The 46,810-nt window shown below is 32.6% G+C and carries 41 protein-coding genes and 3 pseudogenes; 14 read left to right on the forward strand and 30 right to left on the reverse strand.

All coding sequences use genetic code 11. From position 1 onward, the window contains the following. Positions 1 to 284: 284 nt before the first annotated feature. On the forward strand, positions 285 to 776 hold the full coding sequence (pssA, locus tag ABH960_RS19950) for a CDP-diacylglycerol--serine O-phosphatidyltransferase (protein ID WP_002085344.1): 492 nt from the start codon (positions 285 to 287) through the stop codon (positions 774 to 776). 32 nt (positions 777 to 808) lie between these two features. Then, on the forward strand, positions 809 to 931 hold the full coding sequence (locus ABH960_RS19955) for a hypothetical protein (RefSeq protein ID WP_002032342.1): 123 nt from the start codon (positions 809 to 811) through the stop codon (positions 929 to 931). A 301-nt stretch (positions 932 to 1,232) separates the two neighbouring features. Here the strand turns inward: ABH960_RS19955 and ABH960_RS19960 are convergent, their stop codons facing one another. Together ABH960_RS19960 and ABH960_RS19965 are read right to left on the reverse strand one after the other, a co-directional pair. Beyond that, positions 1,233 to 2,348 (reverse strand): NAD(P)/FAD-dependent oxidoreductase, encoded by a 1,116-nt coding sequence (locus ABH960_RS19960; protein ID WP_078181462.1) that lies wholly within the window; start codon positions 2,346 to 2,348, stop codon positions 1,233 to 1,235. A 126-nt stretch (positions 2,349 to 2,474) separates the two neighbouring features. After that, positions 2,475 to 3,128 carry a YdeI/OmpD-associated family protein gene (locus tag ABH960_RS19965; RefSeq protein WP_016104957.1) on the reverse strand — a complete coding sequence of 218 codons (654 nt, stop codon included), beginning with the start codon at positions 3,126 to 3,128 and terminating at the stop codon, positions 2,475 to 2,477. Between the two features lie 142 nt (positions 3,129 to 3,270). On the opposite strand from ABH960_RS19965, the gene ABH960_RS19970 reads away from it, so the two are divergent. Continuing rightward, positions 3,271 to 3,453: a hypothetical protein gene (locus ABH960_RS19970; protein WP_002032339.1), complete on the forward strand. Its 183-nt coding sequence runs from the start codon at positions 3,271 to 3,273 to the stop codon at positions 3,451 to 3,453. Positions 3,454 to 3,472: 19 nt separating this feature from the next. Here ABH960_RS19970 and ABH960_RS19975 read toward each other — a convergent pair whose 3' ends face one another. The 3 genes from ABH960_RS19975 to ABH960_RS19985 form a co-directional block, all read right to left on the reverse strand. After that, the gene (locus ABH960_RS19975; RefSeq protein WP_404447798.1) at positions 3,473 to 4,240 is read right to left on the reverse strand and encodes an arylamine N-acetyltransferase family protein; all 768 of its coding nucleotides are present in this window, start codon (positions 4,238 to 4,240) and stop codon (positions 3,473 to 3,475) included. Positions 4,241 to 4,430: 190 nt separating this feature from the next. Further along, positions 4,431 to 4,799, reverse strand: a complete 369-nt coding sequence (locus ABH960_RS19980) for a DUF4180 domain-containing protein (RefSeq protein ID WP_404447801.1) — start codon at positions 4,797 to 4,799, stop codon at positions 4,431 to 4,433. A 162-nt stretch (positions 4,800 to 4,961) separates the two neighbouring features. Continuing rightward, a complete protein-coding gene (locus ABH960_RS19985; protein ID WP_404447867.1) occupies positions 4,962 to 5,639 on the reverse strand; it encodes an HAD family hydrolase in 678 nt (225 codons plus the stop codon). 418 nt (positions 5,640 to 6,057) lie between these two features. On the opposite strand from ABH960_RS19985, the gene ABH960_RS19990 reads away from it, so the two are divergent. Both ABH960_RS19990 and ABH960_RS19995 read left to right on the forward strand, forming a co-directional pair. Next, positions 6,058 to 6,723 carry a response regulator transcription factor gene (locus ABH960_RS19990; protein ID WP_404447870.1) on the forward strand — a complete coding sequence of 222 codons (666 nt, stop codon included), beginning with the start codon at positions 6,058 to 6,060 and terminating at the stop codon, positions 6,721 to 6,723. Beyond that, entirely contained in the window at positions 6,716 to 8,188 is a 1,473-nt protein-coding gene (locus ABH960_RS19995) for a sensor histidine kinase (protein WP_002189716.1), read from the forward strand. The genes ABH960_RS19990 and ABH960_RS19995 overlap by 8 nt, the downstream gene beginning before the upstream one ends. 57 nt (positions 8,189 to 8,245) lie before the next feature. Here ABH960_RS19995 and ABH960_RS20000 read toward each other — a convergent pair whose 3' ends face one another. Beyond that, on the reverse strand, positions 8,246 to 9,538 hold the full coding sequence (locus ABH960_RS20000; protein WP_404447873.1) for a hypothetical protein: 1,293 nt from the start codon (positions 9,536 to 9,538) through the stop codon (positions 8,246 to 8,248). Between the two features lie 469 nt (positions 9,539 to 10,007). On the opposite strand from ABH960_RS20000, the gene bla reads away from it, so the two are divergent. Beyond that, positions 10,008 to 10,943 carry a class A beta-lactamase gene (gene bla, locus ABH960_RS20005; RefSeq protein ID WP_404447804.1) on the forward strand — a complete coding sequence of 312 codons (936 nt, stop codon included), beginning with the start codon at positions 10,008 to 10,010 and terminating at the stop codon, positions 10,941 to 10,943. Positions 10,944 to 11,172: 229 nt separating this feature from the next. Here the strand turns inward: bla and gerXC are convergent, their stop codons facing one another. From gerXC to ABH960_RS20030, 5 genes are all read right to left on the reverse strand, one after another. Next, the gene (gene gerXC, locus ABH960_RS20010; RefSeq protein WP_000739710.1) at positions 11,173 to 12,333 is read right to left on the reverse strand and encodes a spore germination protein GerXC; all 1,161 of its coding nucleotides are present in this window, start codon (positions 12,331 to 12,333) and stop codon (positions 11,173 to 11,175) included. Continuing rightward, positions 12,320 to 13,798, reverse strand: coding sequence for a spore germination protein GerXA (gene gerXA, locus ABH960_RS20015; RefSeq protein ID WP_404447808.1), 1,479 nt, complete (start codon positions 13,796 to 13,798; stop codon positions 12,320 to 12,322). Before gerXA ends, gerXC begins: the two co-directional genes overlap by 14 nt. Positions 13,799 to 13,854: 56 nt before the next feature. Next, positions 13,855 to 14,934 carry a spore germination protein GerXB gene (gene gerXB / locus ABH960_RS20020; RefSeq protein ID WP_404447811.1) on the reverse strand — a complete coding sequence of 360 codons (1,080 nt, stop codon included), beginning with the start codon at positions 14,932 to 14,934 and terminating at the stop codon, positions 13,855 to 13,857. Between the two features lie 438 nt (positions 14,935 to 15,372). Then, positions 15,373 to 16,050: an ABC transporter ATP-binding protein gene (locus ABH960_RS20025; protein WP_404447814.1), complete on the reverse strand. Its 678-nt coding sequence runs from the start codon at positions 16,048 to 16,050 to the stop codon at positions 15,373 to 15,375. Positions 16,051 to 16,061: 11 nt separating this feature from the next. After that, entirely contained in the window at positions 16,062 to 17,492 is a 1,431-nt protein-coding gene (locus tag ABH960_RS20030; RefSeq protein WP_002085363.1) for an ABC transporter permease, read from the reverse strand. A gap of 519 nt (positions 17,493 to 18,011) precedes the next feature. Between ABH960_RS20030 and ABH960_RS20035 the strand changes: the two genes are divergently transcribed. Then, entirely contained in the window at positions 18,012 to 18,473 is a 462-nt protein-coding gene (locus tag ABH960_RS20035) for a GNAT family N-acetyltransferase (RefSeq protein ID WP_404447817.1), read from the forward strand. 397 nt (positions 18,474 to 18,870) lie between these two features. Continuing rightward, positions 18,871 to 19,872: an alpha/beta hydrolase gene (locus tag ABH960_RS20040; protein WP_404447820.1), complete on the forward strand. Its 1,002-nt coding sequence runs from the start codon at positions 18,871 to 18,873 to the stop codon at positions 19,870 to 19,872. 208 nt (positions 19,873 to 20,080) lie between these two features. On the opposite strand, the pseudogene ABH960_RS20045 reads toward ABH960_RS20040, so the two are convergent. The 8 genes and pseudogenes from ABH960_RS20045 to ABH960_RS20080 all read right to left on the reverse strand — a co-directional run. After that, a pseudogene (locus ABH960_RS20045) lies at positions 20,081 to 20,614 on the reverse strand (MBL fold metallo-hydrolase); the annotation flags it as partial. After that, positions 20,572 to 21,171, reverse strand: coding sequence for an undecaprenyl-diphosphatase (locus ABH960_RS20050; protein ID WP_016104947.1), 600 nt, complete (start codon positions 21,169 to 21,171; stop codon positions 20,572 to 20,574). The gene ABH960_RS20050 and the pseudogene ABH960_RS20045, both read right to left, overlap by 43 nt. A gap of 207 nt (positions 21,172 to 21,378) precedes the next feature. Continuing rightward, entirely contained in the window at positions 21,379 to 21,546 is a 168-nt protein-coding gene (locus ABH960_RS20055; RefSeq protein ID WP_404447824.1) for a type 2 periplasmic-binding domain-containing protein, read from the reverse strand. Between the two features lie 218 nt (positions 21,547 to 21,764). After that, entirely contained in the window at positions 21,765 to 24,335 is a 2,571-nt protein-coding gene (pulA, locus tag ABH960_RS20060; RefSeq protein WP_404447827.1) for a type I pullulanase, read from the reverse strand. Between the two features lie 483 nt (positions 24,336 to 24,818). Next, positions 24,819 to 26,522, reverse strand: a complete 1,704-nt coding sequence (locus ABH960_RS20065; protein WP_404447830.1) for a M4 family metallopeptidase — start codon at positions 26,520 to 26,522, stop codon at positions 24,819 to 24,821. 686 nt (positions 26,523 to 27,208) lie between these two features. Next, the gene (locus ABH960_RS20070) at positions 27,209 to 29,155 is read right to left on the reverse strand and encodes a bifunctional metallophosphatase/5'-nucleotidase (protein WP_016127038.1); all 1,947 of its coding nucleotides are present in this window, start codon (positions 29,153 to 29,155) and stop codon (positions 27,209 to 27,211) included. A 556-nt stretch (positions 29,156 to 29,711) separates the two neighbouring features. Beyond that, the gene (locus tag ABH960_RS20075) at positions 29,712 to 30,227 is read right to left on the reverse strand and encodes a DinB family protein (protein ID WP_003189443.1); all 516 of its coding nucleotides are present in this window, start codon (positions 30,225 to 30,227) and stop codon (positions 29,712 to 29,714) included. An 84-nt stretch (positions 30,228 to 30,311) separates the two neighbouring features. Beyond that, positions 30,312 to 30,464 carry a hypothetical protein gene (locus ABH960_RS20080; protein ID WP_181777901.1) on the reverse strand — a complete coding sequence of 51 codons (153 nt, stop codon included), beginning with the start codon at positions 30,462 to 30,464 and terminating at the stop codon, positions 30,312 to 30,314. A 299-nt stretch (positions 30,465 to 30,763) separates the two neighbouring features. Between ABH960_RS20080 and secY the strand changes: the two genes are divergently transcribed. Beyond that, a complete protein-coding gene (secY, locus tag ABH960_RS20085) occupies positions 30,764 to 32,068 on the forward strand; it encodes a preprotein translocase subunit SecY (protein ID WP_002069884.1) in 1,305 nt (434 codons plus the stop codon). Positions 32,069 to 32,165: 97 nt separating this feature from the next. Here the strand turns inward: secY and ABH960_RS20090 are convergent, their stop codons facing one another. The 4 genes from ABH960_RS20090 to ABH960_RS20105 all read right to left on the reverse strand — a co-directional run bounded on the left by ABH960_RS20090 (position 32,166) and on the right by ABH960_RS20105 (position 35,547). Then, positions 32,166 to 32,396, reverse strand: a complete 231-nt coding sequence (locus tag ABH960_RS20090; protein ID WP_016101932.1) for a hypothetical protein — start codon at positions 32,394 to 32,396, stop codon at positions 32,166 to 32,168. 162 nt (positions 32,397 to 32,558) lie between these two features. Then, positions 32,559 to 33,224, reverse strand: coding sequence for a TetR/AcrR family transcriptional regulator (locus ABH960_RS20095; RefSeq protein ID WP_003189440.1), 666 nt, complete (start codon positions 33,222 to 33,224; stop codon positions 32,559 to 32,561). Positions 33,225 to 33,248: 24 nt separating this feature from the next. Next, on the reverse strand, positions 33,249 to 34,412 hold the full coding sequence (locus ABH960_RS20100) for an FAD-dependent oxidoreductase (protein ID WP_404447835.1): 1,164 nt from the start codon (positions 34,410 to 34,412) through the stop codon (positions 33,249 to 33,251). Positions 34,413 to 34,629: 217 nt separating this feature from the next. Continuing rightward, positions 34,630 to 35,547 (reverse strand): DMT family transporter, encoded by a 918-nt coding sequence (locus ABH960_RS20105; protein WP_404447838.1) that lies wholly within the window; start codon positions 35,545 to 35,547, stop codon positions 34,630 to 34,632. A 148-nt stretch (positions 35,548 to 35,695) separates the two neighbouring features. Between ABH960_RS20105 and pdxR the strand changes: the two genes are divergently transcribed. Then, positions 35,696 to 37,135, forward strand: coding sequence for a MocR-like pyridoxine biosynthesis transcription factor PdxR (gene pdxR, locus ABH960_RS20110; RefSeq protein WP_404447841.1), 1,440 nt, complete (start codon positions 35,696 to 35,698; stop codon positions 37,133 to 37,135). A 340-nt stretch (positions 37,136 to 37,475) separates the two neighbouring features. Here pdxR and ABH960_RS20115 read toward each other — a convergent pair whose 3' ends face one another. The 4 genes and pseudogenes from ABH960_RS20115 to ABH960_RS20130 all read right to left on the reverse strand — a co-directional run bounded on the left by ABH960_RS20115 (position 37,476) and on the right by ABH960_RS20130 (position 39,586). Continuing rightward, complete coding sequence (locus ABH960_RS20115; RefSeq protein ID WP_002085376.1) at positions 37,476 to 37,898, reverse strand: DUF3995 domain-containing protein; 423 nt, start codon at positions 37,896 to 37,898, stop codon at positions 37,476 to 37,478. 158 nt (positions 37,899 to 38,056) lie between these two features. After that, on the reverse strand, positions 38,057 to 38,590 hold the full coding sequence (locus tag ABH960_RS20120; protein ID WP_404447844.1) for a TetR/AcrR family transcriptional regulator: 534 nt from the start codon (positions 38,588 to 38,590) through the stop codon (positions 38,057 to 38,059). Between the two features lie 242 nt (positions 38,591 to 38,832). Then, positions 38,833 to 39,330, reverse strand: coding sequence for a DUF421 domain-containing protein (locus ABH960_RS20125; protein ID WP_002189697.1), 498 nt, complete (start codon positions 39,328 to 39,330; stop codon positions 38,833 to 38,835). Beyond that, positions 39,314 to 39,586 (reverse strand): annotated as a pseudogene (locus ABH960_RS20130) (hypothetical protein). The gene ABH960_RS20125 and the pseudogene ABH960_RS20130 overlap by 17 nt, the downstream one beginning before the upstream one ends. A gap of 127 nt (positions 39,587 to 39,713) precedes the next feature. Here ABH960_RS20130 and ABH960_RS20135 point away from each other — a divergent pair. After that, positions 39,714 to 39,955, forward strand: a pseudogene (locus ABH960_RS20135) (hypothetical protein). A 35-nt stretch (positions 39,956 to 39,990) separates the two neighbouring features. Here the strand turns inward: ABH960_RS20135 and ABH960_RS20140 are convergent. Beyond that, positions 39,991 to 40,194, reverse strand: a complete 204-nt coding sequence (locus ABH960_RS20140; protein WP_000290880.1) for a hypothetical protein — start codon at positions 40,192 to 40,194, stop codon at positions 39,991 to 39,993. Between the two features lie 398 nt (positions 40,195 to 40,592). On the opposite strand from ABH960_RS20140, the gene ABH960_RS20145 reads away from it, so the two are divergent. Further along, the gene (locus ABH960_RS20145) at positions 40,593 to 41,246 is read left to right on the forward strand and encodes a CPBP family intramembrane glutamic endopeptidase (protein ID WP_404447848.1); all 654 of its coding nucleotides are present in this window, start codon (positions 40,593 to 40,595) and stop codon (positions 41,244 to 41,246) included. 82 nt (positions 41,247 to 41,328) lie between these two features. Here the strand turns inward: ABH960_RS20145 and ABH960_RS20150 are convergent, their stop codons facing one another. Together ABH960_RS20150 and ABH960_RS20155 are read right to left on the reverse strand one after the other, a co-directional pair. After that, on the reverse strand, positions 41,329 to 42,207 hold the full coding sequence (locus ABH960_RS20150) for an SDR family oxidoreductase (protein WP_404447851.1): 879 nt from the start codon (positions 42,205 to 42,207) through the stop codon (positions 41,329 to 41,331). 345 nt (positions 42,208 to 42,552) lie between these two features. Continuing rightward, a complete protein-coding gene (locus ABH960_RS20155) occupies positions 42,553 to 43,923 on the reverse strand; it encodes an aminotransferase-like domain-containing protein (protein WP_159146702.1) in 1,371 nt (456 codons plus the stop codon). Between the two features lie 124 nt (positions 43,924 to 44,047). Between ABH960_RS20155 and ABH960_RS20160 the strand changes: the two genes are divergently transcribed. Next, positions 44,048 to 44,986 carry a DMT family transporter gene (locus tag ABH960_RS20160; RefSeq protein ID WP_404447855.1) on the forward strand — a complete coding sequence of 313 codons (939 nt, stop codon included), beginning with the start codon at positions 44,048 to 44,050 and terminating at the stop codon, positions 44,984 to 44,986. Positions 44,987 to 45,003: 17 nt separating this feature from the next. Continuing rightward, on the forward strand, positions 45,004 to 46,695 hold the full coding sequence (locus ABH960_RS20165; protein WP_404447858.1) for a M3 family oligoendopeptidase: 1,692 nt from the start codon (positions 45,004 to 45,006) through the stop codon (positions 46,693 to 46,695). The last annotated feature ends 115 nt before the right edge of the window (positions 46,696 to 46,810 follow it).

Here is a 46,810-nt window from a genome sequence, read left to right on the forward strand (position 1 = left end):
TCCTTTATTCTTCGTATTCTCAGTAATTCATTCTAGCAGCTCTTTACGCATTTTCGACCACAGATTAATTTTATGACTATATGAAGATATAATGCAACTTTTAGAGAGAATAGACTTACCTTTGATCAAACATGTTTATAAAACAACATAACGTACAGGAAATCGGCTTTTCTCTTGTCGAAATTTACTTAGCATACAGTGGTCATATATTTTCAAGAATAACGGAAGAATATATAGAAAATGCTACATAAATGTGAAGTTTGATCAACTTAGGGGGGACAACCTTGTTCAATCAGATAGTAAAAGCTGTACCCAATTTATTTACGATTGGAAATTTATTGTGCGGTGTTTTTTCAATTACCATGAATATGAGTGACTATTTGGAAGTAGCCTCCATTTTTATTTTCTTTTCAGCTGTTTTAGATCTCCTTGATGGAAGAATTGCGAGAAAATTAAAAGTGAACAGTGAGTTTGGTGTACAATTGGATTCCTTAGCTGATATTGTTAGTTTCGGAGTTGCGCCTGCACTTCTATTTCATTCGATAGCAACACCATCTATTTTAACTTCTTTGGCATTTATCCTTTTCCCAACGATGGGTGCTTTAAGATTAGCTAAATTTAGTGTAAAACCAACCATTGGATATTTTAAGGGATTACCTATTCCAGCTGCTGGATTACCATTGGCCGGTATGGGATTGTTTTCATATAGCAATGCATGGATTACATTAATCCTCGCTCTCTTAATGGTAAGTCCAATTAGGTTTAAAAAACTTTAATTGGGATCCCGTCTATCGCTTTAATTTCATTTGTGGAACGGTTCGCTAACATCCATCAAGTTGAGGGTTTTGATGTTATTCATCATTTTACGAATGCAGCGATGGGACAGACTTTAAAGAGCTTACCTATTGTAATTGCTCATAATAGATTGTGAAATTGAATAGCCTCCAGTTTTTGAGGCTATTGTTAATATTTCTGATATGTATAAAAAGAAATGATATTCTCCTCTATATTGAACGAATCAACCTTTTTTCTCTAATACCTCAAACGATAAAAATGCACTTCGTTGCTATAAAAGGCAAAAATTTTTCGTTTTGTGGGTTATCTATTTTCTTAGCTTGATAGCGATGTGGTGGTACCTGTTTAAAAGAACTCCTACCTCCCCAAATACTTAGTTACTCCCAAATAACATGACAAAAAGATTAGGAAATCACTCCTAATCTTTTTGTTTATTACTATTCCATTGCCCCAGCAACATCATAATCATTTAAATCTAATTCAATCGGTTGCCCTAACGCAAGTTTAGCAAGTTCTGATCCTAAGTATGGACCTGCTGTTAATCCTGAAGCACCTAATCCGTTCGCAATGAGTATGCCTTCAAAATTAGGTAGTGGTCCAATAACAGGTAAGAACCCTGGTGTAAACGGTCTAAAGCCAACTCTTGTTTCAACCATTGTACCATCTTCTAAACCAGGCGCTACTGTTAACGCTTTATGGAATACTTCATGTAAACCACCAGCTGTTACACGGTGATCGAAACCAGTATCATTCTCATGCGTTGCACCAATTACGACATGGCCATTGTCAAATGTTAAAATATATTGATCGTTCGGCGGCATAACAACTGGCATATTTTCTGTTGCTGTATTTTCCATTTGTAAATGAACAATTTGTCCTTTTTGGAACGTAACTAAGAAATTAATTCCTAATGGGTTCAAGATTTCGTTCGCCCATGCGCCTGCAGTTACCATTACCTTTTCCGCTACAATTGTTTCGTCGTTTACTTTAACTCCCGTAATATGATTCCCTTCACGGACTAATACTGCATCACCTTTTATGAAAGTTGCACCATGTTTTTTCGCAGCGCTTATTAATGCGTTGCGTAATAATCTTCCATTTACTCGTGCAGCGCCACTAATATGAACAGAACTATATTCTTCCGATAATGCTGGGAATAATTTTTTCGTTTCTTCAGCTGATAAGCGAGTGATTTCACCAATCTCCGGTGCATCTTCACGGCGTTTATACGCTCTCTCTTCCATTTGATCTAGTTTTTTCTCATCAGTATGTAAACTAATTGCACCTACACGGTTGTAACCTGTATCCGTTTCACCGTCTTCTTCTAATTGCTGAATTAACGAAGAATAGTAACGTGCACCGCCTTTAACGATTTTATACCATGCTTTATTACGACGTTGCGACAGCCAAGGACAGACAATACCTGCTGCTGCGTCAGTTGCTTGACCTAACTCTTGACGATCTACAATAGTAACCTTCGCACCAGCCTTAGCAAGATGATAAGCAGTAGATGCTCCTAAAATTCCAGCTCCAACTACAATATACGATTTCATTTCAAACACCTTTTCTCTTTTGCTAATTATTTAAATATAAGAACATACTTTAGTATACTGAAAGGAATCCTTTTTTCAATGTGTTCAACGTAATTAATTGTTGCATCATTGTGACGTTCCTAATCGTTATTTTTTCTTCTTACGGAATAATTCAATTGTTTTATAGCCTTGTGAAAGGATTTCAATCATTTTCTCAAGACGTTTTTCACGTGTTTTTTCTTGTTTTACAGAAAATAAATTACGTGCCCAATCTTTTTGATATCCAGGAGTTAAACTTTGATAAAATTTAAGTTCAGTGGGATGATTAGCCAATAATGCTTCCACATCTTGAATTCGATCAGCATAATCAGCAACACATTGACTTGCAGCAGGCGTTTTCTTTGCTTTTTTCTTTTCACGTTTTAAACCAACAACAGTGAAAACGTCATCCATACTTACCATTCGCGCAAATTTAATATCACTATTTCCTACATATCCATCTTCTCCAACATTTAACGCTGGAAACATTTCATCACGATGAATAAAAGTACTGTAACGAGCATTACCTTTTTTCGGATAAGCAAAAAAGACATAACCTTTCTCAAGTAACAACTCTTCATTTTTAATAATGAAATTTGTATGCTCTACCATCTCATCAAGCGTTTCTACAAAAATAAAAACAGCATCATGCTCTTTAGAAAATGTAGTTGGTTTATCTCCAAACACTTCATAATCGTTCGGTTCGTTAATAACCACCATATTCGTATACTTATTAAGTTTCAATTTATCGATAACTGACATAATAATCTTCCTCTACATTCAATATTCATTTTATATATTTTTTATACTGTTCTAGTGTATTATATCTATTAAGAAAATCAAACTTTAAATCGTATCATTCTGTTTCAAAAGAACACAATATTCTACTTAAAGGAATGATTTTATGCCGTATGTAATCCGAGATGAAGGACTAGTTTTGCAAGGAGACAATGGAAAAGAACCCGTTTTTCATACGTATGAAGAGGCTGCAGAAACGTTAAAAACATTAACTATACCGCAGTTTCCAAAACATATTAGAAGAAAACCTTTTAAACCAAAAATCATAAAAATAGCCGATTCTGAATAAGAACCGGCTATTTGTTTAGTCATAACTTAATAGCAAATAAAGTATATAAAAGCGCTTTATATTGATTTTCTGTAATTTCACGCTTAGTTTTTTCTCCATAAATGATTTCAGTTAAACTAGTATCCGTTAAAGAGACATGACCAGAGTTCGTCAACTTTACTGCAATGGGTCCTTTATTGAAAATAGATTTCTCATCTTCTATTACTCTTTTTTGAACATCATTTACTACTGCCTCATCAATCATACGATTATAAAAAGCATGACAAACTTTCCATTCTCCATCAACATCTATTCTTTCTAGAACATAGTTTCCTTTACTCGTATCTTTTTGTCTTACTCGATACGAACCGTTTTTAGAAGAAACAAGTTCGCCAGTAAACGATACTGGCACAAGAGGTACTAATGAAGCAATACCTACATCAATTAAGTACCTTACGTTTTCATAATTTAAAATAATTGTTATATGCCCCTCTTCAAGTGCCCAAGCGTTTATATCATTTTTATATACGGTACCTAGTGCGAGTTGTACATCATAACCACTATCTTTTAAAAAATAGTAAAAAAGAGTATTTAATTCATAACAAAGTCCGCCGCGGGATCTAGTTAAAATTTTTTCTTGTAAGTTTTTCATAGAAATTGTATTCGCATTACTTGCTATTACATCTAAATTCTCAAACGGGATTGTGTGGGCAAATGCAAAGAGTATTGTACTTAATTCTTCAAATTTTATTTCAGTACGTTTTTCAAGGTTTAATCTTGTGAAAAGTTGATCTTGTAACTTTGTCATATTCAGCACCCCTTAATAAGTTATAAATTAAAATAATATATGCTGATTGTAAATTTGAAGGGATATAGTAACAATCTACATTTGCAGTTACTGTACCGGTACAAAATTTAAATTTGAAAAACATATTTATATAAAAATACAAATAAGAGGCACCTTCATGGATGCCTCTTTCGAAATACATTTTATATCTTTATTTCAATGAGCTTAACTTTTCAATTGCTTGTTGCTCAGTTGCTAAGAAAAAAATATCCTTACCTTTGTTACATTCATAAATGAAATCTTTTAAGCTTTTACTAGCGTACATAGAAAAATCCCCGACGATAGCAATTTTCACGCTGTAATTAATAAACTTTTGAAGAATATCACCCGCAAGACGTGTTTTTAAGTCAAAGAAACTTTCACTTATTAATGATTTATTGATAACAATCCACTTCGAATCCGCTTCATATTGAACTGTTGCCATGAAATCTAATGCAGATTGAACGTCCGATATTAATACTGTATCGTTTCTGACGACCGCAATATTTATTCCGTCAATTACTACTTTCTTTATTTCCATAGTCTCACTCCTCTATAATTTATAAAGTATATATTAAACATGCTGTGTAGATCTTCATTAACACACATAAATGATTTGCCCCTGGCTCAATATCATCGTAAATAATTATTGTTTTAAAACTTCTCATACGGTCAATGAAATTAAGGGTAATCTATCTTTTTACTATTTTTGAAAATTCATCTCTCCACAATAACTTAATAAATTATCAAAAGAAGTAATCTCGGCATATGGTTTTGTGTCGGTATTATTCTTAATCATATTAGGATTGAACCATATGCCCTTTATATTTGCATTTTGACAACCAGCAATATCCTTTTCTAAGTCATCTCCAACAAATAATACATCTTCTGATTGTACATTTAGCTTATTTAATGCTAATTCAAATATGCGTTTGTCAGGTTTACTAAATCCCGCTTCTTCAGAAATAATGATTGTATCAAAATAACGATTCAAATTCGTGTTAATTATTTTTGCTTTTTGCCTCTGAGTTGAGCCATTTGTTATAATTCCAACTTTAATATGTGACTTTATAGTATTTATGATATTAATAGTTTTTTGGTTTATAGAAAAACATTTTGGGAAATTATTATTCCAAAAGTCTTGAATGTAATTGCGTGGTAATCTATATTTCGGTGGGAATTCATCAAATAATGATTCCAAAACCTTTACTTTATTGCTGTGGCCATAGCTTTTTTTATCATATCCCTTGAATTTTTGTAACATTTCGTTTTTTACCGAATGTTGTTCAACATCCCCATAAAACTCCTCTAAAATAATGGAAAACAGTTTATCTACTGCCTTATCCCTATCAAGTAACGTATCATCTAAATCAAATAGTATTGCTTTATAACCCCTCAAATAATTTCACAACCTTTCTCGCATTATATAAATAATCCCTAGTTCATACCTTTAAACTTTTGGTTTCCCCAGAGAATTGTTATTTAGGCGATTAACGATTAAACAGAGCACTCGATAAAAAACTCCAAAATTTGTGGCACGTGCTCTAGTATTTCGGTAGCTTCTTTTATATTGAAATTCATTTCCTTTTCCCCTTCTGGTAAAGAAGCAAAAGTATATTTTCATACAGTTTTAAAAAATCACATGCAGTTTACATTATTATACATTAGTTTTACTTAAATATTAATCGTTCATTTTATTGAACGTGGAGCTAACACAATAATCGTCTTGTGAAATCTCCTAATTTATCTCCACATAAACTCCAGATAGTAAGGCTATAATGACTACCAGAGGTGATATTATGAAAAACTATCATATTCTCGTGGTAGAAGACGATCAAGAAATTCAGGAATTAATTAAACAATTTTTAATGACACAACAGTATACAGTGGTAGTCGCATCAGATGGATTAGAGGGTATGACACAAATTAATAAGCAATCCTTTGATTTAATTCTTCTAGATGTAATGATGCCCAATCTTAATGGATTTGAAGTATCCAAGATGATTCGAAGTCAGTCAAACGTACCAATTATTATGCTAACTGCATTGGAAGAAGAGGAAGATCAAATGAAAGGGTTCGATCTTGGAATCGATGATTATATAACAAAACCCTTTTCGTTTCATGTTTTGATTAGACGAGTCGAAGCTGTACTTAGAAGAAGTTATGATAAAAATGTAAATAATCATTTGGTATTTAAAGAAGTACGTATCGATGTTGATGCATATAGAGTATATGTAAATGACGTTGAAATTTTATTAACGACAAAAGAGTTTGAAATTCTACAACTACTATTTCAAAATGAGAGAAAAGTACTCACAAGAGAAAATATCGTAGAAAAAGTTTGGGGGTACGATTATTTTGGAGAAACACGAATAATTGATACACATATTAAAAACCTACGTAAAAAGTTAGCTATCCCTTATATTAAAACAATAAAGGGTATTGGTTATAAAATTGATGAATAGTATTGTGAAAATCATGAAGATGAAGCAAATTACTTATAAACTCTTTATGACTACCTCTCTCATTTTGTTATCCTTTGCAGTATTGATTTATTTAACTTTATACTTCTTTCTCCCTACGTTTTATGAGCAATACAAAACAGATCAACTTCAAACAGGGATAAAAGAAATCATTGATAAATCTAAAGATCTTACGTTTCAAGATGCGATACCACTTTTTGATGAATATGCCAAAAAAAATAATGCGATGCTTTATCTTCAAAATAATGAGGGAATAATTAAATACTCTCCTTCATTTTCTTTTACTCAAAATGGTTCGCAAACAACAGTAGTTACTAGAGCCACACGGTTCGAGAATGCAGGTACCCTTAGCAATTCATATAACGTTACGAAACCAATTCAATTCCAAGATGGTAGTTTAACGCTTATAGTCTTTGCTACATTTCAACCAATTGATGAAGCTTCACAGGTTTTAGTACGCTTTCTCCCCTATATTAGTATCATTGTACTCATAATTGGTGTAGGGAGTGCTTATTTCTATTCCAGGTTTATTACAAAACCACTTATTTATATTAATGAGGGTGCACAAAAGATGGCAAATTTAGATTTCTCCGAAAAAATTGAGGTTCGCTCTACAGATGAGTTAGGAGAATTATCTAATAGTTTGAATGACATGTCTATTAACTTACAACAAGCTATGTTTGATTTAAAAAAAGCAAATCAACAATTAAAAAATGATATTGAAAAAGAACGAGAAATAGAAACAAAACGCAGAGAGTTTTTTGCGATTGTAGCACATGAATTAAAGACCCCTCTAACTGTAATGAAAGGATACTTAGAAGGGATGATATACAATATTGGCCCTTATCAAAATCGTGATCAATATTTAAAGAAAAATCATCAAATTATTGAAAGTATGGAACAATTAGTCCGTGAAATTTTAAGCATGTCGAAATTAGAACAACACACCTTTAAACTAAAAGTAGAAGAAGTTAATCTTTCGAAGTTAATAGATACAATCACAAAAGACCTCGAATTTTTTGCTTCTCAAAAAAGCATCCAAATAATAAAAGAAATTGATTCTGATCTTTCTGTTTATACAGATCGTGTTCTTTTTGAAAAAGCATGTAAAAATATTATCCATAATGCGGTTATGTATTCACCACATAATGAAAAAGTCTATATAAAGTTAAGTGAGGATTCTAAACAAGGTCAAATCAAAATGCAAATTATGAATACAGGTGTCAATATTAAAGAAGAGGATATACAACAAATTTTCAAACCATTTTATCGAATTGAAAAATCAAGGAATCGAAATACTGGAGGAAGTGGTTTGGGGCTATATATTGTTAAACAAATTCTTGAAACGCTAGATATAAAATATTCTATAAAAAATATGGAACATAGTGTACAATTTTGCATGAACATTCCATTATCTAAACAAAAAACAAACAAACTCCCCTCTTAGTAGGACGAGTTTGTTTGTTTTTTGTAGTTTTAGTATTGATATTTTTCGAGTTACTTTTTAAGCAATATTGGGATTAGCTTTTTTACCAATCCACATACCTAAGCCCACCATGCCAAGCCAACAGCAAATTGCTAACATAAACATCAATCGTTGTACGGATAACCCTTCAATCTGCATTTGAACCTTCCCAACAATTGTTTGGAAAAGTTGCGACCATTCGACATCGTAAAACACCCCTACTCCCACAATCACAATCAATATAAAAAATTGTAAAAATATATTCCCCATATTTCTCCATGTTGTGTAAATGAGTAAAGAAAGCTCTCTATGTGTAGCATTCACCATATATACTTTCATATTATTTTGAGAAGAAATACTATTAATGGCATAGCTTCCAAATGTAACGCTAAGGACTATAAATATTGGAGAATAAAACCCGAATATCATGATTAAAGTACTTACTAAAAACAAATGGATTGGATTAACTTTCTTAGCAGCTTTGATATCTAAAAATATGGACATCAAAATCCCTAATAGGTATGGCCCAACTACAATGAAAATACAGGTTAACATGTTATAGAAAGTAAAACTATAAAAAATACCCATCAAAAATAAATATCCATTTCCTAATCCAAGTAAAAATGATTCTGCCTTTAAGCGGATTGGTAAAGAAGATGAAAGTTTATGAAAGAACTTTCCTTTCAACAAACTCAAAAACATGAAACAAATAAGCGCTATAGAAAGTAGAAAAAAATAAAAAATATATTGTTCATTATTTATGTTACGACTTGTTCGAATCAAAAGAATAAGCATTGAGACAAAAAGAAACTTTCCTACAACCGATACGATGGAGATAGGTAAAAGCCCTTTGGCTAACTCTGTTCTCGGCATTTTTTTTATAGCAAAAAGGATACTGATTAAACAAATCCCATATATGCATGTTATCAGCGGCGGCGATAAAAAACTAATCGCTAACAAAACGATTATTAGTAAAAGAAAAACGATACCAATAATAATCGCTTGTTGATTTTTATTATAAACCTTTCCCCCGCCTTCCACATGTAGAAACAATAAAGTACTCGTCATGGTAGAAATTGTACTAACTGCAAAACCAGAAACTAACGCACTTATTTCTAGCCATCTTGAACTCCATCCAAAGAAAGTAACACTAAGTAATGATACTATCAGAATAGAAACAGTCCAATATAAGGAGCGGTGAATCCCAGCCTTATTCACAATAGGTATCCAGATAAACACACCCGTCATATAAGTTGTATAAAACAGGATTGATGGCCAGTATCCCTCAAAGCCTTTCGAAATCTGTAATCCATAAACAATGTAAATAAGCATGGGTGTAAAGATAGTCGTTATTAGTAGACTAAATGTAGTTATACTTTGCACCACAAGTCTTTTTTGCTTTGTCGTATGTATCGTATAACACCTCACTTAAAATGAAATCAGTAGTTGTTATTACTTATTCTGTCCGGAACGAGGTTGTTATATATGCGCAATCCAATTGAAATTCCCATTACGAGGTAAACTCAATCTAAATCCACATTAAATTAAGTGGCGTGCAAAAAAGATGGATTTTGTGATTCTTATAAATAAAATTAATGGATATATTCAAAACCTTAATCATAAATGGAACAAATGTGTTACTTAGATTGTCTATTACGTATAAAAAAGGTGCTTTTGGTAGTTCTCTCATTTTGTAATGCAAGAAACACAAGATGAGTGCTATCCTGTGCATTTGTTAATTGTATAGGTATGTAAAATACCTATACAAAATCCATATATTCTTGAAAGAGGTTGAAAATGTATGATAGTTTCAAAGAAGTTTTTTCACATTTCGCATTATAAAAAGATGTTACCTGTAGTATTACTTTCATGTGTAACGCTTATAGGCTGTTCCAATAGTAATATTCAATCCGCACCACCGAAACAAACCAAACAAGAAAATACAAGTAATCATTCTTTTGTAAAGCTGGAAAAAGAATATGATGCTAAACTTGGTATTTATGCATTAGACACAGGTACGAATCAAACCGTTACTTATCGTTCAGATGAACGGTTTGCATACGCATCTACCCACAAAGCCCTTGCTGTTGGAGCACTGTTACAAAAGAAATCAATAGAAAATTTAGATCAAAGAATTAAGTATACTAGCAAAGATCTTGTGAATTACAATCCAATTACTGAAAAATATGTAGATACAGGTATGACTCTGAAAGAGCTTGCGGATGCTTCCCTTCGATATAGCGATAATACTGCACAAAATCTTATTCTTAAGCAATTAGGTGGGCCAAGTGAATTCAAAAAATCACTGAGAGAAATAGGAGATACTGTCACAAATCCTGAACGTTTTGAACCAGAATTAAACGAAGTGCAGCCAGGAGACACTCGTGATACTAGTACCCCAAAGGCATTAGCTACTAGTCTTCAAGCATACGCGCTAGGCGATATACTTTCAGTTGAGAAACGGAACTTTTTAATAGATTTGATGAAAAGAAATACTACGGGGGACAACTTAATTCGTGCTGGAGTTCCAGGAGAATGGGAAGTAGCCGATAAGACCGGCTCTGGGTCTTATGGAACAAGGAATGATATTGCAATCATTTGGCCACCAAATAAAAAGCCAATTATTCTTGCGATACTTTCTAATCATGCGAAAGAAGATGCGAAATACGATGATAAACTTATTGCAAATGCAACTAAAATAGTGTTAGACGCTTTAAAAGTAACAAATAAATCATAGTAATGAATTTAAGCTGCTCCTACTTTACGGCACATTTAGTTTTAAAGACTAGTACTTATCTAAACGCTAAGAAGTGTAAGCGTATTTTCAGACAACGAAGGAGGTAAAAGCCTCCTTCTGCTCCTAATCGAACTCTCATCCCATTCCGCCACCACATCGTAGTGGTCTTTCGCGTTCGAATCTCCTATTTAGAGTTAATATTTTACGTTTCCTTTCATCTTCAACCATTCTAATGCTCAATCATATTACGCATATTTTTAGATTTTCCATTTGTAGCTATATTAATCGAGACATTTAAATCTAATTCTTTATTTTGAAGGGGTATCCCCCCCTCTTTTTTATATTGTTTCCACAATTTAGAATTCTGCCGATATAAGGAATGTGATAACTGATACGTGTCAATCCCTCTTTCGATTCCTTTTCGGTACGTTTTTTTAATTTCTTTTTCAACTTGGTCCTCTGCAATTTTTTTAATATCATTTACAGGCATAGAATTTATTAATTGAAAAATATCAGCATCGAAATGGATGTTCATAAGCATACGTAACTTTCCATTTTTAATAAAATGCTTTGTATCTATCTTTGGATTTTTTAATACTATATGTCCAATGATTTTCTTGTTAAATTTTAATAGTAATGGAGCTCGTTTGGTATTTTCATCCGTCCATCGAACCCCAGCAATATCATGGCTGTTTAAATGATTTATATAGGATTTATCGTTTATAAAACCATAACCACTAAATTTTAACATTGGAAATGATGTATGTCCTTTTTTCCAATATGTTTTAGTCGTAGCTAAGAATGGAATGCGAGTTGTCATCCCAGGTTCATAATAATTTCTTTGGAATTTATATAAAGGTAAAGGATCTATTATTGTATATTGCTTGGTTATCTCTTTTGGTAAATTAATGATTGTATATAATTGAGAAATATTTAATATATTATTGTTCGCTAATATATTTTCTAAAGGCTCCTTAGTTCCAAATATCCACATAGTATCTCGAAATTGAAAAAACCGAGAAAAAAAATCATTAAATTGATTTAAGTCACCATGTTTTAGAAATCTCTCTGTTACAACAATTGTTTTGAGATGCTCCCATGAGATTTCTTGTTGAGCACCCTTATAAAAATCAAATGCTGCCTCATCTAAAATGGGGCCTTTTCCCTTTCCGATATAGGCCTGGCTGTAATTACGGGTAGTGCTCCCTTCTTGTTTAGCTATGTTAGAAAAATTAATAAATTGCGGACGGATGATATAGTTATTATCTTTAAAATCGATACCTAGACTATTTATATACAAAACGTGATGCAACTCTCTTTGATCCCAACACCCTGTTAGAAACGTACACATCATAAAAAGAAATATAACTATTCTTTTATTTTTCTTCATCGGTACTCTCTCTTTTCCTTGTATTATCTTGCGTATGCAATTCTTTAGGTCTTTTTTTCATATACGTGAAAGGAAGTCTAAATGTGGCTGCTAGCATACTTTTAAACACAGGGGGTGAATATGGTGTAAAGAATGGAACTCCAAAAGAGCGTAAATTTACTACATGTATCACCATCACAAGGACACAAAAGATAAATCCTACTATGCCTAATAAAGAAGATACTAAGAATACTACATACCGCAATATACTTATTATTCCTGTTACTGACTGATTAGTTAAAGCAAATGTCGAAACAACCGAGATTGCTATTATAATGACCATAGATGCTGAAACAATTCCTGCACTAATAGCAGCTTGTCCAATAATTAATCCCCCTACAACAGATAATGTTTGACCGAATACGGCAGGAACACGCAATCCTGCTTGTCTCAAAATTTCAAATAAGGTCATCATAATTATCCCCTCTAAAGGAGCTGGAAAAGGAATCCCTTCTCTTGATAAGCTTAATGTAGCTAGCAACGTATAGGGAATCTGATCTGGATGATATGTAATTAGTGCTATCCAAATTCCTGGAAGAAATATAGAAATTGCTATCCCCAAAAGACTTACAAGTCGTACAAAGCTACCGAATATGTAGAAAAGATCTTGATCTTCAGATGTATTAACAAAAAAAGGAAATGTAACTGGTGCAATTGTCGCTGTTGGTGACCCTTCAACCAGTAAAATAAAACGCCCATATAGCAAACAATTCACAGTATAATCAGGGCGCCCTGTATATTCGACTAAAGGAAATACACTAAATTGATTGTTTGTGATTAACTCTTCAATTTGTGCACTTGAAACAACCCCGTCTATTTTAATTTGTCTTAATTTTAATCGAACTTGATTAATGATATCTTGGGATGCGACATCTTTTAAATACAGGAGTGCTATTTTAGTTTGTGTTCTTTCTCCAATAATAAATTCTTCATAACTAAGAGAACTCGTTTTTAGTCTTTTTCTAATTAATCCTATATTTGTGTTTAACTCTTCAACAAATCCATCACGTCCACCACGAATGGTCATCTCTGTATTTGTTTGTTCAACCGATCTGGTAGGTATTTGGGCAATATCAACTATATATCCATGTTTAGATTCTTCAAAAATAATAAGGAGGTTACCTTCAAATATAATCTGAGAGATAGTTTCATTCGAATTTACCATATCTAATTTCTTTACTGATAACTGGGGAATTAATGTTGAGAGGTTAAACTCTTCTATTGAATTACTTGAAAGCTCTTTGCAAACATGGGATGATGTGGCTTGTTTTAATTTTGTATTGTCAATTAAGTTTTGACAATACATAAACAATACTGAATTCCTTTTTTCTTTCTCATCCAATTCACGCTTTATTACTTTTACATCGTTGCATCCTTCAAACCACTCTAGTATTATCTTCTCATTTATTTCTACTTGTTTGTTCATCTACGTTGTCTCCTTCAAACTCAGCAACCTTATATAAAATACATCCCCATACTCTTTTAAGAGCTTTTCTTAAATTTAGCAACCCATACAAACACTATTAGTAAGATAGAAAACAAAAATAGCCCTAAAGCTGAAACTGGTAAAATAATTTGAGATACAAACCAATAGAAACTAGAGTCACTGATGGGTAGTATACTTATTAATAAAATACATGAAAGTATTGCAAACATAATCCCATTTCTCGTTTTTCGATTTGTAATTGATAACAAATCTGGTATAAGAAAAACAACAAGTGATAGACGAATAAAGATCCCTACAAGCCACTGATACACGGAGAGAAAGTCTAAATTTTCAATGTACCTTCCTATTGACACAAGTCTCCATTCTTCAAATGCTGGATATCGTTGGTTTGCTGCTACGAAAGGTCCAAATTCTATAATAGCTGCCATAACTGGGCCTATTGTGATACCGATAATAACCATTCCCAAAGCGATCAGTTGATATAATTTGACTTTTGAACAAATGTGATGCTGTAAGAAAAGAATAAAAATCAACTCTAAAAATCCTGCTGCAGGATAAACCATTCCCTTAAATACTGGCTTCATTCCATTTTCTATCATTGGCTGAAGTAAAGAATAATCTTTATGCGGAACATTTGCAAACATTACAAAAAAACCAAGTAGGAATACAATAGGTAACAAAACACCTGTTGTAAGTGCAATAGATTGAATTCCTCTTGTAGCATTATAGAGACAAATCATTGAAAAAAGTATTCCTAATACAAAGTGAGGTGTTTCTGGTAAATAAAAGGAGAAAAAGGTTAATGTTTCTTTTAGTGCAACGACACCAATTGTTATTAAATAAATCACAACTATGAATATGATTGGATATACACTGAGTTTCCCAAAATTATTTTTTAACCACGAAAACAAGTGTTCATTTTTTATGTTTCTATATATGATGAATATTAATGAAATCCAAATCAAGTATATAATGCTTACTAATATGATAGAGATCCACGAATCTCTACCTGAGGTATCTAATAACATAGGAATCATAATGACATGATTAATTATCCCAATACTACCAATGAGTATCATAGAAACTTGAAATAAAGTAATTGTTTGCTTAGTCATACATACCACCATATTTTGTAATGAATAAATATTACATAGTATAACTGATACATTGCATCTTTATTCCAAATGGTTAGTGCTTAGAGCCATGGACAATTAAACGCTCTTATTTATAAAATCTATCACATGAGATGTAAGCTAGTTCATTTTTTCAAATAAATAATTAAACGGGACAGTATTTAGATCATACACCTAAATACTGTCCCATTTTTTATATGCAATTCTTCAATGATATAGTAAACCGATCATAACAAAAAGAACCTGTAGAATATACTACAAGTTCTTTTCTAAAAATTGTTAAAAAGGGAATAACAAACTATCTTAACATTCAATACAGGGAGACCATTTTAATTATGGCTTGGTTATATTGTATATCAAATATAAATATTTGAAGAAACTGATTTCGAAAATTATGTGAATTAAAAAACTAGGGTGATATTAAATTTCGTTTACTACCAACTTCTTCTTACATAAATAGACTGCACGGTCTGATTTTTTAGCAACTTCCTGTGAGTGCGTCACAACAATAATACATTTATTTTCTTTATGTGCAAGTTCTTGAAACAGTTCTATTATATCCATTGCCGTTTCTTCGTCGAGGTTTCCTGTCGGCTCATCCGCAATCAGTAAATCAACATTACAAGATAACGCTCGAGCGATTGCTACACGCTGCTGTTGCCCGCCACTTAGTTGCAGAACATTTCGTTTCGCTTCTACTTCTGTAAGTCCTACTTTCTCTAATAATTCTAACGCCCTTGCCGTTTTATTTTGCACTTTAACACCTGTAATTTCCATTGCTGTTAAGACATTTTGAAGAGCAGTCATATAGGTAATCAAATTATAAGATTGGAAAATTACCGATACATTTTGATTACGGTACCGATCCAAACCAATTTTCCGAATATCCTTTCCATTAAATAGTACATAACCATTTTTAGGTATATCTAGCCCACAACCTAAGCTAAGCGTAGTGGTTTTACCAGATCCGGATGGTCCTAGAATCGTGTAGAAATGTCCTTTTTGAAAAGAAAAGTTAACATTTTCTAGTATCGCTACTTTTTTTCCGTTACTTTCATAATAATAATCTAAATTTTTAAATTGTAAAATCGTCTCCATATCGAGCCTCCTTATTCATCTTTTAAAAGAATTTGTTTTGGATTCAGGCGTAGAATAGATAATGCTGGAAGAAGCGTTGCTAATATAGCAATAGCTAGTCCAATCCCCCCCATTTTCCCTACATCTTCTCCAGTTACACTTACATTAATTTTATCAATTGGATCCTCTTTTTGATTTTGTACAGTTCCACCAGGTCCAGCTACCATTACAGTTCCATTTTGTGGTGTGTTTGTTTCTTCTCCTGCTGTAGCAATTTCACTCGAAAGTAAATTATTCCCTATGAATTGAGAAATTTTCGCTCCTGTTGTTATGGATAATCCAAATGCTAAAATAGCGATACATACTACTTCTACTACGAACTGCGCCATCAGTTTCCACTTTTTCTCTCCAATGGACAATAGAATCCCCATTTCCTTACGACGTGCTTTAATCGATAACATAATGATTAACCCTAAAATAATCGCACCTGCAATTGATACAATATAAATAATCATTTGAGAAGTTGATGAGATATTTTCGATAGGCCCAATCATTTGTTTGTACAACGAATCATGTGCATCTAATTTATAATAATTAAAATCAATATCAGATTTTTTTGCTTCTTCTTTAAACGCTTCAATGTTTTGTGGATCTTTCAAGAAATACACGACTTGAATGCTACTTATACCTTGATCTATTTCTAATTTTTTCATAGTTGAATGCGGCATATATAGTTTATTAGCTGGATCCATTATAGGAGGAGCTTGTTGCCCCATTGCTTGCTCATTCGTTTCGTAAATACCGATAATTTCAACCTCCAGGGTTTCCTTCTTATCCCCTGATTGCACTTTAACTTTGTCTCCTACTTTCAAGTTGTTTAATTCCGCTAATCGTTTTTCCATTAAAGCTACATTCTGATCTTTCATCTGTTCTGTAATTGGTTTCCCATCAATGATTTTACTTTTTCCATTCTTAAAGCTTTCTTGTAATGCGGTTTTGCGAACTCCCTCAATCATAAAAGAAGAATTCATATCTATTTCTGTACCAGAGCCTGAACCGCCTCGTACAGCCGCCATTCCCGCCTTACCTTTTCCTTCTTCTTCTCCTTCTGAAGCTCCTACTAGTTTAAGTCCGTCAGAAATTCCGAGAGTGCTAGTTATGTAATTATAGTCTTTTACATACTTTGACTTCGCTAATTGATCTGCTTCTTTTGTATTAAGCTTCGGTGGATTAGGCATCTCTCCAGTTTCCCTAGCTTGTTGACCTAATTTGTCAAAATCAAGACTTAAAGTAACATCTGCACCGAGTTTTTTTCTTGCTGCATCAGCAGCTTTTTTTGATGCATTTTGGATTGTGAATCCTGCCAACACTAAATTTGTAACAATTAGGAAAACTGCCATCAAAATTAATGATGTTCCTACTCTTTTTTTCATACTGAGAATTGCTCGTTTCATAAAGTTCATTTTTTCTTACCTCCTTGATAACTTGTATTCTATATAGGTTATCTAGAGTCTATATGGAGCTAATCGGTAGTTTATCTAGAGATATAAGGAGTTTATGTGTAGTTATTTTATTCATTGACCTGGTCAAGAAAAACCGGAACACATATTCAAAAACGTAATCGTTTTTGAATATGTGCAAGGAGGTATATGGCTTTAGATAGCATTGAATGAGAGCATACAAATCCATGCTTATTACGTAATTTCTATACAACAAATAAAAACCAGCCTATTTGAATGGTTATATGTGTGTTTGTTAAATATGAAAATTCATTAAAGAATATGGAGTTTTATTGAAGTTGATCGGATTTTCTAATAATAATATTGTGTTAAAAAGCCTAACCTATAATTTTATAAGTTAGGCTTTTATGCTATCTATAAGAAAAAGTTATAGAGACTCATAATATTTTATAATTTAACCTATTGTATTTAAACAAGTAAAATAAAAGTAACAAGTGCATATATTAAGGAGGTTTTTTGATAGTGACAGAAACTTTAACATTTAGGATTGCAACGGCAGATGATTTAGATGAAATTGTAAAAATGCTTGCTGATGATGTTTTAGGAAATAAAAGAGAGCGCTATGAAACACCACTCCCTGATAGTTATATAAGAGCATTTCATGCTATTGATTGTGATCCAAATAACGAGTTGATTGTAGCGTGTGATGGGACAGAGATTATTGGTATTCAACAAATCACATTTACGCCTTACATTGTACGTCAAGGGGGTTGGAGAGCTACAATTGAAGGTGTACGGACAGCCTCATCAAAACGTGGTAAAGGTATAGGAAGTAAACTTATTAAATGGGCTATTCAACGTGCTAAATTACGGGGATGTCATTTAGTACAGTTAACAACAGATAAAGAACGACAAGAAGCTTTACACTTTTATAAGAAATTAGGTTTTAAAGATTCTCATGAAGGATTAAAACTCTTTCTCTAATGAATATAGCTATTTATATACCAAAAAGACGTATATTGTAAGGTTAATTGACTATAGGCTTCGAAAATTATGGTAACTATCACTGTATTAAATATACAAATTGACACATTGTCTTTCATATAAATTAGGTCACTTCAAAAGGTGTACCTTTTAATACAAAAATAAGCAAGTTAATGTTCTCTTTTATGAATGAGAATATTAACTTGCTTTTTAGGTTTTTGTAAAAAATATTTATAGTTTTATTTTATTGATAGCTTTATAATATAATATACAAATTCCCCACCTGTTTTATAATTCAAGCATCTACTATTATTAGGAAAAGAGAATATTTTACAATTAATTTACAGCATAAATTTTGTCCATCTTTTAGACGATATGTATTTTGGAGGAGGTTAATTTGATTTTTTCAAAACTCATTGATCGATACGCCTTGTATGATTTGCACAAAAAAAGAAGTGTAAAGTTTCAGTACACTTCTCTTTCTAACACCTCACTATATATAAAGGACATAGAATTTTTTTATAAAGTAAAACCATCTCATATTCATTTTAACATTAAGTATTTAAAACAAGAAAAGGAATACATGGTTGGACAATTCAAATATAAAAGCTCGGTTCAATCTGGTGATTCACGCAACGATTCTGTCACTGGGGAATTATTTTTACATAAAAATGAAGATGCACCTCATGTCATCTTTGTTCACGGTTGGAGAATGGATTCTAACGAACGTGTAAAAAAAATATTCCACGACCATATGACCAACTTGAAGTGGAATATGTATTATTTCACTTTACCATATCATTTTGACAGAAAACCGAACCAATCCCTATACAGTGGAGAGTACATGGTAAGTGCCAATGTTGAACGAACTGTAGAAGCAACTAAACAAGCAGTAGCTGATTTACGAACTTTGATCAAATGGATTAAAGCAAATAAAAATGGTCCCTTGATTTTAATAGGAATCAGTTTAGGTGGAGTTATTACTAACTTAACATCTCTTGTTGAACCAGAAATTGATGTGTTAGCATCCATTTTCTACGCGAATCGACTCTCTTATTCAATTTGGAAGACAAATCCAGGTAAATTTATTAGAGAAGACTTGGAACATCATGGTGTTACGTATGATGATTTAATAGCTTATTGGAAAATCACTGAACCGAGTCAAGCATTACCAAAAGTAAAAAAAGAAAATATTTTATTAATTTCAGGCAAGCATGATCTTTATGTGCATTCTGAGGATACGAACTATTTGTGGGAATCCTGGGAAAGACCTACGCGATATATTTATACATGTGGGCATGCCGGGATTGTCCTTAAACGTAAAAAAATTGCAATTGATACTATCAATTTTATTCAGAATCGATTGAACTCCCAAATCTTCCCCAATGACATGCCTTAAATTGTGAGATTACTAAGTAGGGGGTAGTACCAACATTCGTACGCTAAGATTATTTCAACATAAAGTTTGTTGATAACTTGTACGTGTCAGTAATGTTGGTGTTACTTTAAATACAAAGAGCATGTTTTAAAAAATGATAATAACATGCTCTAAACTTCTCTATTTATTTTAATTTCTTAAAGATGTCTACAGGTAATATTGAAACATCTCATGTATTAAAAAGTGTTTCCTGCAGTGCTTTTATGTATCGATCTGCTGACTTCTGAACAGCAAGGTCCGCATGCTTTGACACGACTCGATGAAAAGCATTATAAATACGGTTGAATGGTAGCCCTTTTACTTTATCCATCATCTCTCTTACTTTACTAGCAGGAAGTAGAATCAGATTTGGATAACTGTACATGAAACTAACCCACTGACAGTCGGCAATCACTTGAATGATATCACCTGTTAGCAAAATACCTTTATTATGATTTCCACCTTTTCAGTGTAAAACAGTTCCTCCTTTAAAATGACCTCCAATACGATTTAAAGCAATGCCATTTGTTAATTCAAAAGACTCGACAGACCAAAAAATTATTTTGTTACTTGGACGTACTACCCATTCTTTTTCGCCTTCGTGGATGTAAATAGGTGCATTGAATGTATCGATCCATTCAACTTGTGTAGAATAATAATGAGGATGAGAAAGGGCTATACTCAAAATCCCTTTGATTTGTTTTTGGATGGTAAAACATGTTTCTCTACTCTTTCATATAGAGTAAGCAATTGCTTGATAAAAGAAAATTTCGGTACTAACCAATACGAAAATAACGCTGCAACACATCCTATTAAAGCCCCTATTGCAACATCAAAAGGATAATGAACCCCTACCCAAATACGAGAAATCGCTACACAAAATGCAAGTATAAGCCATAACCATCCAGTCTTTTTACGAACAAGCCAAAATGAAAAACAAATCGAAAAAAAGAGAATCGTATGGTCACTAGGAAACGAATTATCTACAGCATGGTCAACAAGTTTATTAATATCAGGCAATACTGCAAACGGTTGATAATTCAAATGAAATTCCCCTGCTATTTTTCCAATCACCTCTGCAATCATAAAAGCAGCCATCGCTTGAATAACCATCATCCTACTTTTTCTGGACCCGGTAAACCAATAAGCTATAATAATTAAACCAAAAATATATACCATATATTCTGCCAAAAATACCATGGCTGAGTTTAGAAATGAATATTGTTTACCTAAATCATTAATTGCTCGAAAAATATCAATATTGAATTGAGAAAAAGACATTTTCAAATCCCTCCTTTAAAGTAAGGTGTTTAACTGATTGCCATATACTTTCATTACATGAATAGTTTTGATTATTGTACTCATCTAAAAATATCAACCTCTTATGACATCGCTTTCTTCTTTTTCACTATAATAAAAAAAGAAAAAGGGAAACATCGAACTCTCTTACAAACATTCGTGCTTTCTTACAGTTTTGTCATTTTCTCGTCATTTTGTAAATGGATTCATCGTCTTGCCTTTCGCTATTTTTAAAAACTCTTGTAACTCTGGGTTTATATCGGTCTTTCCGTATGCAACGGCTAGTTCCGCAACAATTTTAGAATCGCATATTTCTTTGTAAACAACTTCTGATTGATATAATTTATTTGCAGACACCTATCCTCTGTTAATTAAATAAGAAAAGTTCATTTACACTACCTATACCTGCAACTATGAATACTTTAATTACAGATTAAAAAGGAGAAGAACCTTGATAAGTTCTTCTCCTTTTGTTTATTGTTGTTATTAAATTATAATAAAATTACAGTATGTGAAATTATATTTCTTTAACTTTAAAAGCGAAGTGAAAGCAACCTTCACTCCGCTTTTTGCATTTATTTAATCGGTTTCTCTGTTTTTAAAACTAGTGAACTTAATGCAGGAACTTTAATTTTATTGTCATGGGCAACGTAAAGTGTTTTACTTCCCGCCTGATTCTCGTTTACTAGCACTTTCCATGGACCTTTCGATGGAAGTGTTATGTCAACGGCTTCCCTATTTGCATTGTGAGCCACCATAAAGTATTCGCTTTTATTCCCACTTCCCTTTCCATCTATTGTATAAGCTACAACATTTTTGGGAACATCGATAAAAGCTACATACTTTTTAATTTGCTCTGCAGAAGTCATACGAAAAGCTGGGTATTTTTTTCGTAAATCTATTAAGCCCTTCATATACTCTACTTCATTATTAAATGCTGCACGGCGTAACCAATCCATCTGGTTAATAGAATCAGGAGATTTGTAACTATTATGATCACCATATTTTGTGCGCATAAACTCTTGTCCTGCATGTAAGAATGGAATACCTTGTGATGTTAATAAAATAGAAGAAGATAATTTATGCATTTGTTTTCGCATTTCTTCACTGTCACCTGAATTAGTCAACTCAAGTTTATCCCATAAAGTATGATTGTCATGTGCTTCCACATAAGTTAGCACCTGCTCCGGATCTTGATAAGTAGACGAATTTGTATCATAGTCAATACCGGCTGTAATGCCTTTTTTAATACAGTCTTCCATGTTTTGCTTTCCATTTACAAAACCATTTTCTTTCTCCTCAAATACACTACCTTTCAATCCATCACGAATATTATCGTTAAAATGAGCAATCCCTTTCATTTTCTCCGCATTTTTTTGATTTGCTTTCAATTCAGCTGCAAGAGGTGTATTTAAATCCCAGCCTTCTCCATGCAGAATAATAGAAGGATCAATTTGATTAACAGCTTTACGTATCTCATTCATCGTTTCATAATCATGAATACCCATTAAATCAAAACGGAACCCATCTAAATTGTATTCTTTTGCCCAGTATGTGACGGAATCTACCATAAATTTTCTCATCATCTTTCGTTCTGAAGCGGTATCATTCCCTACTCCAGTTCCATTTGCAAATGTTCCATCTTCATTGTAACGATAATAATAACCAGGAACTAACTTATGAAAATTAGATTCAGCGGCATTATACATATGGTTATATACTACGTCCATCACTACACGAAGATTATTATCATGCAATGTTTGAATCATTTGCTTTAATTCAGTTATTCGAACAGTTGGCTCAAAAGGATTTGTAGAATAGGAGCCCTCTGGGACGTTGAAATTTTTCGGGTCATATCCCCAGTTATATTGTGGTTCATTTAAATTATCTTCATTTACTGAAGCATAATCAAATATCGGTAAAAACTGAACGTGAGTAACACCAAGATCTTTCATATGATCAAGTCCTGTTTTTACACCTTCAGGCCCTTTTGTTCCTTTTTCTGTTACACCTAAATATTTTCCTTTTTGCTTAATACCACTTTCAGGTTGAATGGAAAGATCGCGTACATGCAATTCATAAATAATAGCATCTTCCGGATTTTTAAATTTTGGCTTTTTGTTTGCTTTCCATTTTTTCGGATTTGTTTCTTCTAAATCAACAACTGCACCTTTATCTCCATTTACAGAAGCAGCACGCACATACGGATCAACCGCTTCAGTCCACTTATCCCCAATTTTCACCTTATACGTATAAAAAAGACCTTTTTGGTTCCCTTTAAGTTCTGCTTTCCAAGTTCCCTTTTCACCTTGTTTCATGTTTATTTCAGTACCTATTTTATCGCTCCATTTTTTATATGTAACTAACTTCGCTTCACTCGCAGTAGGAGCCCATAAACGGAACTTTGTATGTTGCGGAGTATATATATTCCCTAAATCATTACCACCATAATAAAATAAATTATCAAATTCCTCGCTACGAATGACTTTACCGATTTCAGTATTCGCATCAGCTAAGTTTGCTATTTTAACTTTGTATGTTTGTTCTAAATCAATTTTCTGTTCCGTAATTATTTTAACCTTATTAGTAATATCTCCACTATTTTTATCATAAGGACTAATTCCCTTAATTTTAACGCCTTCAATTTCAATTTTCTGTTCCTTACTATTAAACGGAACATTAGTCGTTACAGTAATTTCATTAAAACTATCAATAGTAGCTTTTTGAATTGAGAGATCCGAAGAAGGCTTAGAGTTATATACTTTTTCATCACCCGAAAGGATCCATACTTCAGCACGACCATCCCTTATATTTTCAACCCAGTGATCACCTCCATCTTTTTCCCATTCATTGGTACGAACTATAAATCCTACACGATTATAGTCACCATCTATTTTTATCTTAGCGTATTTTCCAAATTCATCTTCACCAGTAAATTCATAAGATTTACCGTTTGCATTTTCTCCCCATACCCAAAGATTCCAGTCTTTTGTATTTCCAGATTTCTCTTTGTAATGAATGATAACTTCAGTTGTTTTCGAATTTGAAACTGCCTTCACACTCTGAAAAGAGAAAACAGATGATAACATAACGATTATGGCAAGTAATAAAAATGATTTGTTAATTAATCTTTTTGTCATTTGCACCACATACACCCTTTCTTTATATAGTACGAGCTATTTATTATGCTCATACTAAATTACACTGCTTAAATTAATGTAGAAATCCCTTTTACTTCACCCCCATATTGACTATTTTCACGTATGTATTTCAATGATCTTTTAATACGAAAACGTTTGCATTAATGCTTAAAAAAATAGATTTTTTTTGCCTTCATATAGTTGTAAATACTAAAAGATCAGGGAAATCATTTTAAAGCAATCGTTTGTTATCGCTTTCATTTTATAGCACTTACTATTAAGAGGTCAATATATTATTAATTTTCTGTTTTTATACCCTTGAAATCTTATATATTTGTCGTAACTTATTGAAGATAGATGCCTGATTATTGCTTAGTAATTTTATTTTCACTAATACATTGCTACGTAAAAAATCAGCTAATATCCTTAAAATGAAATTAGCTGATTTTCATAATGTATTAATATATGAATGGAAACTATATTTCTAACTTACTTAATTTTTGCTGCATCAAATGCTTTTTGCACTGCTTGAACTTCAGCTGTATTCGCCCCATATTTATTAGTTGCCACTCGAATACATGCTGATTTCAATTCTTTGAAATTAGATGTCATGTTTAACTCATCTGTATTTGCATAATAGAAAATATCAAACATTTTATCTTCACCAATTCCTTTAACAGTTACTCCGTTATGAGTTCCGCCTTTTGCAATGAGATACGCAACTTTATTAATAATACTTGAATTAAAATGAACGCCACCTTGATCCCATCCATTAAAATCGTTAAATTCACTGTAATCATCTGGATACGGTACTCCAAGTGAAGATGGAACAGAAGCTGGGTTTTCCATATCACGGAAAACAGATCCAGTTTGTTCGCCCATTGTCCAGTTAAAGCTTCCATTATTTACGTATTTCTCAATAGATGTTCCCATAATATCAGATAGCGCCTCATTAATCGCACCAGATTCACCGTAATATTCAAGATTAGATTCGCTAGAAGTAACAGCATGTGTAAATTCATGTCCAGCTACGTCATATGCCTTGACAATAGGATCGCCATATACAAGCATACTTCCATTATTAGCACTTAATGCATTTTGCCAATTTTTCGGATCGTTCGTATCTTCAGAATCCCAAGCATGTACAACTGAAACTACCTTTTGTCCCTTATTATCAAAACTATTACGCTTATATTTATCTTTATAAAAATCAAATACCTTTGTTGCTAAGTAATGAGCACTTACTGCTTTTGAATCGTTAAATGTTGTTGAAGTGCTGGTTGCTAGTGTACCAGGATAATAGCTTTCTTCTTTAGTAATATCTCTGTAATTCACATCATATGTTTCAATTCCTTGCCCTCTTGTATAATCAGCAAGTGCATATTTGCCATTACTTTGTTTAGAAATACCAAATGAACGAGATATACCTAAATCATCTTTTCCTGTTCCAGTTAATGATGTAAGACTACTTTTTTTACTTTCCTTTAAAGCTCCAACTAGTTTTTCACTTGCTTTTAAGTTAGATTCTTGTACCATATTTTTTAACATATCACCATTTTGTGCATTTACTAAATAAGTTCCGGAAACATAGTTTGGTGTTGCCGCTTCAAAGGTAACTTGGTATGCATTGCTAGCTTGTCCATTATTTTCATCAACAAAAATAACTTCCTTAACTTCTGGCTCAGAAATAAACTTGATATCGTTCCCGTACTTCGTATAAATATATTGTTTCGCTCCATCTTTTGATAGATTAATAGGCTTTTTCAATTCTTCTTGTTTTAAATTTTGCGCGCTATCGCCTGAAACACTTTTAATAACACCCTTATTATCTACGTGTGCAGTTAATTGATGGCCATATACTTCTTTTCCTTCGTATGTTTGCTGCATACGCACAAGTGTTGTTCCATCATACGAACCACGTTTTTGAAGAACTTTATAATCTACTCCTGTTTCTCCATTGACTTGATTTGGAGAAAGAGCTTGTTCAGCTTTCTCCTTAAGAGCATCTTTTACTACATTCTCTGGTGTTTTTTGTGACGGTTGTGTAAGTTCACCTGAACGGAATGAGTCCTCTTGAATTTGAACTTGTAGTTGATCTGTTTCCTCTGCATGGCCTATTCCGTATGGTGCCACAGCTGTTAAAGCTAATCCTGTTGTTAATGCTACTTTAGTTAATGTCTTTGTGTTTTTCATTTTTTCACCTCGTATAATTTTTGAAATAGAAAGCTTGTACAAAGTATACTGTCTATTTATGTCGAAAAAAAGAGAAAATACAAAATTTATGTAATATTATGCAAAATTACATATATGTGGTCGATAAAATAAAAAATGAGCCCTTTTAGGTGCTCATCCAATTGGTTAGTCGTTAATTATCTATATTCATTCTAATCAAAGTACACTTATATCTTATTAACAACATAAAAAACCACTCTTTACTATTTTAAGAATAGTAGATAAATACTTTAGTGAGGCAACGCATATACAAGTTAGATTTTTCAATATAATTTTGTCATTTATGTCTATAGCTGCATGGATTGTAACGTTTTGAGACTGCTGAAGTCTTATATGAGTTTCAGGCTTTTTTATCTTGTCAAAAATATCTTTCAAAGATATTTTTGTCTCCCCATTTAAATATAGAAAAGGACATATCTATTGCATGTTATTAACTTAAGGTATGTTCTTTTAAAGCATATTATAAATATACATAGTGAGAAATGAAACAATAATTATTCAAATGAAAAATCCCCTAAATTTTTAAAGCGATTCAGGGGATTTTTTACCGATGATTCTCTATATTTCCATACCGATCACAAACTTTTTTAGGATAATGGTATGTCTAAGTTTAATAGTTTTTTGCACGAGAGCCATCTTTTTTATATTTATTTAATTATCTTACTAAGTTTTTTGTAAAATTCACCTTTTCTTTTTACATGATTAAACTGATTTGGATTAATATTAGCTTTTTGTGAGAGTGCTACAATCTCTTCTTTTGTAATTGAATCTTTAGTATTTATAGATGCTATATTTGTATATTTTCCATCTTCTGTTTTTGGGATTTCTAAAATCCCTTTATTTACAAGATCAACTACAGCCTTATGCTCTGAAGAATGTGTATCTACACCAGTAATTTTCCAATTATGCATAACTTTTGGCGTGTATACGCCGTTCTTTACCTCTTTTAAATATGTAATAGCAAGGTTACGAATGGTTCCACCTGTTTCTCCGAATGCATTCTCTTGTTTAGATGACCAAGTTTGTTCAAATTTACGTCCCTCTAAAGCTCCCCCTTTTGCCTGAAGAGCCTCCATTCTATACGCATTCATTCCTAGCGTCATAACATCGCTCATTTTGATTGGTTTATTTGTACGAATAGAGCGTAAATTTGTAATTCTACTACCATATGGTTTTGTTAAGTCAATTTCGTATTTTACGCCTCCAAAGAAATCGTTCGTACTGTATTTAGACGCACGACGATTTTTATCAAAGCTAACTGTTACATCTCCGGCACGAGATGAGTTAAAATATCCTGCTGCCCATTCCATATAGTCTTTTAAATCTTTTCCAGTTATCTTATATACTGTAATTTCTCCCAAAGCATATTGATAATTATAAGCAATATCTTTCTTCTTTATAGGACCTATATCCAAACGGGCATAATCATTATCAATTTGATGGGCTACTACATCCGCCTTACTGTAATGGAGCATGACTTCATGAAAGAAATCTGATAAAGGTGTCTCTTGAATCTGCACACTTGGAATACCCTTTATTTCATTTTCAGGAACAAGGTTTCTACCCTTTAATTGGGCGACTACAACATTTGCATCTCCTCTCGCATACTCATGAAAAGGTGTTAGTGTTTCTTCAAGTGTAGAATCAGATAATACTGTAGTTCCATCAGCATTTTTTACAGGTATAGCGGTAGCTGTTTTATCTTTTAAAACAAGCTTCCCATCTTGCTTTGTAAAAGTAAGGTCAATACGTGAAATATGCGTTCCGTATTTATCTGGTTCTGTAATAATTACGCCATTTACAACTTCTTTTTTTACAAGTTTATGCATATGAGCCGCAAAAATAGCGCTTAGTTCCGGACAAGCATTCGCAATATCTTGAACACCAGTACCTGGGATTCCATTCTCATTTTCTAGTCCCATATGCATAACCCCTACCATTACATCTACTTTATCTTCTAATTCTTTAATAGCCTTTTTTGTCTCTTCTACTGGATTTTTCACTACTAAACCATCCAAATGATCTGTCCCTTTTTCAAAATCACTAATCATTGGTGTATTCATACCAATAATCCCGACTTTAATTCCACCTTTTTCAACAATCGTATATGCAGGAAGAAAACGCTCTCCATTTTCTTTATAAATATTTCCTGCTAACGTCTTTCCCTTGTATTGCTCACTAACTTTTTTCAATGTATCTAATCCAAAGTTGAATTCATGATTTCCAAATGCCCAGGCGTCATATCCCATTGTATTCATTGCTACCATCATTGGCGATTGTGGCTTATCGTTGAATAATTCTACTGAGTTTCCTTGAATTGTATCCCCGGCATCTACTAATATGGTATTTGGATTTTCTTGACGTACCTTCTTTATAACCGTATAAAGCTGCGTCAAACTTCCACTCATATTTGCTCCATCAAGCGCATAATCCCAAGGCATAAATCTACCATGAATATCTGCAGTACCTAACAATGTAATATTAACATTAGATTCCTCAGCCTTAGAAATAGCTGGTTTGACTGTTACTGCTGTTACAAGAAGCATAAGAATAATAAAATTGCACACATAGTTCTTCCATTTCATTTTTTGCATAATAACAATATTTCTCCCCTTTTTGTACTGTCATAAAGTTGCTTGAACTTTAAAAATGTAACTTATTATTCAGAGAAATTCAACTACAAAAGATAATTTTGGAAGTGGTTTTGCTGTGAAAATATAGAGAATAAAATGCATATATCCCCTAACAGAATAGTATTTTATCATTTTCTAATAAAATACTTCTTCCTCCAACGTGTGAAGGGCGCTAAACCAACGGTAGATGTATATGTACTTTCAAAATTTTGGACATGCAACTCATTTTCGGATTTTATTTCTAATTTTTTCCTTCTATATGAAAATACTGAGATCACTTCCAAAAATAATAACCCCGCTCTTCATTTAAGACGGGGTTACACTTATACAGCAAATCGGATTCAGATTTTTTTCAAATGTTCGTTTCCTCTTCAGGAGTAAAATCTGCTATTTTCGTATTTTTTTCTGCTTATTGGTTGCTTTCAACTAAATTCATCATAATATTAATCAGGACTTGTATTTTATCACTCGAACCCTTGATGCTATCCCAAATCGCTCAATAAATAGATAATAATTTTTACTTTTCAACTCCACAAAGCAATTTTATCTCTTTAATTTGTTCTATATGACGCTGTTCATGCAAATAGATCAGTTCTATCCACTGATCAAGAAGTAATTCTCCAAGAGCTGGATGCGTCACTGATTTTTTCGCTAATATAGATTCATCTTCTATTGTACTCAGGAAACGCATCAATTCTTTTCTAGAGTCGTTTAACAAATCAACCATTTGCTGCACTTCAAATGGTTCTATACTTGGTTCAATCATTTCTGGGGCTATAAATTTTATCGATCTATCTAATAAAATAGTGTGAATTTCTTTACGCTCATTTAAGATACTATCCATCTTTTTTAATCCCGATGAAATAACTGTTATAACTCTCTCATCTAATAAAACTAAGTGATGACAAACTTGTGCTATACTCCATTTATCCTTATCTGGTTTCCTATTAAATTGAGCATCACTTAACAAAGTAATTTCCTCAAATAATTGATTTCTAGTTTCATAAAACGTGTCATTTACAAATGTATTCATGTGAATTCTCCTTTCGCTAGAACCTACGTACTTAAATTCCTACGCTAGAAATATTCTCTATGGAAAAAAGATTTTCCTTCACTATTATTCCAATCCAATCTTTTCTTTCTTTAGTAGGTTCTCTAATTCATGCTGAAACGTATGAGTTCTCTCAACATCCTTGAAGATTTCCTTGGGGTTATTATGCGCTACAGCTACATCATAATACTTTCCACGGAATCCCTTCAATATAACCACATAAAACGTTCCTAATTATCAATCTAGCATTAAATATATGTAAAAAATCATCCTATTCATTCATTTTTAATGCTTATGTATGTACATTTGTTAATTTATTAGTTATATTATGGGTATTGAATGATTACGAAAAGTCAATAAATCGCTTGTATAACACCTTATATTTTTATATCCGTGAAAACTACAAAATGTATAAAATTCCATTTGTCAAATGAATTTAATGCGGAAGGAGGTTTGTGGTTACTTCATCGGGATATAATAATCAGTTTTGAACTGATAAAAATATAGGAGGCGACATAATGTTTCGTACGATTTCAAATTTCATGAGAGTAGCTGAGATAAGAAACAAAATTCTTTTTACACTAGCGATGCTAATTGTTTTTCGAATTGGCACGTTTATTCCAGTTCCTCATACTAACGCAGAGGTATTAAAAGTACAAGATCAAGCCAACGTTTTAGGTATGCTAAACGTATTTGGCGGAGGAGCACTGCAACACTTCTCAATCTTTGCTGTAGGTATCACACCATATATTACAGCTTCTATCATTGTACAATTACTACAAATGGACGTTGTACCTAAATTTACAGAATGGGCAAAGCAAGGAGAAATGGGCCGTAAGAAATCAGCTCAATTTACTCGATACTTTACAATCATTCTCGCATTTATACAATCCATTGGGATGTCTTATGGTTTTAATAATATAGCAGGTGGACAATTAATTACAGATCAAAGCTGGACTACATACTTATTTATTGCGACAGTTTTAACTGCTGGTACTGCATTTTTACTTTGGTTAGGTGAACAAATTACCGCTAATGGCGTTGGTAATGGAATCTCAATGATTATCTTCGCAGGACTTGTTGCGGCGATTCCAAATGTCGCTAATCAAATTTATTTGCAACAATTCCAAAACGCAGGCGATCAGTTATTTATGCACATAATAAAAATGGTTTTAATTGGACTCGTAATTTTAGCGATAGTTGTTGGTGTTATTTACATTCAACAAGCTGTTCGAAAAATACCGATTCAATATGCAAAAGCTGTTTCAGGAAACAATCAATATCAAGGAGCAAAAAATACTCATTTACCTCTTAAAGTAAATAGTGCAGGTGTAATTCCTGTTATCTTTGCTTCAGCCTTTTTAATGACGCCGCGTACAATTGCGCAGCTCTTCCCTGATTCAAGCGTATCTAAATGGATAATTGCGAATCTTGATTTTGCACATCCATTTGGAATGACACTATATGTGGGTCTTATCGTTGCCTTCACATATTTCTACGCGTTTATTCAAGTAAATCCTGAACAAATGGCTGAGAATTTGAAAAAGCAAAACGGATATGTCCCGGGTATTCGCCCAGGTAAATCTACAGAACAGTATGTAACAAAAATTTTATACCGTTTAACATTTATCGGTGCGATTTTCTTAGGAGCAATTTCAATATTACCACTTGTATTTACAAAAATCGCTACATTACCACCATCTGCTCAAATCGGTGGTACAAGTTTACTAATCATCGTAGGTGTTGCATTAGAAACGATGAAGACGTTAGAAAGTCAACTTGTGAAGCGTCATTATAAAGGTTTTATAAAAAAAGTGAATTAATTACAAAAACACACTAGGATATAAAGACCTAGTGTGTTTTTTATTCTATAAAAATAAAACCCTCATTTTCTCGCTTCATATTTTTATCTTTACTTTATTACCATAAAAGTAGCTCCTTTCTCTCACCTTCAATATATCCCTCGGTGGTTATAAAAAGTCTCAGCATGAATTTATCTATAATTAAATAGTCTGGTACAAAATCTTTTAATGTTATTACTTGCTTTCTAACAATTCTTTTGTCACCTTTTATTCCAAAAACTTTAGCTTCTAAATAATCAATTTCACCTAAAAATAAATCTATCCTTTGATATATAGGGATTCCAACCAATTCTTTAACTTCTGGTTATATTGTGTAAGTTGTCTATTACTATCGTATAAAAAGAGATATTGAAATTCATTAACAATGTAGTTTGTAGACACAGGTATCATATTTTTCTTTCAAAAAAAACAGAGTGCCGCTCAACTAGCTCTCTGTTTTAAACTAATTATATTATTGCGTATGTAAAATACCTTGCAAAACAACTTCTAATCCCCAGCGAAATCGTTCTTCTCCACCAGATAACATATCTTCTTTTAGACTTACAATCATTGGATACCTTGCTGTATCTAAAGCCTCATACGAAGCACGAATTGGGTCAAGAGTGGTACCTTTTTCTTTGCGAGCTGTTTGTTCATATGCGACCGAAGCAGCATATAACAGTAAAATATCTACTCCCCATGCTGATGCTCTTGCATTAACTCCACCTTCATGTAATTGACGCAAAATCTGTTCAGTAAGGGCTAAAGAATTTGGCCCAATTGGAATTGTCATTAAAGCTAATTCTGCCATTCCAGAAGAGTCGAATAAAATTCGAAAATATGAATGTACAAGTGTAAATAGTTCTTTTTTCCATGGTTCATTTTTCTCATCTGTTATTTCAATTTTCCCTAGACCATAATCTAATACATACGCTCTTAATTCATCAGCATTTTTTACGTATACATATAAAGAAGACGGACCTGTATCTAATACTTTTGCAATTTTACGCATACTAAGGCCAGAAATACCTTCAGACTCTAATAGGTCATAAGCAGTCTTAACAATGATTTCCTTACTTAACGGTTCTTTTGCTGGTCGTGAACGACGACTAGTAATTGTATTCGTTTGCTCTTCCATAGTTCTCCTTTAGTAAATATATTTTTATTGTTGCTCATGAAGTTGATTCATAAGATTATACATTTTCATAGTAGCATCCTCCGAGAAACAAATCTCAAGATTATCATTTGACACTTCAGCGGATTGAGAAGAATAATCGTACATTTTTTCTTCGTAATTTTCAATTGCCTCGTTCAAATTATCATGTTTTACAATAGATAATGCAAGTTCTGCCGCATCACGCATCGCTAGATTCACACCTTCTCCAGCAAATGGAGACATTAAATGTGCAGCATCACCAATTAAAGTAACACCAGGCTTACTTTTCCAAGTTAGTCCAACAGGTAACATATAAATTCGTCTAGGAAAAATCGCACCATCTGCACATCTAATATAATTTTTAAGTGTTTCATCCCAGTCTTCGAAATATTGTAGAAGTTGATGTTTTGCTTCTTCTAAATTTTTAAATGGAATTCCACAATTATCAAGCCATTTTTTATCTGTTCTAAAACTTAAATACACGCGAATACTGTCATCTCCATTTAATTGCGCAAGAATTCCTTTATGCTCCGCAAGTGCAAATACTTTGCCACGTCGATTAAATTTCGCCATCTGAGGATGATTTTTCGTTACATTTTTCAAATTCAATTCTACCATGCTAATACCAGTATATTGCGGTATAGAATTTGTGACAAGTGGACGAATTCGAGAGAAGGCACCATCTGCTGCTACCACTAAATCAACAGTGTCTACATGTCCATTTTCAAAATGAAGTTCATGTATACCATTTTCTACAGGAATGGCTTTTGTTAAGTTATAGCCCCAATGTATACATTGCGGATCAACAGAATTTAAAAGTAACTCACGTAAAGTGCCTCGATCAATTTCTGGACGATCTCCGCAATTAGGATCCGCTACTTCATCTAAATATATTTTCCCGTTCTTATCACATAAACGAAAATCTTCTCCCTCACATCTAGCAAGTTCATTAAATTGTTCTAACAATCCTGCTTCTTTAAGCGCCTCTTGTCCGGAATCATGATGAATATCTAATGAACCTCCTTGTTGCCGAATCCATGGTGATGTTTCTCTTTCATATACGACACATTTTAAACCATGTTTCTGTAATATACGAGCTAATGTTAAACCTCCTGGTCCAGCACCTATAATTGCAATACGTTTTTCTCCTTTATTTTTTCTTTCCATCATTTATCACACCTTATATTTTATTGAATTACTTGTTTTATTTATAACACAACGTACACCGTTCGTAAAGTACAACGTTCGTTAATTACTAAGCAAATTATGTTAAACTTAATGTGTAAAAATAAAAAGCATGTTACAAGTCAGTAGTAACATGCTTTTTAAGTTGATAAAGTAATAAACTTTTATTAACTTAATAGTCCAATGATTCCATTTGTATTATTTACATTTCTTTCTTCAATAACTTCCCTTGCTTAAAATAAACGCCCAGCGTAGAACGATTTGCTAAAAATACACCAATCAAGATTAAACAAGCACCAATTCCCATTGCAGGATTTAATGGTTCTCCTAATACAAAATAACCTACAATAACAGCAATTAACGGAGATACATACAACCAAGTCGATGGAAATACTGGATTTGTTTTTGATAAAAGCCAGTAATATAAACCGTGTCCACCGATAGATCCTACAAATATAAGATATAAAATTGGCCATTGTACATTCCAAGATGTTAATACAGCTAAATTCGGCTGTTCCATTACAACAGATACAATTAATAGCAAAACTCCTCCATAAAACATTTGAATGCCGTTAATAAGAAATGGTGATACGTTAGGTAAATCTGAAAGTATCTCTTTAGAACGAATAGAACCTATTCCATAAAACAACTCTCCTACTAATATAACAAGGCATGCAATACTCCATATGAAAGTAAGTTCTTGATGCATGCCAGGTAAAGATATAAACAAAACTCCTGTAAGTGCTATAACTAAAGCAACAAGTTGTTCTTTTTGCAATTTTGTTTTATTTCTCTTTGATTGTAATAGCAAAATCATCATTGGGGCTGTTGCAGATAGAACTGCAGCTAATCCAGAAGAAATATATTGTTCAGCCCAGTAAAGGGTCGCGAATGTCATAAATGTTAAACAAAAACCAGCATATATAATACGTTTCGATAATAAGTAAGGCATAATATCCTTTCGCTTTAATTTAAAAATAATAATGAGAATAAGGCCCGCCAAAAAGAAACGAATTCCAGCTGAAAATAATGGTGGTGCCCCCGCTTCTATTCCAATTTTTATCGTTAAAAATGTCGTTCCAAAAATAATACATACTAAAATATAATTTAAAATGACCATTTTCCTTCCTCCTTTTTACTCTTGAAATGAGTATAGAGGATATGGTGTATAACAGTGTATCCACGCATATAACAGTTGAATAAAAATATAGTTGATTGTCAGGATGTTTTTCGCTTTAATTAAATTAAAAAGAAAAACAGGTGATTCTATGAAGATAGTACTACGTAAAGAATCCAACATACCATATTACCAACAAATATATATGCAAATTGTTGAGAGAATTCAAAGCGGGATGCTTTCACATGGCGATTACCTCCCTTCTTTACGTTCTATGGCCGATGATTTGCAAATTAGTTTATTAACTGTTCGTAAAGCTTATAAACAGTTAGAAACGAAAGGTTATATACAAATTGAACAAGGAAAAGGTGCCTATATACATAAACGTGTGAACAAAGAGTTCAAACCAATTCCATATCAATGGCAACAAACGAAATCCATTAATGTTATGCGTTCTCAATATGTGATGAACCAACACCGTAAATATTTCGATTTTTCACAGGCGGTCCTTTATCCGCGTTTATTACCAAATCCGTTTCTTTCAGATGAAATGCATAAATTACTTAATAAAGATCAAATGATACTAGCAACTTACGGACCTGTTCAAGGCGATAAAGAACTTAGAGTGGAAATAACAAACTACTTAAAAGAACACCAACAATTAGTTACAGATCCATCTCAATTATTAATTACAAGTGGTGCCCAGCAAGGAATCGATTTAATCGCCCAAACATTATTAAAGCCTGGAGACATAGTGTTAGTAGAAAGTCCGTGTTATGGGGCGGCGCTTGATGTATTTGTTAATAAAGGAGTTCAAATTATCCCTGTTAGTCTTGATAACAACGGCATTCGCTCAGATTTAATCGATGATATTTGTCAAAGAAAGAATCCTGTTTTGTTATATGTGAATCCTACTTTTCAGAATCCAACGGGCACAGTAATGAGTAAAAAAAGAAGAATGGAACTTGTAGAACTAGCAGAGCTATATAACTTCTTCATTATTGAGGATGATTCTTTCGGAGAAATTTATTTTGAGGATTTTAAAATTCCCCCTCCAATAAAAAGCTTTGATACAAATGGTCATGTTATATATTTAAAAGGATTTAGTAAAACGTTAGCACCAGGTCTTCGCATCGCGGCACTTGCAGCTGAAGGACATATCTTTGAATGGTTATACGCTGTGAAGGCTTCGATGGATATTGGTAGCCCTTTATTAACGCAGAAAGCACTACTTCCTTTTTTACGAGCGGAACGAATGAAAAATCATTTAGAAAAATTACGGACTGCTTTACAAATTAGACGCGATTTAACAATTGATATATTATCTCCATTAAAAGAATTAGAATTTGAAATACCTAATGGAGGATTTAACTTATGGGTTACACTCCCTCAGTCAGTCGATCCTTTTACATTATTACAAAAAGCGAATGAAGTTGATGTTTCTTTTTTACCTGGAACAGCTTGTTTGTTAAGCCATGAAACTCAATATAATCATTTGAGAATTAGTTATTCAATGTTAAATGATAAAGATATGTTGATTGGATTAGAAAGATTACATGATACAATTGCTAAGTTTAAATCATTCATTTAAACTCCAAAACAACAAATAACCTCTTATTCACACAATAAAAAACCAACACTTTAAAATTTTATTAAAAGTCAAGATATAAGCTGAACCTATTATTAATAGTGAATTCTTATCTAATGTCATACATTATATTTATAAAAATTAAAAGGATAGAAGAGCTTGAATAAATTCGCCCTATCTATCCTCTTTTTAAACACAAATGACTAATCATAGCGGACTTCGCTGTCACCAGAACCCGTATTGCTCTATTGCTATGCTCAAACTTCTTTTTATTACTACTTGTTCAATAAGAGGTGTTTTCTTCCTGCATAAAATTTATTTTATAGGGAATTCATTATACTTATTAAAACAACAACATGATATAGACAAAACCAAAGAATAAACATAATGGACTATAGAACCAAGTGTCATATCTAGCAAACTGAGAATGTTTAATTTTTTTAAAAAATCCAACAAACTTAAAATCACCAATTGCCCTAATAATGAAAACTAAAGCACAGACAATACTTCCGATTTTAGATAAACTATTTGCTTCGAACCCCTGCAAATAACCTACTTGAACAACAATAATGACACTAGCTAATAGAATAAGAATGGCTACGAATAATGTTCCCCATATTCTCGGAGTAAAAGCAGGCTTATGTTCTCCCTCTTTTACTGGGATAACAGCAGCAGACCCCCATCGACCTCCAAAAGCCCAATAAATATGCAAAAAACTGATAAACCACAGAAGCCCCACAGCCACTACTATTAATAGTAATTTCATTTATTCGCCCCCAATTTCGTAACTTCAAAGATAACATACACTACCGTATGTTATAGTGGAAATTTTGTCCCTTCAGGTTTTATAACCATACTAGGGACATTTATTATCGAATAATCAATTATGCCTCAGCATAATTGCGTCCGAAGGCTTTACTTTTTTCAATGGATGTTTGGACACCCGCTGAAAGAAGTTAAAAGCTCAACCATTTTATCAATATCAAAATTAGGATTTGCTTCAAACCTTGTCATCCATCCTACATACGTTAAATAGGCAAGTCTCGCTCGATCAATTGATTCAGTTTCGTCTACGCCCATTTTTTGATACAATTTTGCAACACAAGAAATTCTTTGTTCTTCTATATCTACTAAACGTGCTGCCACAACAGGATCATATTTAGCCCAAGCATAAATACCATTCTCAATTTTTTTATCTCGATTAAAACTAATCTGTAATAGCTGTTCTAAAGAGGCATCCTGTTGCTCCATACTTTGAACAATCAGCTTTGTTGCATGTACTTCCCAAAAGTCGAGCATAGAATCTAAAAGCTCTTGATGGTCACGAAAATAGTGATAGAAGCTTCCTTTGCTTATTTTTAGCAATCGAGCAAGTGCTTCAATGCGAACTTTATGTATACCTTCATTAGCTAATTGTTGTAATCCTACTTTTATCCAGTCTTCTCTCGTTAATTGCATATTATCTCTCCAATAAAATACGCTAGCGTATGTTTTACGTTAGATTACTACTATTCTCATTTTTTGTCAATTATTCATTCTGTTTATTTTTATGAACTTTAACGTTGTTGTTAATCGTAATATTGATCGTCATCACCCTCGATAAATTAGATAACACGAAAGTCCCTTCAGGATTACTGAAGGGACTTTTACACGTTTGCGAAAAGTGCCTTTATGTACAAGAAGCGCTTTTTAGTCTAAAACTATTTTTTCAGATTACATTGCTCTAGAAGCTTTTCTAGCATTTCCAAAGTAACTGGTTGTGCCTTGGTAGTTAGTTGATACCCAATCCGTCCATTCGTTTCTACAGTTGCTTGTTGTAAATTCTTGATTTCATGTATGCCTTTTTCTCTCAGATGCATAAATAATTGTTGTTCTGACATTTTCGCGCGTAATAAATTCTTTTTTAAGATTTCTCCGTTTTCTATAACAATAATGCTAGTTCCATTTAGAAACTTTTCTACTTTTCGTGATTTCAATTCAAAAAAATGAATAATAAGTAAAACACCCGCAAAAATAAACGCAGCAAAAATAGATGGGCCTACTTTCCTACTTAATATAGGTTCTACAATAATACGTCCTATAGAAACCACAATAATAATTTCAGCTCTCGTCATTTGGCTAACAGATTTACTACCTGTCAATTTTAAAACAATGATTCCAGTGAGGATTAAAATAATGCTTTCAAAAAGTATATTCATTACAGCCCAATCCTTTAATAGTGAATGTTACTAGTATTCCCATTAAAGGATTTTTATGATATTTTAAAGTATCCATTCACTTTACGTGCCTTATTCTTTGAAGCACCTCTCTTCCAGCTAGTAATGGTAAAGCATCAACTTCCTTCATTGCTTCTACTTGTGATTCGTTACGAATCATTGCATACACAGTATGACCTTCTTTTATTAGCATTGGTATTAAAGAACGTGCTGTTGCACCTGCCACAAAAATTTCCATATGTGTTTCTTCTTATTTTGAATATCATAATTGAGACGAGACATATATAAGCTATGTATAATAATCAATATGAAAGATTCATCCAAAATTAAAGCTATAATGTTGGCTAGCAACCAATAGTGATAACATGATAATTGAATTTGATGGATATGGAATTAATGAGTATGTTATTGGTCATAACTGTTCTATCAGTAAGTTAAAAAAATGTATTTTAACGTAAAAAATGAAGAGTTATCTAATGAGGAGCTTATAAATTTATTTTGTGTACGTTATCATTTTGAAAACATTCCAAAGTCATTACAAGAAGACATTAAGACCGATGTCGTCATTGACTTAGATACGGACTATATTTATATCCCTAATAGATAACAATAACCCAGTAAACTAAAATGGTTTAATGTAACTTACGATTCAGACAAGAATTTAATAAAATAAGTAATTGCCCAAATAGAAGTCGCGAATTGAGTGACAAAATACATTGTCCATTCGAAAGAAGTCAGTTTTCTCTCTCGTTTAATCTTCTTTAAGTATCTGTAAAATATTAATGTACTCAAAAACATAAGTAATAAAGAGAATTGTTGTAAATCATCGACTATACGTACCGCCATAGACTCCATCACCCTCCTATACAAAATATAGACTATACTTTAAAGATATCATTTTTTTGGTAATGATTCCCTATATATTTAATGAAGTTAAAAAATGTTTTATGCGATATATGTGTACAGATAATAAAGTTGTTTAATTTTGTTCTTAGAAATACATTAATCGCCTACTCATAAATTTGATGGGCGATTATTATTTTTGTTTAATAATTGCTTTATTTCAATCACGACATTAATAATAGGTTTTGGTCTAAATGATTCTTGCAAGGAATCTCCTAATCTTGGACTTACTGATTTGGAAAAATAAAATTATTATGATCGTCTCAATTACCATTATTTTGGAGAACAATGTGCTATTATATATTCGTAATCAATGAAATAATAAGAAAGAAGGGGTAGTTGTGGAAACAAAGATTATAGAAACAGAGAAGAAAATTGATTCGAAATCCCTTTTGGCTTTGGGATTATTAATTATTTCCGGGATTGTATATCAACTTTTCGCAGTGTTAGGAGATAATATACCTGAAGTATTGAGGATGATTTTTGAAGCTTTATGGAATCTTGTATTATGTGGAATTATAGGATACTATTTTTTAGGAAAAATATCATTAGAGCAATTTAAACATTTTAATTTCAAGACATTACTTTGGGGTTTGCCTTTAACAATTATCGTAGGTATGGCTTCCAACTTAATATTCAGTTACATTTTTGAACCTGCAACTAAAAATTCCGTTGCTGAAGTAATAAGTATTTCTATGATTTTATTCCGTGTACCCTTTATGTTAATGGGTGAAGAGTTGATTTGCACTAATATAATTATCGCATTACAAAAATTAGGATTAAAATTTGGCACGGCATCATTAATATGTAGTTTGTTGTTCGCTTTGTGGCATATTCCAGCTTATGGTTTTGTGCCACTGCAGTTATTAATAACTATAATCCCAATTAGATTAGCACTAAATTATATATGGAAAAATTCAAAAAGTATTTGGGTAAGTTGGATTTGTCACTTTATTTTTGACTGTATTTCATTTGTACCAATGCTTTTTAAATAACCATTTTATTTTTAAAAGGACTTTATTATTTGCGTATTGTATAAAGAACAAGAGCACTCAGCTATTGAGTGCTCTAAAAACATTAATTTTGATTCAAAACATTCTCCTCAAAATATTTCCCCCAATCTGGGCGTCTTCCATCCATATCTGTAAATCCATACTCTCTTCCTAATTCCCATGAACTTAACGCTCGTCCCGTTTTTTCATGAACATTTGGATCACTTGCTAAAGCTGCTACTGCTCTTCCAACAAAGAAAGGAGTTTCTGATGCGATAAAATGAGGGTCTTGTTTAGCTCCTTCTCGCCAATTCTCCTCTGTTACACCAAATATATCTAACATCGCTTCTGAACGAAGGAATCCTGGACTAACTGCGACAGCTGTAATATTGTGTTGTTCTAAATCTTTCGCCATAGCTTCTGCTAAATGAATTGTTGAGACTTTTGCTAAACTATAGTACAAATTACCTCGATATTGATAATCGACTCCATCTGTAATTTCAATAACAAGTCCCATTTTATTTTTCACCATTAATGGTACACCGTAATGGCTTGTCATTATATGAGAATGAACAGCTCTTTGTTGCATAAGTAGTCCGTTATGTAGGTTGTGTTCCCAGAAAGGTTTCTCCCATTCCGTTAAAGGATCGCCGCCCCAAACATCGTTTACTAAAATATCAAGCTGTCCATTTTGTTCGTCTTGAATCTTTGTAAATAATACTTTAATATCTTCTTCTACCGTATGATCAACACGAACTGCGATTCCTTTTCCGCCTTGCTTTGTAACAAGCTCTGCCGTTTCTTCAATCGTTTCAGTTCTTCCCATACAGGATAAATTCCCTTTTGTACTTCTTCCTGTTACATATACAGTTGCACCGGCTTCACCAAGCATCATCGCAATACCTCTTCCGGCGCCTCGTGTTGCTCCGGCCACAACTGCTACTTTACCTTGTAATGGTTTCATATCATTCTCCTTAATTATTTTTGGTACACTCTTATTATCATATTTTTTATATAGATTTCTCCATGTGGAGTAATAAATTTTAACGTAATTACACCACAAACACCATTATAAAACTGAAACTCACCTTGCATATTTGATATAGAGACTTCCTTATCTTTAAATGAGCTTCACATTTGATATAGGAATGTTGTTATGATCGACAATAACAGCCTTCGTATGAATTGCAACTGTTATACATTCTTTACTTTTCTTATTATATATAGTAATTGTAATCACTCCAATGACTACAGCAACACATACATAAAGCCATTATTTTTCTGTACACAACAAGACCCTTCATAAGCACTATTCTTTTTTGAACTGAAAATCTACACGGTTCATTCGCTTTATTTCCTCACTTACTTTGCGAATCCCTTCTTCAATCTTGTCTTCTTTTACATTTGATACGTTTAACTTTAACAATCTCTCTTTATGAAAGTTACTTAAATAATTTTTATCAATAGAATCTATGCTTATTTGACTCTTGCTTAAATTTTTAATAAATGTGTCCGTGACTATATTTCTGTTCAACTGTAAACAAGTATGTATCCCGATTGGATCAACTGTTCTATAAGTAAACAAATGTGGATTTTCATTTTGAACACCTTCTACTACTGCCGCTAGTTTTTTTGACCTATTGTAGTAAGATGCTTTTATTTTATGTTTATGCCGATCAAACATTCCGCTCTTTATGTAAATTTCTAAAGCAGCTTGCGAAATCATAGGACTATCGATATCTAAAATCTTTTTATACTTATAAAAGGCATCTGTAATGGATTGCGGGATGACTGCAACACCGACTCGCAAACCAGGAAAGATGATCTTCGAATAACTTTTTAAATATATAACATGATTACAATTATCTTGGCTGTAAAACGTATCTACTTTTGAATCAGTTTCTAAATCTGCTAAATAGTCGTCTTCCACTATAAATACATTATATTTCTTCGCAAGTTTAATAATCTTTTCTCTCTCTTTTTTAGAATACGAAGTTCCAAGTGGATGATGAAATCTTGGAGTTGTATAAAAGAATTTAATTTTTTCTGTGCTAAATATCCGCTCTAGTTCATTTAAATCTATCCCTTCATGCGTACGCTTTATTCCGATCACAGGGATCTTATTTATTTCTACATATTCAATATATAAATGATAACTTGGCTGCTCAATTAGTATCGTTTCGTTTTCATTCGGAAATGGTATTGAAGTTAATATAGCAAGCGCCTGCTGCACACCTGACGTTATAAATATATTATCTTCCTTTGTGAAAACTTGATAGTTTGCTAACTGTTTTTGCACAACCGATATTAAAGATGGTAACCCTTTCGGTGTTCCGTATATAAACAAATCATTCTTATAGGTATCAATCGCTTTATTAATGCAATGCTGAAAATCTAAGTATGGAAAAACATCTGGATCTGGGGCCGAAGAAGCGAAATCAATAATCTCGATACTTTCTACGTAACTTCCAGATTTCTTAACAACGTAGTATCCACTTTGAGGTACAGAATAAATAATATGACGCTTTTCCAATTCATGCAGCGCTCGTATTACAGTCGCCTTATTACATTCATATTGTGTAACAAGCGACCGTATAGACGGTAATTTCTTTCCTTCTTTTATCTCACCATTTTGAATCATACTTTCTAAGTCGTTCAAAACATGTAAATACTTATACATCCTTACACCTCCTATTTTTTTGTACCGGTACAGTTTGTATTTGTTCACATTGTAGCACTAGATCAGAAGGATTACTATGTACGTATACTGGCCAGTAAGAAATCAACTACTATGAGGTGAAATTATGAAAAATACAACAAAAGCATATATATCAGCATTACTCTATTCATTTATTATTGGATTTTCATTTATGTTTGTGAAACTAGCACTAACCATTACGAGTCCTCTTGATACTCTGGCTCACCGTTTTACAGTTGCCTTCATAGCAGCAACCATTCCGGTTATTTTCGGTTTTGTAAAGTTAAATATTTCACTCAAAAACATACTTGCACTTTTACCACTCGCAATATTTTATCCAGCATTGTTCTTTGCTTTCCAAGCATTTGGCTTAGTATATACAAGTTCATCTGAAGCTGGAATTATACAAGCAGCGATCCCTATATTTACGATGATACTAGCTTCCTATTTTTTAAAAGAATATACGAATACATGGCAAAAAACATCAGTATGTATTTCTGTCATAGGTGTCATTTATATATTTGTTATGAATGGTATAGGGGCTCATGAAACGAGCTTCATCGGTGTTATCCTCATTTTATTATCGGCATTATCATCTGCTTGCTATAATGTATTAGCTCGAAAAATGACAAAGAAATTCAAGCTAATGGATTTAACATACACAATGACAGCAATCGGTTTTATTAGTTTTAATTTCATCGCAATCATTGACCATATGAACAAAGGTACAATAACTGTATACTTTAAGCCATTTACGAATGGAACATTCCTTATCTCCATTTTATATTTAGGATTATTATCTTCCTTACTAACAGCATTGTTATTAAACTATTCATTATCTTATATTGAAGCAGCGAAAATAAGTGTTTTTAGCAACTTATCTACACTTATTACCATTATCGCAGGCGTTGTATTCTTACAGGAGCAAATTTCCTACTATCATATTGTCGGTACACTTATGATTGTTCTTGGAGTAATAGGCACAAATTTTCTAGGCAAAAAAGGAATCATAGCGAAAAAGAAGAATACCTCCTTGAGTAAATAAAAAGTGAGGGGTAAATAATGCAGAACTCTAATACGATCGATATCCGTAATATACATGAGCTAGAAAACGAATTGTCTACTTTATTAAGTAAACCCATTTCTTCAGGAGAAGATTTAGAAAATCGGCTGAAAATACAGTCGAAATTAATATGGGAAATCGAAGAACAATTAAGATCACACTATATTGACTTTCAATGTAATACAGATAACAAAGAAATAAAAGATACGTTTGAATATGATCAACAATATGTAAGGCCTCTTTTGAAACGTTATCAAAATTCATTTGATAATAAATATTTAGAGTCACCATTTCGAATGCAACTTGATCCAAAAACTTATAGATTACTAGATAAAAAAATAAAAAATGCGCAAACATTATTTTGTGAAAAAAACATTGATTTAGAAGTAAAAGAAGACAAATTAGTAACCGAGTACTTCGAAATTACAGGCAGTTTGACTGCACTATGGGATGGCGAAGAAAAAACAATTACTGAACTACAGTCTTACTTACAAAATCCGAATCGTGATATACGAAAAAAAGCAAAAACGCTCATTTCTGAAAAATTCTTATCTGTTGAAAATAATTTACAACATATTTTAAATGAATTAATTGCAATCCGTCACCAAAAGGCAAAAAACATTCAATTAGATAATTATCGTGATTATATGTTTAAAAAATATGAACGTTTTGATTATACGGCTGATGATTGCTATGAACTGGCTGAATCAATACGACAATATGTTGTGCCACTTACAGATAAAATATTAAATGAGAAAAAAGCTGAACTTCAAGTGGATATCCTTCGTCCATGGGATGTAGCAGCTGTAGCTCCCAATCAAAAAGTGTTAAAACCTATTCAAAATGAAAAAGAGTTAATTGAAAAAAGCACTCACATCTTCAATAAGCTAGATATTGAATTTTCAGCACTACTAAACCGAATGCATAAACATAATTGCTTAGATTTAAGAAGTCGTAAAGGAAAAGCAGCTGGTGGTTTTTGTGAGTACTTACCGGCTTCTCAATTATCTTTTATTTTTATGAACCTTAACTATACACAAGATGACATCCTTACTTTCATTCATGAAATGGGCCATAGCATTCATAATGAATGCATAAAGCAACTAAAGATACGACAATATATAGAAATCCCCGCTGAGACAGCTGAATTAGCTAGTATGACAATGGAATTATTCTCGATAAAATATTGGGATGCATTCTATAAAGATAAAAAAGATTTGAAACAAGCAAAAGTTAACTTCTTTAAAGATATTATTACTTATCTTCCAGGTATGCTAATAGTTGATCAATTCCAACACTGGCTTTACGAAAACCCAAATCATACTTTTGAGGAAAGAAATGAAAAGTACTTAGAGCTTCAGAAAACTTATCAATCTAGTGTAGTAAATATTGATGGTTATGAAAACTGGTTTGCAAATGGCTGGTTACCTGTACTACATATTTATGAAGTACCATTCTATTATATCGAATATGCGATTGCACAGCTCGGTGCACTGCAAATGTATAAACAATATAAAGAGAATCCTAAACAAGCACTACAAAATTATAAAAAAGCATTGTCTTTAGGTAGTACAAAGACTATTAAAGAAGTGTATGAGGCAGCCGGCATTCACTTTGATTTTTCTGGAAAAACAATTAAAGATTTAATGGCATTTGTAGAAGAAGAATTAAATTTACTTGAACAAATATAAGTAAAAAAGATGCACCTAAAAGTAATCTGTACCCTTTGTAAAGGACATTTTGAAAAAAGTTAGGCAACATCAAGAAGATGATTTCTGTATCCAACAGGAGTCATCTTTTTTAAAT

Source organism: Bacillus sp. RC252 (assembly GCF_044909215.1).
Taxonomy (GTDB): domain Bacteria; phylum Bacillota; class Bacilli; order Bacillales; family Bacillaceae_G; genus Bacillus_A; species Bacillus_A mycoides.

Bases quoted from the DNA above. Each gene is read 5' to 3' on its own strand.
- ABH960_RS19960 (WP_078181462.1), bottom strand. From the start codon at position 2,348: ATGAAATCGTATATTGTAGTTGGAGCTGGAATTTTAGGAGCATCTACT.
- ABH960_RS19965 (WP_016104957.1), bottom strand. From the start codon at position 3,128: ATGTCAGTTATCGATAAATTGAAACTTAATAAGTATACGAATATGGTG.
- ABH960_RS19970 (WP_002032339.1), top strand. From the start codon at position 3,271: ATGCCGTATGTAATCCGAGATGAAGGACTAGTTTTGCAAGGAGACAAT.
- ABH960_RS19975 (WP_404447798.1), bottom strand. From the start codon at position 4,240: ATGACAAAGTTACAAGATCAACTTTTCACAAGATTAAACCTTGAAAAA.
- ABH960_RS19980 (WP_404447801.1), bottom strand. From the start codon at position 4,799: ATGGAAATAAAGAAAGTAGTAATTGACGGAATAAATATTGCGGTCGTC.
- ABH960_RS19990 (WP_404447870.1), top strand. From the start codon at position 6,058: ATGAAAAACTATCATATTCTCGTGGTAGAAGACGATCAAGAAATTCAG.
- ABH960_RS19995 (WP_002189716.1), top strand. From the start codon at position 6,716: ATGAATAGTATTGTGAAAATCATGAAGATGAAGCAAATTACTTATAAA.
- ABH960_RS20000 (WP_404447873.1), bottom strand. From the start codon at position 9,538: ATGCTTATTTACATTGTTTATGGATTACAGATTTCGAAAGGCTTTGAG.
- bla (WP_404447804.1), top strand. From the start codon at position 10,008: ATGATAGTTTCAAAGAAGTTTTTTCACATTTCGCATTATAAAAAGATG.
- gerXC (WP_000739710.1), bottom strand. From the start codon at position 12,333: ATGAAGAAAAATAAAAGAATAGTTATATTTCTTTTTATGATGTGTACG.
- gerXA (WP_404447808.1), bottom strand. From the start codon at position 13,798: ATGAACAAACAAGTAGAAATAAATGAGAAGATAATACTAGAGTGGTTT.
- gerXB (WP_404447811.1), bottom strand. From the start codon at position 14,934: ATGACTAAGCAAACAATTACTTTATTTCAAGTTTCTATGATACTCATT.
- ABH960_RS20025 (WP_404447814.1), bottom strand. From the start codon at position 16,050: ATGGAGACGATTTTACAATTTAAAAATTTAGATTATTATTATGAAAGT.
- ABH960_RS20030 (WP_002085363.1), bottom strand. From the start codon at position 17,492: ATGAACTTTATGAAACGAGCAATTCTCAGTATGAAAAAAAGAGTAGGA.
- ABH960_RS20050 (WP_016104947.1), bottom strand. From the start codon at position 21,171: ATGTCTTTTTCTCAATTCAATATTGATATTTTTCGAGCAATTAATGAT.
- ABH960_RS20065 (WP_404447830.1), bottom strand. From the start codon at position 26,522: ATGAAAAACACAAAGACATTAACTAAAGTAGCATTAACAACAGGATTA.
- ABH960_RS20070 (WP_016127038.1), bottom strand. From the start codon at position 29,155: ATGCAAAAAATGAAATGGAAGAACTATGTGTGCAATTTTATTATTCTT.
- ABH960_RS20075 (WP_003189443.1), bottom strand. From the start codon at position 30,227: ATGAATACATTTGTAAATGACACGTTTTATGAAACTAGAAATCAATTA.
- secY (WP_002069884.1), top strand. From the start codon at position 30,764: ATGTTTCGTACGATTTCAAATTTCATGAGAGTAGCTGAGATAAGAAAC.
- ABH960_RS20095 (WP_003189440.1), bottom strand. From the start codon at position 33,224: ATGGAAGAGCAAACGAATACAATTACTAGTCGTCGTTCACGACCAGCA.
- ABH960_RS20100 (WP_404447835.1), bottom strand. From the start codon at position 34,412: ATGATGGAAAGAAAAAATAAAGGAGAAAAACGTATTGCAATTATAGGT.
- ABH960_RS20105 (WP_404447838.1), bottom strand. From the start codon at position 35,547: ATGGTCATTTTAAATTATATTTTAGTATGTATTATTTTTGGAACGACA.
- pdxR (WP_404447841.1), top strand. From the start codon at position 35,696: ATGAAGATAGTACTACGTAAAGAATCCAACATACCATATTACCAACAA.
- ABH960_RS20115 (WP_002085376.1), bottom strand. From the start codon at position 37,898: ATGAAATTACTATTAATAGTAGTGGCTGTGGGGCTTCTGTGGTTTATC.
- ABH960_RS20120 (WP_404447844.1), bottom strand. From the start codon at position 38,590: ATGCAATTAACGAGAGAAGACTGGATAAAAGTAGGATTACAACAATTA.
- ABH960_RS20125 (WP_002189697.1), bottom strand. From the start codon at position 39,330: ATGAATATACTTTTTGAAAGCATTATTTTAATCCTCACTGGAATCATT.
- ABH960_RS20140 (WP_000290880.1), bottom strand. From the start codon at position 40,194: ATGGCGGTACGTATAGTCGATGATTTACAACAATTCTCTTTATTACTT.
- ABH960_RS20150 (WP_404447851.1), bottom strand. From the start codon at position 42,207: ATGAAACCATTACAAGGTAAAGTAGCAGTTGTGGCCGGAGCAACACGA.
- ABH960_RS20155 (WP_159146702.1), bottom strand. From the start codon at position 43,923: ATGTATAAGTATTTACATGTTTTGAACGACTTAGAAAGTATGATTCAA.
- ABH960_RS20160 (WP_404447855.1), top strand. From the start codon at position 44,048: ATGAAAAATACAACAAAAGCATATATATCAGCATTACTCTATTCATTT.
- ABH960_RS20165 (WP_404447858.1), top strand. From the start codon at position 45,004: ATGCAGAACTCTAATACGATCGATATCCGTAATATACATGAGCTAGAA.